General features: G+C 52.5%; 48 protein-coding genes and 1 pseudogene. 14 read left to right on the top strand and 35 right to left on the bottom strand.

Annotated features, from left to right (window positions below; genetic code table 11):
* Positions 1-181 precede the first annotated feature (181 nt).
* Together ABDW13_RS15540 and ABDW13_RS15535 are read right to left on the bottom strand one after the other, a co-directional pair.
* Entirely contained in the window at positions 182-1,567 is a 1,386-nt protein-coding gene (locus tag ABDW13_RS15540; protein WP_343553459.1) for an NCS2 family protein, read from the bottom strand.
* Positions 1,568-1,659: 92 nt separating this feature from the next.
* On the bottom strand, positions 1,660-2,595 hold the full coding sequence (locus ABDW13_RS15535; RefSeq protein WP_343553458.1) for a zinc-binding alcohol dehydrogenase family protein: 936 nt from the start codon (positions 2,593-2,595) through the stop codon (positions 1,660-1,662).
* A gap of 70 nt (positions 2,596-2,665) precedes the next feature.
* Between ABDW13_RS15535 and ABDW13_RS15530 the strand changes: the two genes are divergently transcribed.
* Positions 2,666-3,151, top strand: a complete 486-nt coding sequence (locus ABDW13_RS15530) for a MarR family winged helix-turn-helix transcriptional regulator (protein WP_343553457.1) — start codon at positions 2,666-2,668, stop codon at positions 3,149-3,151.
* Here the strand turns inward: ABDW13_RS15530 and recG are convergent.
* The 5 genes from recG to gmk are packed head-to-tail and all read right to left on the bottom strand — an operon-like array spanning position 3,148 to position 9,010.
* On the bottom strand, positions 3,148-5,226 hold the full coding sequence (gene recG / locus ABDW13_RS15525; protein WP_343553456.1) for an ATP-dependent DNA helicase RecG: 2,079 nt from the start codon (positions 5,224-5,226) through the stop codon (positions 3,148-3,150). The two genes, ABDW13_RS15530 and recG, sit on opposite strands and share 4 nt — an antisense overlap.
* Positions 5,223-5,918 (bottom strand): tRNA (guanosine(18)-2'-O)-methyltransferase TrmH, encoded by a 696-nt coding sequence (gene trmH, locus ABDW13_RS15520; RefSeq protein WP_343553455.1) that lies wholly within the window; start codon positions 5,916-5,918, stop codon positions 5,223-5,225. Before trmH ends, recG begins: the two co-directional genes overlap by 4 nt.
* Before the next feature lie 3 nt (positions 5,919-5,921).
* Complete coding sequence (gene spoT, locus ABDW13_RS15515) at positions 5,922-8,033, bottom strand: bifunctional GTP diphosphokinase/guanosine-3',5'-bis pyrophosphate 3'-pyrophosphohydrolase (RefSeq protein ID WP_343553454.1); 2,112 nt, start codon at positions 8,031-8,033, stop codon at positions 5,922-5,924.
* 20 nt (positions 8,034-8,053) lie between these two features.
* Positions 8,054-8,329 (bottom strand): DNA-directed RNA polymerase subunit omega, encoded by a 276-nt coding sequence (rpoZ, locus tag ABDW13_RS15510; RefSeq protein ID WP_007885265.1) that lies wholly within the window; start codon positions 8,327-8,329, stop codon positions 8,054-8,056.
* A gap of 57 nt (positions 8,330-8,386) precedes the next feature.
* On the bottom strand, positions 8,387-9,010 hold the full coding sequence (gene gmk / locus ABDW13_RS15505; RefSeq protein ID WP_343553453.1) for a guanylate kinase: 624 nt from the start codon (positions 9,008-9,010) through the stop codon (positions 8,387-8,389).
* Between the two features lie 240 nt (positions 9,011-9,250).
* Here gmk and ligB point away from each other — a divergent pair.
* A pseudogene (ligB, locus tag ABDW13_RS15500) lies at positions 9,251-11,017 on the top strand (NAD-dependent DNA ligase LigB); the annotation flags it as partial.
* Here ligB and ABDW13_RS15495 read toward each other — a convergent pair.
* A complete protein-coding gene (locus tag ABDW13_RS15495) occupies positions 10,934-11,551 on the bottom strand; it encodes a trimeric intracellular cation channel family protein (protein WP_343553452.1) in 618 nt (205 codons plus the stop codon). The pseudogene ligB and the gene ABDW13_RS15495 sit on opposite strands and share 84 nt — an antisense overlap.
* Positions 11,552-11,889: 338 nt before the next feature.
* Between ABDW13_RS15495 and ABDW13_RS15490 the strand changes: the two genes are divergently transcribed.
* Positions 11,890-12,582 carry a LuxR C-terminal-related transcriptional regulator gene (locus ABDW13_RS15490; RefSeq protein ID WP_343553451.1) on the top strand — a complete coding sequence of 231 codons (693 nt, stop codon included), beginning with the start codon at positions 11,890-11,892 and terminating at the stop codon, positions 12,580-12,582.
* Between the two features lie 81 nt (positions 12,583-12,663).
* Here the strand turns inward: ABDW13_RS15490 and ABDW13_RS15485 are convergent, their stop codons facing one another.
* From ABDW13_RS15485 to lpxP, 6 genes are all read right to left on the bottom strand, one after another.
* Positions 12,664-13,308, bottom strand: a complete 645-nt coding sequence (locus ABDW13_RS15485) for an oligosaccharide flippase family protein (RefSeq protein ID WP_343553450.1) — start codon at positions 13,306-13,308, stop codon at positions 12,664-12,666.
* 74 nt (positions 13,309-13,382) lie between these two features.
* The gene (locus ABDW13_RS15480; protein WP_343553449.1) at positions 13,383-13,649 is read right to left on the bottom strand and encodes a hypothetical protein; all 267 of its coding nucleotides are present in this window, start codon (positions 13,647-13,649) and stop codon (positions 13,383-13,385) included.
* Between the two features lie 435 nt (positions 13,650-14,084).
* Positions 14,085-14,480 carry a polyketide cyclase gene (locus tag ABDW13_RS15475; RefSeq protein WP_343553448.1) on the bottom strand — a complete coding sequence of 132 codons (396 nt, stop codon included), beginning with the start codon at positions 14,478-14,480 and terminating at the stop codon, positions 14,085-14,087.
* A 111-nt stretch (positions 14,481-14,591) separates the two neighbouring features.
* Complete coding sequence (locus ABDW13_RS15470) at positions 14,592-15,734, bottom strand: alanine racemase (RefSeq protein ID WP_343553462.1); 1,143 nt, start codon at positions 15,732-15,734, stop codon at positions 14,592-14,594.
* 188 nt (positions 15,735-15,922) lie between these two features.
* On the bottom strand, positions 15,923-17,377 hold the full coding sequence (locus ABDW13_RS15465) for an efflux transporter outer membrane subunit (RefSeq protein WP_343553447.1): 1,455 nt from the start codon (positions 17,375-17,377) through the stop codon (positions 15,923-15,925).
* A gap of 138 nt (positions 17,378-17,515) precedes the next feature.
* The gene (gene lpxP / locus ABDW13_RS15460) at positions 17,516-18,439 is read right to left on the bottom strand and encodes a kdo(2)-lipid IV(A) palmitoleoyltransferase (protein WP_343553446.1); all 924 of its coding nucleotides are present in this window, start codon (positions 18,437-18,439) and stop codon (positions 17,516-17,518) included.
* Between the two features lie 663 nt (positions 18,440-19,102).
* Here lpxP and ABDW13_RS15455 point away from each other — a divergent pair.
* On the top strand, positions 19,103-19,615 hold the full coding sequence (locus tag ABDW13_RS15455) for a DUF2778 domain-containing protein (RefSeq protein WP_343553445.1): 513 nt from the start codon (positions 19,103-19,105) through the stop codon (positions 19,613-19,615).
* 395 nt (positions 19,616-20,010) lie between these two features.
* On the opposite strand, the gene ABDW13_RS15450 is transcribed toward ABDW13_RS15455, so the two are convergent.
* Entirely contained in the window at positions 20,011-20,493 is a 483-nt protein-coding gene (locus ABDW13_RS15450; protein ID WP_343553461.1) for an Hcp family type VI secretion system effector, read from the bottom strand.
* 267 nt (positions 20,494-20,760) lie between these two features.
* Positions 20,761-21,624: a YicC/YloC family endoribonuclease gene (locus ABDW13_RS15445; RefSeq protein ID WP_343553444.1), complete on the bottom strand. Its 864-nt coding sequence runs from the start codon at positions 21,622-21,624 to the stop codon at positions 20,761-20,763.
* 146 nt (positions 21,625-21,770) lie between these two features.
* Here ABDW13_RS15445 and ABDW13_RS15440 point away from each other — a divergent pair, with 146 nt between their 5' ends.
* Positions 21,771-22,214, top strand: coding sequence for a DUF3574 domain-containing protein (locus ABDW13_RS15440; protein WP_343553443.1), 444 nt, complete (start codon positions 21,771-21,773; stop codon positions 22,212-22,214).
* A 31-nt stretch (positions 22,215-22,245) separates the two neighbouring features.
* On the opposite strand, the gene ABDW13_RS15435 is transcribed toward ABDW13_RS15440, so the two are convergent.
* Entirely contained in the window at positions 22,246-23,430 is a 1,185-nt protein-coding gene (locus ABDW13_RS15435; RefSeq protein ID WP_343553442.1) for a nucleoside transporter C-terminal domain-containing protein, read from the bottom strand.
* Positions 23,431-23,574: 144 nt separating this feature from the next.
* On the opposite strand from ABDW13_RS15435, the gene rph reads away from it, so the two are divergent.
* Positions 23,575-24,291, top strand: a complete 717-nt coding sequence (gene rph, locus ABDW13_RS15430) for a ribonuclease PH (RefSeq protein ID WP_343553441.1) — start codon at positions 23,575-23,577, stop codon at positions 24,289-24,291.
* Between the two features lie 49 nt (positions 24,292-24,340).
* Positions 24,341-24,982: an orotate phosphoribosyltransferase gene (gene pyrE / locus ABDW13_RS15425; protein WP_343553440.1), complete on the top strand. Its 642-nt coding sequence runs from the start codon at positions 24,341-24,343 to the stop codon at positions 24,980-24,982.
* A 65-nt stretch (positions 24,983-25,047) separates the two neighbouring features.
* On the opposite strand, the gene slmA is transcribed toward pyrE, so the two are convergent.
* From slmA to coaBC, 3 genes are all read right to left on the bottom strand, one after another.
* Positions 25,048-25,644 carry a nucleoid occlusion factor SlmA gene (gene slmA / locus ABDW13_RS15420; RefSeq protein WP_343553439.1) on the bottom strand — a complete coding sequence of 199 codons (597 nt, stop codon included), beginning with the start codon at positions 25,642-25,644 and terminating at the stop codon, positions 25,048-25,050.
* A 116-nt stretch (positions 25,645-25,760) separates the two neighbouring features.
* Positions 25,761-26,219 carry a dUTP diphosphatase gene (dut, locus tag ABDW13_RS15415; RefSeq protein ID WP_176972264.1) on the bottom strand — a complete coding sequence of 153 codons (459 nt, stop codon included), beginning with the start codon at positions 26,217-26,219 and terminating at the stop codon, positions 25,761-25,763.
* Positions 26,197-27,417: a bifunctional phosphopantothenoylcysteine decarboxylase/phosphopantothenate--cysteine ligase CoaBC gene (gene coaBC, locus ABDW13_RS15410; protein ID WP_343553438.1), complete on the bottom strand. Its 1,221-nt coding sequence runs from the start codon at positions 27,415-27,417 to the stop codon at positions 26,197-26,199. The genes dut and coaBC overlap by 23 nt, the downstream gene beginning before the upstream one ends.
* A 190-nt stretch (positions 27,418-27,607) precedes the next feature.
* On the opposite strand from coaBC, the gene radC reads away from it, so the two are divergent.
* The 4 genes from radC (at position 27,608) to mutM (ending at position 29,801) form a co-directional block, all read left to right on the top strand.
* The gene (gene radC, locus ABDW13_RS15405; protein ID WP_343553437.1) at positions 27,608-28,264 is read left to right on the top strand and encodes a DNA repair protein RadC; all 657 of its coding nucleotides are present in this window, start codon (positions 27,608-27,610) and stop codon (positions 28,262-28,264) included.
* A gap of 242 nt (positions 28,265-28,506) precedes the next feature.
* On the top strand, positions 28,507-28,743 hold the full coding sequence (rpmB, locus tag ABDW13_RS15400) for a 50S ribosomal protein L28 (RefSeq protein ID WP_007885297.1): 237 nt from the start codon (positions 28,507-28,509) through the stop codon (positions 28,741-28,743).
* A gap of 11 nt (positions 28,744-28,754) precedes the next feature.
* Complete coding sequence (rpmG, locus tag ABDW13_RS15395; protein WP_001051798.1) at positions 28,755-28,922, top strand: 50S ribosomal protein L33; 168 nt, start codon at positions 28,755-28,757, stop codon at positions 28,920-28,922.
* A 69-nt stretch (positions 28,923-28,991) separates the two neighbouring features.
* Positions 28,992-29,801 (top strand): bifunctional DNA-formamidopyrimidine glycosylase/DNA-(apurinic or apyrimidinic site) lyase, encoded by an 810-nt coding sequence (gene mutM / locus ABDW13_RS15390; RefSeq protein WP_343553436.1) that lies wholly within the window; start codon positions 28,992-28,994, stop codon positions 29,799-29,801.
* On the opposite strand, the gene coaD is transcribed toward mutM, so the two are convergent.
* The 8 genes from coaD to ABDW13_RS15350 all read right to left on the bottom strand — a co-directional run bounded on the left by coaD (position 29,802) and on the right by ABDW13_RS15350 (position 37,962).
* Positions 29,802-30,287 carry a pantetheine-phosphate adenylyltransferase gene (coaD, locus tag ABDW13_RS15385; RefSeq protein ID WP_343553435.1) on the bottom strand — a complete coding sequence of 162 codons (486 nt, stop codon included), beginning with the start codon at positions 30,285-30,287 and terminating at the stop codon, positions 29,802-29,804.
* Complete coding sequence (locus tag ABDW13_RS15380) at positions 30,284-31,060, bottom strand: glycosyltransferase family 2 protein (RefSeq protein WP_343553434.1); 777 nt, start codon at positions 31,058-31,060, stop codon at positions 30,284-30,286. Before ABDW13_RS15380 ends, coaD begins: the two co-directional genes overlap by 4 nt.
* A gap of 3 nt (positions 31,061-31,063) precedes the next feature.
* Complete coding sequence (gene waaA / locus ABDW13_RS15375; RefSeq protein ID WP_343553433.1) at positions 31,064-32,338, bottom strand: lipid IV(A) 3-deoxy-D-manno-octulosonic acid transferase; 1,275 nt, start codon at positions 32,336-32,338, stop codon at positions 31,064-31,066.
* Positions 32,339-32,423: 85 nt separating this feature from the next.
* A complete protein-coding gene (locus tag ABDW13_RS15370) occupies positions 32,424-33,557 on the bottom strand; it encodes a glycosyltransferase family 4 protein (RefSeq protein ID WP_343553432.1) in 1,134 nt (377 codons plus the stop codon).
* On the bottom strand, positions 33,550-34,626 hold the full coding sequence (gene rfaQ / locus ABDW13_RS15365) for a putative lipopolysaccharide heptosyltransferase III (RefSeq protein ID WP_343553431.1): 1,077 nt from the start codon (positions 34,624-34,626) through the stop codon (positions 33,550-33,552). Before rfaQ ends, ABDW13_RS15370 begins: the two co-directional genes overlap by 8 nt.
* 64 nt (positions 34,627-34,690) lie before the next feature.
* Complete coding sequence (locus ABDW13_RS15360) at positions 34,691-35,689, bottom strand: glycosyltransferase (RefSeq protein ID WP_343553430.1); 999 nt, start codon at positions 35,687-35,689, stop codon at positions 34,691-34,693.
* Positions 35,686-36,795, bottom strand: coding sequence for a glycosyltransferase family 9 protein (locus ABDW13_RS15355; RefSeq protein WP_343553429.1), 1,110 nt, complete (start codon positions 36,793-36,795; stop codon positions 35,686-35,688). The genes ABDW13_RS15360 and ABDW13_RS15355 overlap by 4 nt, the downstream gene beginning before the upstream one ends.
* Before the next feature lie 42 nt (positions 36,796-36,837).
* Positions 36,838-37,962: a glycosyltransferase gene (locus ABDW13_RS15350; protein WP_343553428.1), complete on the bottom strand. Its 1,125-nt coding sequence runs from the start codon at positions 37,960-37,962 to the stop codon at positions 36,838-36,840.
* Between the two features lie 319 nt (positions 37,963-38,281).
* Between ABDW13_RS15350 and ABDW13_RS15345 the strand changes: the two genes are divergently transcribed.
* Positions 38,282-39,253 carry a polysaccharide deacetylase family protein gene (locus ABDW13_RS15345; RefSeq protein WP_343553427.1) on the top strand — a complete coding sequence of 324 codons (972 nt, stop codon included), beginning with the start codon at positions 38,282-38,284 and terminating at the stop codon, positions 39,251-39,253.
* Here the strand turns inward: ABDW13_RS15345 and rfaC are convergent.
* From rfaC to rfaD, 3 genes are read right to left on the bottom strand one after another with little or no spacing between them, the layout of a single operon-like run.
* Positions 39,250-40,218 (bottom strand): lipopolysaccharide heptosyltransferase RfaC, encoded by a 969-nt coding sequence (rfaC, locus tag ABDW13_RS15340; RefSeq protein WP_343553426.1) that lies wholly within the window; start codon positions 40,216-40,218, stop codon positions 39,250-39,252. The genes ABDW13_RS15345 and rfaC overlap by 4 nt on opposite strands.
* A 2-nt stretch (positions 40,219-40,220) precedes the next feature.
* Positions 40,221-41,264: an ADP-heptose--LPS heptosyltransferase RfaF gene (gene rfaF, locus ABDW13_RS15335; RefSeq protein WP_343553425.1), complete on the bottom strand. Its 1,044-nt coding sequence runs from the start codon at positions 41,262-41,264 to the stop codon at positions 40,221-40,223.
* Positions 41,265-41,281: 17 nt separating this feature from the next.
* Positions 41,282-42,214 carry an ADP-glyceromanno-heptose 6-epimerase gene (gene rfaD / locus ABDW13_RS15330; RefSeq protein WP_343553424.1) on the bottom strand — a complete coding sequence of 311 codons (933 nt, stop codon included), beginning with the start codon at positions 42,212-42,214 and terminating at the stop codon, positions 41,282-41,284.
* A gap of 231 nt (positions 42,215-42,445) precedes the next feature.
* Here rfaD and ABDW13_RS15325 point away from each other — a divergent pair, with 231 nt between their 5' ends.
* The gene (locus ABDW13_RS15325; protein ID WP_343553423.1) at positions 42,446-43,654 is read left to right on the top strand and encodes a glycine C-acetyltransferase; all 1,209 of its coding nucleotides are present in this window, start codon (positions 42,446-42,448) and stop codon (positions 43,652-43,654) included.
* A complete protein-coding gene (tdh, locus tag ABDW13_RS15320; protein ID WP_064741521.1) occupies positions 43,651-44,679 on the top strand; it encodes an L-threonine 3-dehydrogenase in 1,029 nt (342 codons plus the stop codon). The genes ABDW13_RS15325 and tdh overlap by 4 nt, the downstream gene beginning before the upstream one ends.
* Before the next feature lie 32 nt (positions 44,680-44,711).
* Here the strand turns inward: tdh and ABDW13_RS15315 are convergent, their stop codons facing one another.
* The 4 genes from ABDW13_RS15315 to envC are packed head-to-tail and all read right to left on the bottom strand — an operon-like array spanning position 44,712 to position 49,058.
* Positions 44,712-45,623, bottom strand: coding sequence for a hypothetical protein (locus tag ABDW13_RS15315; RefSeq protein WP_343553421.1), 912 nt, complete (start codon positions 45,621-45,623; stop codon positions 44,712-44,714).
* The gene (locus ABDW13_RS15310) at positions 45,616-46,836 is read right to left on the bottom strand and encodes a glycosyltransferase (protein WP_343553420.1); all 1,221 of its coding nucleotides are present in this window, start codon (positions 46,834-46,836) and stop codon (positions 45,616-45,618) included. Before ABDW13_RS15310 ends, ABDW13_RS15315 begins: the two co-directional genes overlap by 8 nt.
* Before the next feature lie 20 nt (positions 46,837-46,856).
* Positions 46,857-47,723 carry a divergent polysaccharide deacetylase family protein gene (locus ABDW13_RS15305; RefSeq protein WP_343553460.1) on the bottom strand — a complete coding sequence of 289 codons (867 nt, stop codon included), beginning with the start codon at positions 47,721-47,723 and terminating at the stop codon, positions 46,857-46,859.
* Between the two features lie 33 nt (positions 47,724-47,756).
* Complete coding sequence (envC, locus tag ABDW13_RS15300) at positions 47,757-49,058, bottom strand: murein hydrolase activator EnvC (RefSeq protein ID WP_343553419.1); 1,302 nt, start codon at positions 49,056-49,058, stop codon at positions 47,757-47,759.
* Between the last annotated feature and the right edge of the window lie 305 nt (positions 49,059-49,363).

Raw genomic sequence — 49,363 nt, 5'->3', positions numbered from 1 at the left:
ACCAGCGCCAGCAGAATTAGCAGCAGTAAGGTAAGGAAAAACTTGCCTAAAAATTTCATCGCACTCATCCATCCCGATATTTATCCGGTGAGTGGTTGTTATGCCTGAATTACCGTTACAGCTCAACAGCCTGGATGTAAAAGCGGATAAATATCAGGCAGGCCGAAGCCTGCCGGAGAGATTACTTTTCTTGCGGGAAGATCAGGTTCAGCATGATAGCGGTGATACCGCCCGCGGCAATACCAGAGGAAAGCAGGGTTTTCAGCCAATCTGGGGCAAATTGCAGAATCAGCGGCTGTTGAGACACACCCAAACCGACCGCCAATGACAGCGCAATAATCATGATGGCACGACGATTCAGCGGCTCGCGCGAGACGATGCGTACGCCAGAGGCGGCGATGGTGCCAAACATCACAATCGTTGCACCGCCCAGTACCGGTTCTGGAATGTGTTGCACAAATCCGCTTACCGCCGGGAACAGGCCGAGCACAATCAGCATCAGCGCCACCACAAAGCCGACATAGCGACTGGCAACGCCCGTCAACTGAATCACGCCGTTGTTCTGACCAAAACAGGAGTTAGGGAACGTATTGAACAGCGCCGAGACAAAGGAGTTAAGACCGTTAGCCAGCACGCCACCTTTCAGGCGCTTCATATACAGCGGGCCGCTCACCGGTTGCTCAGAAACATCAGATGTCGCGGTGATATCGCCAATGGTTTCCAGCGAGGTCACCATAAACACCAACATCAGCGGAATCAGCAGATTCCAGTCAAAGCCCAAACCGTAGTAGAGCGGCGATGGCACAGCAATCAGCGGCTGATCGGCTGGCGTGCTGGTGGCTGGCAGCATATCCAGCGCCCAGGCCAACGCATAACCCACCGCCATCGCAATCACCAGCGATGCCACACGTAGATACGGATTACGTTGGCGATTCAGCAAGATAATCACCACCAATACCGCAGCGGCCAGCAACAAATTTTTCGGTGCGCCGAAGGTGTGATCGTTCATTGCTGCAAAGCCGCCGCCAATCGAAGTCAAACCGACCTGAATCAGTGACAAGCCGATAATCATCACCACAATGCCGGAAACCAGCGGCGTAATGATGCGGCGCGCCAGGTGCAGCACGCGCGACAGCACCATCTCAGTACAGGACGCCACCATCAGGGTGCCGAACAGCGCTGCCATCATGGTTGGCACATCCACGCCGCCATTTTTCAGCGCCATGCCACCCATGATCAGTGGCGTAACGAAGTTAAAGCTGGTGCCCTGAATCGATAACAGGCCAGAACCCACCGGTCCCCAGGTTTTAATTTGCAGCACTGACGCCACGCCAGAAGCGAACAGCGACATGCTGATAATGTGCTGGGTATCCTGCGCCGGTAAACCCAGCGCCTGACAAATCAGCAGCGCGGGCGTAATCACCGCAACAAACATCGCCAGCAGATGCTGACAAGCAGCAAACAGCGTTTGCGGCAGCGGAGGACGGTCTTCGAGGCGGTAAATCAATTCACTTTTTGGGCTTGCTGCGTTGGCAGGCTGGTGAGATTCAGCGGTGTTGACGGACATGGTGGGCGTTCTCAATTACAACAAAGGGGCGATTTTAAACGGTTGCGTCACGAAAGCAAACGGTTGCGACGCCCCTTTTCACGGCCAAACATTTAAAGCGTAAACACCGTGCGGCAGCGGCTGTCATCTTCTTGCCAGGCTTGAGCGACTTCGCTCAGCGGGCGCATCTGGAAGGCGATGGAAAAATCGCTTTCAGCTGCCGCGTGCAGCATTTCGCTGATGCAGGCGATGAGTTCTTGATCGGAAACGCTGCCTAAGCCGCTGCCCATCAAGGTCAATCCCGATGAGCGCAGCAACTTGCTGTGCAGCGTTATTTCCTGACCGCTCAGCGAACCAATCTGCACAAAGCGCACGGTTTTTTCTTTGCCCGCCACTGCCGCATGCATGATGTCCAGTGCGCTCTGGCCCCACAGATAATCCAGCACCACATCGATGCCTGCTTTCATCAACGCCGGCAACGCGCCCGGCAATTCATCCAGCGTCAATGTTACGTCAGCGCCTTGCGCTTTGAGTTGCTCCAGTGCTGCACGATTGCGGCCAGTGGCGATAATTTTCCCCGCGCCTAAATGACGCGCAATGCGTACCGCTAAACCACCGGAAGTGCCGGTTGCGCCATTAATCAGCACGGTTTCACCGGATTGCAACTGCGCGCGTCGGGTTAAAGCTGCCCAGGATGACATGCCCGGATTGGCCAGCGCTGCCGCCAGTACCGGATCCAGCGATGCCGGTAATGGAACGATGCTTTCTTTGGGAATCAGTGTCTGTTCCGCCATGCTGCCCCACGGTGAATGGAAGGCGAGGAAATAGACCGGATCGCCATTGCTGAGCGTGCCGGTGCCGTCGATACCGACAATAAAAGGATATTGCGTGGCGGCGCTGTAATGCGTACCGGCAGCGCGCGCCTTCGCCAGTTGGCTGACGGCGGCGGCTTTCACATTAACGATCGCATGTTGTTCATCGGCCTGTGGCGCAGGGAAATCGCTGTAAATGGGCAGTTCGCCTGCCGCAGAAACTATGGCTGCTTTCATCTCTTCACCTTCAGTTAACAGGAAACTATGTGTAATATGCACACATTAGTTCTGTCCTGGGATAACGTCAATGAAAAGCGTGCAAAATACACATAATAGTGCGGAGTTCGATGATCTGCACAACGCGCTGCTGATGATTGTCGGCACCTTTAACCGGCCGCAACGCGATGAATTGCTGATCAAAGAATCCAATATCCAACTCGATCGCGCGCTGTTTCCGTTACTGATTCAGATTGGCCGTTTTGGCCCGATTGGCGTAGTGGAACTGGCGGAACGCGCCGGACGCGATTACACCACCGTAAGTCGCCAGGTGGCTAAGCTGGAAGAGTTGGGACTGGCGCAGCGACAGAAAAATGCCAAAGACAAGCGGGTGAATGAAGCAGTGATCACGGCAGCGGGTAAATTGATGACCGATAAAATCGACGCGGCACGTACGCAGATTTATCAGAACCTGTTCGCTGGCTGGCAGGATACAGAACGTGCCGAGCTAACACGTCTGTTGCAGAAGTTTGTTGGGGATTTTATCGCGATTGATAAGGCAAAGATGGCGGATTAAGCGTTGCTATAACGCTCGGTTTCCGGCAACCACCGCTCGATCAAGGCTTGCGCCTGTTCAAGATAATGCTGGTGGATGTGGCGGGCCACGCGCTGAACTTCGGGAATCATGCCTTGATCGCGCAGTAAATCCGCGACTTTAAATTCGGCATTACCGGTTTGTCGCGTACCCAGTAATTCACCCGGCCCACGAATCTCCAGGTCGTGCTGGGCAATCACAAAGCCGTCGTTGCTGTCGCGCAGCACTTGCAAACGCTTCTGTGCGGTTTTGCTCAGCGGCGCTTTATACAGCAACACGCAATGCGAGGCGACAGCGCCGCGGCCCACGCGTCCGCGCAGCTGATGCAACTGCGCCAACCCAAGTCGCTCTGGGTTTTCGATAATCATCAAGCTGGCATTCGGCACATCAACGCCAACTTCAATCACGGTAGTGGCGATCAGCAATTGGATTTCATTGGCTTTGAACGCCGCCATCACCGCCTGTTTTTCTGCCGGTTTCATGCGGCCATGTACCAAACCGACCTGCAAATCCGGCAGCGCGATCTTCAACTCTTCCCACGTCGCTTCGGCTGCCTGCGCCTCCAATACTTCGGACTCTTCAATCAGCGTACACACCCAATAGGCCTGGCGACCTTCGTGACAAGCGCTTTGCACCCGCGTAATGATTTCGCTGCGGCGGCTATCGGGGATCGCCACCGTGGTGACCGGCGTACGTCCCGGCGGCAATTCGTCAATGGTCGAGGTATCCAGATCGGCGTAAGCGGTCATCGCCAGGGTGCGCGGAATCGGCGTGGCGGTCATGATCAACTGATGCGGATGGAAGCCTTGCTCCTCGCCTTTCTCCCACAACGCTAAGCGCTGATGCACACCAAAACGGTGCTGCTCATCAATGATCACCAGCGCCATGCCGTTGAATTTCACCTGTTCCTGGAACAGCGCGTGGGTACCAACCACCATCGCCACCTGGCCGCTGGCAATCGCTTCCTGCTGGGCTTCGCGCGCTTTACCTTTCTGTTTGCCGGCCAGCCAACCTACTTCAATTCCTAACGGCGCAAACCATTGGCGGAAATTGTTCGCGTGCTGTTCAGCCAACAGTTCGGTCGGCGCCATCAACGCCACCTGCTTGCCGTGGGCGATGACGTTCAGTGCGGCCAATGCAGCAACCAAGGTTTTGCCGGAACCAACATCGCCTTGCACCAGGCGCATCATTGGGAAATCGTTGGCCAGGTCCTTTTCGATTTCCGCCACCACGCGTTGTTGCGCGCCGGTTGGTGAGAAGGGCAAGGCGGCTAACAATTGATTGGCCAGTTGATGCTGCGGTTTCATCGGCAACGCATGATGCCGCTGCGCACCGGCGCGCACCGCTAACATGCTGAGGTTATGCGCTAGTAACTCTTCAAGAATTAAGCGTTTTTGCGCCGGATGACGACCGGTTTCTAACTCGCTCAAACGCAAATCCGGCGGCGGACGATGCAAGGTGCGCAGCGCATCCGGCAGGCTGATCATCCCGCCACTCAACTCGGCGGGCAGCAGTTCGGAAATCGGGCAACTCTCCAGCAGCGTCAGCGCTTGATCGGTGAGATTGCGCAACGTCGCCTGGCGAATGCCTTCGGTCGTGGGATAAACCGGCGTCAGGGTTTCTTGCAGCTCAACGCCGCCTTGTTCGCCTTGCACGCGATATTCAGGATGGATGATTTCCGCACCGCGCTGACCGCGTTTGATCTCGCCATAAGCGGTGACGCGGCGGCCCGGCGACAGGCTGTTTTTCATCCCGGCATTGAAATTGAAGAAACGCATGGTGAGCATGCCGCTGCCATCGCTGATTTGGCACACCAACATGCGGCGGCGACCAAAGGTGATTTCGCTGCTCAGCACTTCGCCTTCCACCGTGGCCCAAACGCCCGGCAGCAGGTCATTAATTTTGTAGAGTTGGGTGCGATCTTCGTAGCGCAGCGGCAGATGCAGCAGCAAATCCTGAATGGTGAACAGGCCGAGTTTGGCCAGTTTCCCCGCCTGACTGGCGCCGACGCCGGTCAGGGTACTGAGCGGGATGGCATCCAGCAGACGGCCTTTCATTTTTTACCCGTCGATTGCATGGTGGCCCACCAATTGGCGTCGGCTTCTACTTCGCCATGGGCGTTGATGTGCGGATAAGGCAGGCCTTTCTGCTTGGCGACGCGCGCCAATACCGGATAGCCACCTTCAAACAACAAGCGCTGTTGTTCGTCTTCGTCCAACAAGCTGTATTTGCGTTGATACATTCCGGCATTCTGCCGTTGGCGTTGTGCTTCATACAGAATCAGCGCCGAAGCGACCGAAACGTTGAGCGACTGCACCATGCCAACCATCGGCACAATGATGTCCTGATCGGCTAACGCCAATGCTTCGGCGGTGATGCCGGTTTTTTCCTGCCCCATCAAAATACAGGTGGGTTTGGTGTAATCGACTGCGCGAAAATCCACCGCTTTGTCTGACAAATTGGTCGCCAATACCTGCATGCCACTCTCTTTGAGATGGCGTACCGCGTCAGCAATATGAGGATGGGTTTTCACCTTCACCCAGCTATTGCTGCCGGCCGAGGCCGCAACCATGGTGCGCATACGCACGCTAGGCCACACGGCATGTACTTCATGAATGCCCACCGCATCGGCGGTACGAATCACCGCCGAAACGTTATGCGGCTTGTGCACTTGTTCCATGCAAACGGTGAGATCGTGCTGGCGCAGGGCCAGCATCTCCTGAATTCGAGCAAAGCGTTGGGCATTCATGGACTAGTTACGGTTGCGGTGAACTTTGATAACGTCCGGCATTACGCGAATTTTGCGCATAATATTCGCCAAATGGACGCGATCGTTCGCGGTGAGGCGGATAAAGGCGCTATACACGCGTCCATCACGCTCTTCGGTATTCAGGCTCTGAATATTGGAGCTTGCCGTATTGATCGCCGCCGTCAGGTTCGCCAAAGCACCCTGATGGTTGAACATGTCGACCTTAATCTCAGCAACAAATTCCTGATCGGTCACTTTATCCCATTCAACCGGCATGAATTTTTCAGCTTCTTTTTGGTAGCCGCGAATGTTACGACAGGATTCGTGATGCACCACCAAGCCTTTGCCGGGACTGACGTGCGCGACAATCGGATCGCCGGGAATCGGACGGCAGCATTTGGCAAAGGTAATCAACACGCCATCGGCGCCTTTGATTGGCAGCTTTTTGCGTTTGCTGTTGCTTTGCGGCTCTTCGCCACCCGATTGCAGCAGGTTTTTCGCCACTACCACGCTCATCGCGTTACCCAGGCCGATTTCAGCCAGCAAATCGTCGATGGCGGTCAGCTTCATGCGCTCAAGTTCATGCTGAATGTTCTCGGCAGGAATTTCTGCCAACTTCTTGCTGCCGCCGAGCGCGTGGCTCAACAGGCGACGACCGAGGCTAACAGAATCTTCACGTTTGAGGTTTTTCAGCAACTGACGAATCTTGGCGCGTGCTTTGGAGCTGACGACAAAATTGAGCCATGCGGCGTTCGGGCGAGCGCCCGGCGCGGTAATGATTTCAATAGTTTGGCCGCTGGTCAGTGATTGTGACAGCGGATAAGGCTGGCGATCGACGCGTGCGCCGACGCAGGCATGACCGATATCGGTATGCACCGCATAGGCGAAATCCACCGGCGTGGCGCCAGCGGGCAATTCGACAATGCGGCCTTCAGGCGTGAACACGTAGATCTCGTCCGGGAACAGATCGGATTTCACGCTTTCGATAAATTCAAATGAGCTACCGGCGCTTTGTTGCAGCTCCAGCAGGCTTTGCAACCAGCGTTGAGCGCGAATCTGTGCGGTGGTGCCGCTGACTTCGCCGCTTTCTTTGTACGCCCAGTGCGCTGCCACACCCATTTCTGCCATCTGATCCATATCTTCCGTACGGATTTGCACTTCAACCGGCACACCGTGTGGGCCAATCATGGAAGTATGCAGCGATTGATAGCCGTTAGCCTTGGGAATGGCGATGTAATCTTTCACGCGTCCGGGACGCGGTTTGTACAAGCTATGCATCTGACCGAGCACGCGATAACAGGTATCCAGATCTTTCACAATGACGCGGAAAGCGTAGATATCCATGATCGAGTGAAAACGCTGCTCTTTCAGGTGCATTTTGCGGTAAATCGAATAGAGATGCTTTTCACGACCACTGACGCGGCAGGGAATACCTGCTTCCTGTAAGCGCCCGTCGATTTCAGCAAGGATCTTCTGAATCATCTCTTTACGGTTACCGCGCGCCGCTTTCACCACCTCTTTGATCACGCGGAAACGGTTCGGGTAGAGCGCTTCAAATCCGAGCTCTTCCAGTTCTGTTTTCAGGTGATGAATACCAAGGCGGTGCGCCAGAGGACTGTAAATCTCCAGCGTTTCTAACGCGATACGTCGTTTTTTATCCGGTCGTAACGCGCCGAGCGTGCGCATGTTGTGCGTGCGGTCGGCTAGTTTGATCAAGATGACGCGAATGTCTTGCACCATCGCCATGATCATTTTGCGGAAGTTTTCAGCCTGGGCTTCTTTCTTGTCGCGGAACTTCAGCTTATCGAGCTTGGATACGCCTTCCACCAGTTCGGCAACGCTTTTACCAAACAGCTGTTCCATATCCTGGTAAGTGGCGGGCGTATCTTCAATCACGTCATGCAGCAGCGCGGCCATTAGCGTTTCATGATCGAGTTTCATCTCGGCCAGAATGCAGGCAACCGCAACGGGATGGGTGATATAAGGCTCGCCGCTGGAGCGTGTTTGGCCCTCGTGGGCATCACGCGCGACTAGATAAGCTTGCTTGAGGCGCTTGATTTGCTCCTCAGGCAAGTATTTTTCAATCAGTTGATTGAGGCTTTCAAACAGATACAAGGGCGACCTGCGAAGTGCTGTTAACGACGACCTTCAGCGATAGCGGTAACGGCTTGTAACTCAGCGGCTTCCTGCTCATGCTGTTCCTGACGATCACGGACATCCAGAATCTGGGTAGTGATCAGACCTTCTTCGATTTCGCGCAGGGCGATAACGGTCGGCTTATCGTTCTCTTCCGGAACCAGCGCATCTTTACCGCCTACCTGCATCTGACGTGCACGACGTGCAGCGACCAACACCAGGTCAAAACGGTTACCAACTTTCTCTACTGCGTCCTGAACGGTTACGCGTGCCATAGGTGTGCTACTCCACAGATGATGAAGAAATGACTGGGCATAATACTGAAAGTGAATTCAGACTGCCAATAGTTTGCTGATTAAAGCATCATGTCGCGATTTTTGGCGACCCATACGCAGACGTTCTGCGCGAATGATGGTTTTCAGATCGGACAGCGCCAGATCGAAATCATCATTAACGATTAAATAATCGTATTCGGCGTAGTGGCTCATTTCCGCCACGGCCTGTTGCATACGACGGGCAATCACCTCTTCGCTGTCCTGACCGCGACCACGCAGGCGACGATCCAACTCTTCGGTAGACGGTGGCAGCACAAAGATGCTGCGCGCGGCAGGCATTTTCTTGCGAATTTGCTGCGCGCCTTGCCAGTCGATATCCAGGAAAACATCAACGCCGGTCGCCAGCACCTGCTCGATTGCAGCGCGTGACGTACCGTAATAATTGCCAAACACTTCCGCATGTTCGAGGAAGTCGTCTGCGGCAATCATGGTCTCGAATTCAGTCTTAGAGACGAAAAAATAGTGCTCACCATGAGCTTCACCGGGACGCACGCCACGGGTGGTATGCGAAATAGACACCTGCGTATCGTACAGCGGTTGTGTCTTTAACAGTGCCTGAATCAGGCTGGATTTACCCGCGCCGCTGGGGGCGGAAACAATATAGAGCGTGCCTTGAGCCATGGTTATCTTGAATTGATTAAGAGCGGAGTCGATTTCCTGCACAGTATACACGGCTTAGGCCTGCCACGCAGCGTTTGCCGCTTGGCTGAGGCAATTCTTTTTTCTGTGAGGCCGCGCCAGAAGCCGATGTCGTAGGCTGCAAACCCCACAAAAAGGCTGGACTCTGGCTTCAAAGAAGCTATTTCACCGCTGGTATAAACCTGTTACGCACTCTCCAATAGCGAAAAAAGGAGAGCCAAGATGAAAGGATTTCTGAGTCTATTGTGTTGCTTGTTTAGCGTGAGTTGCTGGGCCGAAGCGCTGTGCCCGAATTGGTCCCCCGTGCGCGCTGGACAAGAGATCACGCAGCTACAAACCCAATTGCGGCAATGGGATGACGCGTATTATCGGCTGGGCACTAATCAGGTGACCGATGAGGATTACGACAGCCTGCAACAGCGTTTACAGCAGTGGCAGCGCTGCTTTATGCCCACTCAATCCACTTACAATGCACAGCTCACCACCGATGGCAGTACACATCATCCCGTGGCGCATACCGGCGTGCGCAAACTGCGCGATAAATTAGCGGTGGCGTATTGGATGCAGGATCGATCTGAATTATGGGTGCAGCCAAAAGTCGATGGCGTGGCCGTCACACTGGTGTATCGACTCGGGAAGTTAGTTTCACTGATCAGTCGTGGTGATGGTTTACGCGGCGAAGAGTGGCTGGCTAAATCACCGCATATTCCCGCCATCCCGCAGCAGATTGCTACATTGCACGAAGAAGTCGTGCTGCAAGGTGAGCTGTTTTTGCAAATGACCGATCATCAACAAGCCCGTGACGGCGGCAAAAATGCGCGCGCTCAGGTGGCGGGTGCCATGATGCGGCACGACAACAGCCCGTTACTTGAGCGTCTTGGCATTTTCATTTGGGCATGGCCGGATGGCCCACTATCAATGAATGATCGATTGGCGCAACTCACGCAGTGGGGATTTGGCTTGGCACAGAGTTGGAGCCGCCAGGTCAGTAATGAAGAAGAGGTGGCGATATGGCGCGATCGCTGGTTCCACGAATCACTGCCATTTGTCACCGATGGCGTGGTGATGCATCAATCACCGGGCAGGGCGGGACGTGACTGGCAGCCAGGACAAGGCAGTTGGTCGGCAGCGTGGAAATATCAACCCGCGGAAGTCAGCAGCGAAGTGCTCTCGGTAGACTTCAATGTGGGGCGCACCGGCAAAGTTGCCGTGGTGTTGAATCTCATTCCTGTACAGTTGGATGATAAAACCGTGCGCCGGGTTAATCTTGGTTCGCTACGTCGCTGGCGCGAGCTGGATGTGATTGCCGGTGATGAAGTGACGCTAACGCTGGCTGGGTTAGGTATTCCGCGTCTGGAGCGCGTGATCTGGCGTGTGGCACAGCGCGATTATTCCGCCTCGCCACAAGATGGTGAATTTAATGGTTTGAGCTGCCTGCATTTCACTGCCACTTGCCGCGCGCAGTTTTTATCGCGCCTGAGTTGGATGAGCCAGAAATCGGTATTGGATATCGTCGGTGTACAGCGCAGCAACTGGCAGCGTCTACTCGACAGTGGCGGAATCACTCATCTCTTTTCCTGGCTAACGCTGACGCCCGATCACATTGCGCAGGCGAATGGGATTTCATCTGCGCGCGCCGAGCAAATCTGGCATCGCTTTAACTTAACGCGACAGCAGCCGCTGCGGCGTTGGGTGAGTGCGCTGGGATTGCCGCTGCCGAAAACGGCGCTTCAGGCGCTGCCGGACACGCAATGGTCGCAACTACTCGCGCGCAGTGCGGAGAGTTGGCAGCAGTTGCCCGGCATCGGCAATGTTCTGGCTCAGCGTATCGTGGCGATGCTGCAGGATGCAGACCTGCAGCAGTTAATTCACTTTCTGCAACAGCAGGGGATTCCCGCTGCCGACTCAGTGTTCAGGATGGGGATAATTGAAGATCGGCAACCCGAGGCGGAAACGCAGCGCCAGCAAGCGAGCAAAGAAACCGAACAGCAGCGTGATGATCACCACCGCTTCGTGCGCCAGTGGCGTTTTCAGCAGCAGGATATAGATCCATCCCGAAGCGAATGCGATACCTGCATAGAGTTCCTTCTGGAATACCAGCGGAATGCGGTTGCAAAACATATCGCGCAGCACGCCACCGAACACGCCGGTAATCACAGCCGCGATGGCGGCAATAATCGATGCGTGGCCGGTATCTAGCGCGACTTGGGCACCAATAATCGAAAACACCACCAAGCCCAGCGCATCTAATACCAGAAAGACTTTACGCAAGTGCGTCATTAACGGCGCAACGAAGGTGGTCACGACTGCCGCTGCCGCCACAATCATGATGTATTCGGGATGCTTAACCCAGCCGAGCGGATAGTGGCCAAGTAGGATGTCGCGCACTGAACCGCCGCCAATCGCAGTGACCGAAGCAATGATAATCACGCCAAACAAATCCATCTTACGACGCCCTGCCGCTAGCGCGCCGGTCATGGCTTCAGCGGTGATACCAATAATATAGAGAACGGTTAATAACATAGAGCACCCCATTAAATTGGCGGCAAGGGTAGAAATTTCCCAGAGTGTAGACCACTGATATTTTCTAAAGAGAGCGCCATCGGATTAGCTTGTTTGATGGCAAGCATGCTAGCAGGCTTATTTCACGGGATAAATCTGCATTTCAGTGAGCTTTCGCATAAGTAAAAATGATGCGAGGTGCCAGCGGCTTGATTCTCAATTTTAAGTTTTGTCTTGCTTGTGTCGTACGTCATTGGTGCCTGAACAAACAGGCTCTCTTTATATGATGCGTCGATTTATAAGGCGCGCATTCATGCGTATCGGCTTAACGAACCGCATCAAGCAACTATTGGACTGGCATGAAAACGCGCAACGACGACATTCTCTTTTTCTCCTCTGACAAACTGGCGGCGCTAGGGCTAAAGAGTTTATTAGCCGGGCTCCCTGTCGCTTGTCAGATACATGAGTTGTGGTCGCTTAGCACCGTCATGTCACAATGCGAGAAGCTCAAACCACGACTGCTGGTGTGCATCTTTCACGAAAATATGCCGTTGTCTGGCACCTTAAAAATACTTTATGCCTTGCAGCAGCAGTTTCCCGCGATGCAAATCGTGGTGCTAACGCGGCGTTTATTGCCGTTGATGCATGCGCTCAGTCGTTATCTGCCTTCACTTAATATTCTGGACTTAAAATCCTCACGCCAGATATTGACCACTAAGTTGCTCACTTGCCTCAACACCAATGCACAAATTCATTTGCCTGAAGGGGCTGACATTCTGTTGCCTGACCGACAATTGCGCGTGCTGTTGATGATGGCGTGGGGTTACAGCATGGAAAGTATCGGTGCACGTTTAGGCATCAGCCATAAAACGGTAAATGCCCACAAGCTGAACGCGCTGACGCGGCTGCAAGTCAAAAGTAAAAATGACATGGCTGATTTGTACATGATAATTGATGAGTTGCGGATGTTGGTGAGTTGGCTGCGCTTGCAGCGTAACGGCAAGTTAAGCGAACTGACCTTTGACTCATTGGAAGAGTTGTTGGAAGCCTAGAAAAGAAAAAAGCGTGCTGGCGACCAGCACGCGAACGCATCTTCTCAGATGCCCAGAGCCCACCATACAGACTTGTTTTTATTATCCGTTTCTTGCTCGCACGTTGGCGAAACTTTTCAGGCTAAAACGGTATTCTGGCTGGAACCAGGAACGACCGTAATAGCAGTAGACCAGCATTCTGATGGATACCATGGCGAGGTAACCCCAGATGGCGCACAGCACTGAAGGCGTCAGCCACACGGTAAACAGCGTGACGGCCAATCCTGCCAGCACAGAAGAGGTTTCCGTGAAGGCGATGCGCGAAAATTGGTTTTCCCGCTGCAATATGGCGCGATAATGCTGACCTTGTGGAATAATGATGAAGATTACCGAAACCATCTCCAACATTACGGCCATTTCAGGCTGATTCATTATTCGGCTGGAAATATCGCTGCCAATAAACAATACGGCAAAGATTAGCAGTCCAGTTAATACATTACCCCAATATAAGATCGATAATTCGCTGTTGTTCAGATTTTTATTTCTGATTATCGAATTACCAAATCCTCGATCAGATAATGTATCAATCACTAATAACATCACGATAGCAATAGCCAACAAGTTTAACTCATTTGCCTGTAGTATTTGTGCCAGAAGTGAAAGTTGTAAAACACCAATGCCGACGATTTTAATCGATGACAAAATTGACCATTTTGCATTAGTCAGATTTTTTTCTCTTATCGCCATACTTTGCTCGTTATGGTACATGTACCAGTGCAATTAAGGGGTTACTCCAGCCACAGGCAGGAGCACAGCGCATATCAATGCAGCGATTCCTGGCGCAGTCCTGAGATGCCTTTCAGGTTTTGCCACGTAAAGATGCAATCAATTAAATGATGTTCTGAATTTAAAAATATGCCCCTGGCGCTTAATGGTGTTTTTGTCTGTTTGGTATCGCCTCCGGTGCGGAGGAAATCCAACAGATCATTATAAAATCCTTTTGAATTTATATATTCCCCGGCCAGCATCCGGCTGGCAATCTCAACAAATTCTTTTTCTGATAACAAAGGATAGGTTGAGCGATCCATATTATTTCCCTGCTGTTGTTATTATGGTTACTGCTGTGTGTGAATGAGTTATACCGTGTTTTAATTAAATTAACACCATCAGAAAACTCCTATAAATAGACCGCAGGAATAAATGGTTTCAGAATTTGCATATGAATATATAAGGCGGATGATTTACCATTTATTAGTCTTTTTCGTCATTCAGTACGTCCCACTGATCAGGCGATACTTTTATAACTAAAAAACTTTGATAAATCAGAGCGACTCAGCGATTTATGACACATCCTCACCAGGAATTTTCCCGGAGAGGATGCTTTAGCCGAACTGGTGATTGACCGGTAAATACCAAATGATTTCACTAAAACAGTTAAACGCTACTGAGCAAAAAAGAAACCGATTTTTATTGATTGATTCCAGCGCGTGTTGAAGAAGTGATAGCTACATAATGCATTGATTCTAATGCGTTAACAGATGTAAAAGCTGTTCCAGATCGCGTTTTACCCAGGCAACATCCTGTGCAAACTTCTCATCGGACATCAATGGCTGGCGATAAACCACCATCACCACTTCTGCACCTTGCTCATTAGCAATCACCCGCATCGGCATATAAATCTCTTTACCGGTTCCGGTATCGACCCAGTGATCCATCACGCCGAACGGGTTATGCGGAGTAAAGCGAATCTTCACCGTGCCTTCTGGCCCTTTGGCTTTCCAGCTATTCCCTTCCTGAGTCAGCGTGCTGCTGCTCAGCCCGCTTGCCCATTTGGCAAAGCACTGAGGTTTCCAAATGGTTTCATATAAATCCAACCAGTTACGTGGAACGGTTAGCGTGACTGTCTGGGATGGCAGCATGGAACCTCCTGATGAGTGGACAAAAAGCCATTAAAGCACGCTGAAACCGGGCTGCAAACGGCCCGGTGATGGAAGTGTGGGACAACAGTGGTTTCCGTGAAACCGCTGCAATTAAGTAAACAAGCCACGTCCTTCAATACACTTCACGCTGGATGAACCCTCTCCTTCACGCAGTACGAAATGATTTGACTGGGCAACCACCGCACAGCTGTGGTTAGGGAAGATGCGCAGCAACGCGCCAACCGGCGGAGCCTGATCGTTATATTGCAGGAAGCCATGCTCTTCGGAGAGCTTAAGCACTTCGTACTGATTACCGTGCTCATCCACGGCGATGCCAAACCCGCTGGCATTGGTGCCGTGCGGGCCTTTGTCGGAACTGAGCATCTTGGAACCGGCATCAACAATCGCAAAATGTGGATTTACCGCCACCACGCGCGTCACCACGCTTAACGCCAGTGCATCCGGCGAGCACAATCCCAAACGCCATGCCGTAAGATCGAGCAACGCGTAATTACCTGGGCGAATTTCATCGCTGCCATGCGCCACGGGGGCGGCTAACGCAGTAGGCGTTGAGCCAACAGAAATCGGGCAGAATGCAAATCCGGCGGCGAGGACGCGCTGTTGTACATCGCGCATCAGCGCGATCTCTTGCTGAGCGACTTCTGCTATTGCGGCTGGATTGCCCGCGCCGTAAGCATGACCGGCGTGAGAGACCAATCCAGCAAACGGCAGCCCAGCATTTTGGATCTGTTGCGCTAAGGTGATGGCCGCATCGCTATGGGGCTCAACGCCAACGCGATGCAAGCCAACATCCACTTTGATCGCCACTGCCAGCTGACATTGCGGTTGGCGTTGATGCGCGGCGGCAATCGCCGCCACACCTGCCGCGCAATCGGCGATACAGGTAATGCGCGCATGATGTTTTTCTGCGGTCGCCAACAGCTCTGTCAACGTATCGGCATGGACAATCGGATAAGCCAGCAGCAAATCGCTTTCGCCACCACGAATAAACGGCTCGCCTTCGCTAGGTTTAGAAACGGTAATACCGCGCGCACCCAAATTGCGTTGCTGCTCGGCTATCCACACGCTTTTGTGGGTTTTGATATGCGGGCGCAGCGTGACGCCAGCGGCATCGGCTTTTTGCTGCATCTGTTGCAGATTGCGCATCAGGCGCGATTGATCAATTTCGAGGTAAGGCGTGAGGTGATCGGCAAATAAAGGCCGCAACCAGCCAGCCTCAATATTCTGTTCCATCATAATAGTCCGCAGGTAATTACACAGTGCGGACTATGATTCATGAACGAGCAGCAGATTGCCAGCCGATCGCATATTCCGTAGCGGCGCGATTTATCGCGCTTTTTTGAATTTCTTCAATGCTTCAACATTGCGCAATAAATTGCGCCGCTACAAACTGTGCGTGTTACGACTTCCGCACATCAAGTCTAACCTTTGACAACAGCGCCATTCTGCTGGAATCCACCACCCAAATCTTCAATCAACACCACGGCGAGATTGATCTGCTGCGCCTTCAGCGCCACCAGTTTCTGGTCAGAAGCGATGAGCTGGTTCTGAATCGTCAACACATCCAGATACGGACGCAATCCCGCGGTATATTCGCGATTTAAGTCGTTCCATGCGCTGTGAATCAACTGGTTGGCGCTGTCCTGCTGCGCCAGCTGATCCTGAATCGACTGCAACTGTGTGATGGTGTCGCTGATATTGCCCAGAGAACCAATCAGCAGCTTGTTATATTGCGCCACCGCCAGATCCCAATTGGCATCACTTTCTGCTAAATCCGCGCGGCGTTGGCCGGCATCAAAAATCGGCAGCGACAAACTCGGACCAACGTTAAAGAACTGGCTTGGCGCACCAAAGAAGGCGTCGCCCAGCAGCGACTTAGTGCCTGCTTCCGCCACTAAGTTAATGTTGGGATAGAACTCGGTTTTAGTCGCAGCAATCTGTTTCGAGGCGGCTTCAACGCGCCAGCGTGCGGCCACCACATCCGGACGGCGTCCTAACAACTCAGCGGGAATCGCGTTCGGTAGCATTGCCGCAACCGGCACATTCATTTTCGCTGGCTTCAGTTGATGCCAATAATCCGGACCTTTACCAATCAACGTTGAAAGCTGAATACCGGCATCGGTAATGCTCTGTTTGGCCTGCGTTAAATCAGCCTGCGCAGTTTTCTGCTGTGACAGCGCCTGCTTATATTGATAATCCGAGGTCAATCCCGCGCTGACGTACTGCTGCTGGATTTTGGCGATGCCATCGGCGCGATCAACATTCTGCTGCGCCAGTTCTGCGTTGTTCCACGCCAAATTGAGGTTATTCCACGCGCGTGTGACGTTGGCGGCAAGCGTGAGCTGGCTTGCCTGACGATCCAGCTCGCTGGCGCGTGCCTGTCCCAACGCGGCTTCAGCGGCATCTTTTTTGCCACCCCACAAATCAAAGGTGTAGCTCAATCCAACACTGGCGGTGCGCAAGGTGCTGTAGCTTTTACCTTCTAGCAGCGGATCATCCACTTTTGCCACGCGCGAGCGGGTAATTCCGGCATTGAGATCGACATCCGGATAACGCTCCGCATCGGCAGCAATCACCTGCGCATTGGCTTTATCCGCCTGCGCGTTAACCACCTGTAAATCTGGGCTAGACGCCATCGCGTCGTTAATCAGTTGATTAAGTTGATGATCGTCAAAGCTTTGCCACCAAGCCGTTTTCGGCCAGTTGGCCGCACTGAAATGGGCATGTTGCAGCGATTGATTCGCTTGCAGCGTGTTGGCATCCAGCAAGGTGTTTTGGGTGTGTAAGCCATGCGGATTGGCACAGCCGACCAGCAGCGCGCTGGTAATGGCAATCGCGAGCAGCGCGCGCGGTTTGGCAGTAAAAAGCAGAGTCATGGTTTTGGTCAAAGAGAGAGTAAGACCGCTATTACAAGAGGCGGTGCAAATTTTGACAAACCTGTTTTTCGTTAAGAATGGTTGTGAAATGTGTGCGGAGAAAATGAGCAGCAGACGAATGCCTGCTGCATCAGAAGATTAGATATAAAGCGAGGCTTCACCCGGTGGACGGGTTTTAAAGCGGCGATGCAGCCACAGATATTGATCCGGTGCGCGCAGGATCTCTTTCTCAATCACTCTGTTCATATAAGCTGCTGCCGCAGATTCATCTTCATACGGATAACCTTCTAGCTCGGGCTGGATAATCAGCTGATAACCGCTATTGTCCTGATTACGAATCAGCACGATGGTCAACATAGCCGGTTTCGCCAGGCGCGACAGCACAAAGGTGCCATTGGTGGTCGCCGCTTGTTTAACCGCAAACAGCGGAGCAAACACGCTGCCTTTCGGGCCGTAATCCTGGTCAGGTGCGAACCAAACGGCTTCACCTTTTTTCAGCGCCTGCACCATGCCGCGCAGATCGCGGCGATCAATCATCGCTTTGTTAGAACGCATACGACCTTTGGTTTGCGCCCACTCCATCGCCTGATTGTTGTGCGGGCGATACATCGCCATCATCGGTTGGCACAAACCCGTGATGCGGCCGCCGAGTTCCAGCGACATAAAATGCACGCCGATCACCATCACGCCGCGCTGGTGGCTTTGCGCCTGCTGCAAATTATGCATTCCGCTGACCTGGAAATAGCGGCGCACGCGCGCATCAGACCAGAACCAGGCGATGCCGGTTTCCGCCAGCGCCATGCCTAGCGAGGCAAAGTTACCGGCAATCATCGCTTCTTTCTGTTCTTCATCAATATTGGGGAAGCACAGCTCGATATTACGGCGCGTGATGCGCTCGCGACGCTTGAGGAAGTGACGAGACAAAGTGCCCGCACCCGCACCAAGCCGGATCAGAATAGGGTAGGGAAGTTGCACCAACAGCCACAGCACACCCAGACCAAACCAGGTAAACCAATAGCGGGGATGCAAGAGAGTAGAACGGAACTGCCGGGATTTCGTCATAACGCCTTCATGTCGGGAAAAAATGTATCGCGCAAAGAAGAAGGTCCATGAGTTCCTGGCGGTACAACTGTTCTAATTACGACCAGTAGATTAACAAATAGTGCCGTCAAAGAAACGCAATCTCCACAATCTTTAGGATTAAGTGAACTCATGGTTAAGGCGACTATTAGCGTGTTAATCACTATTTTTATTAATTTAACCTTAGTAAACAGAGGTTTATTTTCGGAATGATCTGAGGTTTTCCTGCGGCAACAGCGCGCTTATCTGCGTGATAGAAATGAATTTTTATCATTGCTGACAAAAGATTTACGCTAACGGCCGAAAACATCATGCCATTAGTTTCGCCACGCCTAGGGAAAGTTCGTATCGATAGTGCGAACTTTCCTGCCAACATCGTAATGCGTTTGGTTTGCCAGTTGCTTCGAGCCAACTTGATCCCTATGAAGCTTCTCTCCTATCTATGGTGCATCATCATTTTGCATGACCAGATAACAGATGTTACGAGTTAGTCTTATGCCTTTTAACTCTCGTTACGCACCGGAACCAATTTTAACCATTTCGAGGACATCCTGGAAATGGTCTGTGACCACTTGATGACTGCTTTCAAATACCACACTTATCCATATAATAAACAGGGTTTATTAAAATGGAGACGGGCGACGGATGGCTATACAAGGGAAGTTTATTTTGAATGGTGCAGATATAGCGCCTCTGACGATCTACGGTGTAGGTACGTTTATGGCTTTCTCTGGCCAGCAAAACTACATCAACAAAGGCGGGTGCGCGCACATAAAAAGTTTGGGGCCAACACCACCGGGGAATTACTACATAGTTGATCGTCCTTGGGGAAGTCCTGGAAATATACTACGCGCAGCAGCAGCTGACATAGCTCTATCAATCAAGCGCGGCACAATCGTCGATCATTATGAATGGTTCGCTCTCTACAGAGACGATGGAATCATAGATGATGACACGTTTTATGAAGGCGTATGGCGTGGAAATTTTAGATTGCATCCTGGTCAAGTGTCAGAAGGTTGTATAACTCTGGTACATCGTACCGATTTTTACAGAATTAAAACGGCTATTTTGAACCAGCCTCAATTTGATATACCGGGGACAAAAATTAAATCTTATGGAAAAATTGAGGTTATCAGTAATGGGACGGTCTGCTCTTAGTTTTTTATGGTTTATAGTTTTTGTTGCCGTATTCATATGTATGGCGAGGATTGACTATTACTTTAGCCTGAGCGAAAACTATAGAAACGCAGAGTTTATATACCAGTTAGCAAATTTATTAGACGTTTTCCCCGATGGAGAATCGATGATGAATTTCAAAGAATGGGTTTTATTGCACGCATTAATAATAGCGGCGTTACTTCCATTCTCCATGATTCGAATCGCAGCAGAATGTGTGATAAGAAAATGCAGCTCATTTATGGTGATCACAAAAAGATGGTTGCAATATTACATTAAACTTAATGTAATTGTGATTATCTCAATGATATTGTTAAACTTGGTTGTTGAAGTACTAGACCGGATTTAATGCGAATAGGGGCGTTGGCCCCTTAATTTTATCTCTCATTCCATGAATCAGAGTGTTGTACGTTTCCGTCACAATATTTGTGTGTGATTTTCTCGTACATTAATGCAACCGATTCTGTGTGATTCGCTCCACTCAGCCCTGACATTTTGGTATTGGGCATTCCCGGATTAAACGAAATAACGGTGACGCCTTCTAACAGCATGTTGTAGTACTCTTGTTCCTGACCGGCATCATTGATGCGATACCATTTAAATTCTGCCGATTGAAGTTTCTGGCCGGTGGTTACAGCCTTGAACAGGTAAGGGCTAGATGAATCGAAATCCTTCTCGAAGGATATTGGGGCATGTTTACGCTTGCCCGTTGCTTTGCCTGTTTGAGAATCTACAGGGAGCGTGATCGCATGTGAAAAACCGATTACCTCTACGCTGCTTTCTCTGTCCTGCACATCAACACTGCCTCTAATCAGTGCACCACCATCATCTTTAAGCCACAGATAAGCTGGAATTGGCATATTCATTCGTCCTTTAATTGTTAATCCATTAGGTGCAATCAGATACACCCATAAGTACCCTTGTTTATTGTATGGTTAATGGGGTGTGGCTTCAAACTTAGTTGATATAAAGAACACGATTTGATGGCTCAATTACAGGATGCAGTAATTAAAAGTATCCTTATATGAACATATATTTACACAAGCAAGACATGGCTAATCTGAGGATATAATAAAGCCCGATTCTAAACGGGCTTTGTTGAGGGCGTGAAAATTTTATGAGTGGAATTACTCAATATTCTGGATTTGCTCACGCATCTGCTCGATCAACACTTTAAGCTCAATCGCTGATGTGGTGATCTCAGCATTAATTGATTTTGAAGCCAGCGTGTTCGATTCGCGGTTGAACTCTTGCATCATAAAGTCGAGGCGACGGCCAACGGCTTCTTTCTTCTTCAGGATGTTGTAGGTCTCTTTGACGTGCGCATCGAGGCGATCCAGCTCTTCAGCCACATCGGTGCGCTGCGCCATCATCACCAGTTCTTGCTCGAGGCGATTGTTTTCCAGCTGCACTTCGGCTTCTTCCAGCTTGGTTAACAGGCGCTCGCGCTGCCATTTGATCACTTCTGGCATCTGCGCACGCACTTTGCTCACTTCTTGCGAGACGCCTTCCAGACGCTGTTCGATCATGCCTTTCAGCGCGGTGCCTTCACTTTCACGTGCTTCGATGAAGTCATCCAATGCGCCATCCAGCGCCACCAGCAACTCAGCATTAATCGCGTCGAGATCCTGCTCTTGCGCAGACATCACGCCCGGCCAACGCAGAATATCCAGCGGATTGATCGCACCTTCATCGCTCTGCATCTTCACCCAGTTGGCGGCTTGAACCAGCTGTTTCGCCAGTGATTCGTTCAACTGCAATTCGCCTTGCGCGCTGGCATCGGCGTCATAACGCAGATAGCACTCGATTTTGCCGCGCGTCAGGCGATTACGGATGCGCTCGCGGATGACTGGCTCCAGGCCACGAAATTGTTCCGGCAGACGGATGTAGGTTTCCAGATAGCGCTGGTTCACCGAGCGGATTTCCCAGGCGGCGCTGCCCCAGTGGCCTTTGGCTTCGCGGCGGGCGTAAGCGGTCATACTGCGGATCATAGTCGTCTTCTCATTTTCAGAAATGTTGGGTGAAGTATAGCGAGGCAGACTCTACGCTAACAGGCATAAGCGCAATAACAAAAAATTACCGCTTTTAGCAGCAGGCACTTATGCTTAGCGCTGGTTCACTCTTGAGGATGATAGTGATGTTCCGCTCTGTGGCTTTACCGATTTTACTGACGTTCTTGCTGGCTGGATGCCAGGCACCTTCAACATCGCTGGAACACATTCCACCCAACACCGCACCGGTAGCGGTGTGTGGCTCTGGCGATATCATGATGCAAACCACCTTGTGGTTTGGCATGAACAAACCGAAAGGCGGCACGGTGAGTAGCCTGGAATGGCAGCAATTTGTCGATAACGATGTGACGCCGCGCTTCAAAGAAGGCTTGTCAGTTTATGACGCCAAAGGTCAGTGGCTGGGGGATAACGGCAAATTGGCGCGCGAAAACAGCAAGGCGCTGATGCTTATTCACAATCCCGATCGCAGCAGCTCAGACAGCATCAACGCATTGCGAGACATCTACAAAAAGCGCTTCGAGCAGGAATCAGTCATGCGGGTGGATTCGTTAGTGTGCGTGGCGTTTTGAAGAGTGGGCGCGCCAATGCGCGCCACATGATTTAGATAAACAGCCCAGCAAACGCCGCCGACAGCAAACTCACCAGCGTAGAGCCGTAAACCAGTTTCCAGCCGTAGCGCGATACCACATTGCCCTGTTTCTCATTCAGCCCTTTGATGGCACCGGCAACGATGCCAATCGAGGCGAAGTTAGCGAATGAAACCAGGAACACCGAAAGAATGCCAAGCCCGCGTGGCGTCATTTCCGCCGCAACTTTCTTCAGCTCAATCATCGCCACAAACTCATTTGCCACCAATTTGGTCGCCATAATGCTGGCGGCTTGGAATGCATCCGCCGAAGGAATGCCGACCAGCCACGCAAACGGATAGAACACGTAACCAAGCAGATGCTGGAAGCTGTAGCCAAACACCAGTTCGAACAAAGCGTTGATTGCGGCAATCAGCGCGATAAAGCCAATCAACATCGCCAAAATGATCATCGCCACTTTGAAACCGGCGAGAATGTATTCGCCCAACATTTCAAAGAAACTCTGCTCTTCATGCAGCTTATCCAGCGCAATGTGTTCTTCATTCTCTGGGCGCGTCGGGTTGATGATCGACAAGATAATAAAGGTGCTGAACATGTTGAGCAGCAGCGCAGCGACCACAAATTTGGCGTCAATCATCGACATGTAAGCGCCGACAATCGACAGCGAAACTGTCGACATCGCGGTTGCTGCCATGGTGTACATGCGCGGCGCGGAGATATCGCCCAGAATGCCTTTATAGGCTATGAAGTTCTCAGACTGGCCGAGAATCAAGGTGCTGACGGCGTTAAACGACTCCAGCTTGCCCATGCCATTCACTTTCGACAGCAGCGTGCCGACCGCGCGAATCAGCAGCGGTAAAATGCGCCAATGCTGCAAGATGCCGATCAGTGCGGAGATAAATACAATCGGGCACAACACGCCAAGGAAAATAAACGCCAGACCTTGTTCGGCCATATTGCCAAAGACAAAGTTGGTGCCTTGCGCGGCGTAAGTTAATAGCACTTCAAAGAAGCCGCCCACCGCTGTTACCACCGATTGGCCGCCTGCTGAATGCAGGAAGAACCAACCTAATGCGGCTTCGACAATCAATAACTGAATAATAAAGCGCGGACGAATGCGTTTGCGGTCATGGCTGACCAATAGCGCAAGGGCAAAGATCACCACCAGCGCCAGCAGGAAATGGAGTATCGCTGTCATCATTTATCTTTTTAAGTGAGGAAAGGCGCATTTAGCCACAGCCGCCACAGAATTTCATCCGCGATTGTGCCGCACGCGGGCAGGACAGCCGCTGCCGAAGTCCGTATAATGCGCAGCCAAACCTAAGCAAGCCGGAGAGAAACCATGCGTCCAGCAGGCCGTAGTGCATCTGATACACGTCCCGTCACCATCACGCGTCACTACACCAAACATGCAGAAGGCTCTGTCCTCATCGAGTTCGGTGAAACCAAAGTGCTGTGCACCGCAACCGTCGAAGAAGGCGTGCCGCGTTTCCTCAAAGGCAAAGGTCAAGGCTGGATCACCGCAGAATACGGCATGCTGCCGCGTTCTACCCACAGTCGCATGGCGCGTGAAGCCGCCAAAGGTAAGCAAGGCGGACGTACGCTGGAGATTCAACGTCTGATCGCCCGTTCACTGCGCGCCGCAGTCGATCTGGATGCGTTGGGTGAGTTCACCATCACGCTGGATTGCGATGTGATTCAAGCCGATGGCGGCACGCGTACCGCATCGATCACCGGTGCTTGCGTGGCGTTGGCCGATGCGCTGAATGCGTTAGTTGCAGCTGGTAAATTGAAAGCCAGCCCGCTGAAAGGCATGGTGGCGGCGATTTCTGTCGGCATCGTTGACGGTGAAGCGCTGTGCGATCTGGAATATGTCGAAGATTCCGCCGCAGAAACCGACATGAATGTGGTGATGACCGAAGATGGCCGCATGATTGAAGTGCAGGGCACCGCAGAAGGCGAGCCGTTCAGCCACGAAGAGTTATTGCAGCTGCTGGCGCTGGCGCGAGGCGGCATTGAGCAGTTGATTCAGGCGCAGAAAGCAGCACTAACTAATTGATGTAACAGGCGACCATAGAGTCGCCTTTTCTTTATTCGAGGAGCAAGAAATGAAAGCCTGGCAGCGTCAGTTTATTGAATTCGCCCTGAACAAAGGGGTGCTGAAATTTGGTGAGTTCACCCTGAAATCAGGTCGTAAAAGCCCGTATTTCTTCAACGCAGGTTTATTTAATAGCGGTCGCGATTTAGCGCTGTTGGGTCGTTTTTACGCGCAAGCGCTGGTGGATGGCGGCGTTGATTTCGATCTGCTGTTTGGCCCGGCGTACAAAGGCATTCCAATTGCCACCACCACGGCGGTAGCGCTGGCCGATCATCACGAACGCGACGTGCCTTACTGCTTCAACCGTAAAGAAGCCAAAGATCACGGCGAGGGTGGATTGCTGGTGGGTAGCCCGCTGCAAGGCAAAGTGATGTTGGTGGATGACGTGATCACCGCGGGCACCGCGATTCGTGAATCAATGGATATCATCAGTGCGCACAACGCGACGTTAGCGGGTGTGTTGATTTCGTTGGATCGTCAGGAACGTGGTCGCAGCGATATTTCGGCGATTCAGGAAGTGGAGCGCGACTATAAATGCAAAGTCACCGCGATCATTACCTTGGCTGAGCTGATTGATTATTTGGAAGAGAAGCCGGAGATGGCCGATCACCTGGCGAAAGTGCGCGCTTATCGTAAAGAGTACGGGATTTAAATGAGGTGAGGGACGGTGCGCGCTGTCCCTCACCCTAGCCCTCTCCCGCAGGCGGGAGAGGGAACTTAAACCAGCTGCGCAGCCATCAGCGGCCAGCGGCTGTCGAAATCCGCGGTGGGACGATAACGGAATTCCGAGCGTACATAGCGCGACAATAACCCTTCGCAGAACGCCAGCAGTTGGCTCGCCAGCAAGGTTTCATCCGTCTGGAAACCTTCACCATCACGCATTTTCTTCTCACGCATCACCTGACGCAGCTGCACTTCAATACGCTCGAACAGTTGGTTGATACGTCCTTGCAAACGATCCTGTTCAAACATCAGCGCGTGGCCGGTCAAAATACGCGTCAGCCCCGGATTACGCTCACCAAATCCCAGCAGCAGCTGCACGATTAAACGTAAACGTGCCAGCGTCTCTTTTTCATCTTTCAGGATTAGATTGATGCGGGTAATCAGACTGTCTTCAATAAACTCGATCAGGCTGTCGAACATGCGGGTTTTACTGGGGAAATGGCGATACAGCGCCGCTTCCGATACGCCCACATTGGCGGCCAGCTTCGCGGTGGTGATGCGCTGACTGCCATCGCTCGACTCCAGCATTTGCGCCAGCGCCTGCAAAATCTCTTCGCGACGATTCCGTTTCGCGACTTTTTTTTCTGCCATGACCTTCAACACCCCTGAAATTCACCAAAAACAGGCAATACCGCCTCATCTGCCACAGACATAGCGGCCTGTGGCGACAAGAAATAAAAAGATGGCTATGCGAAAAGTGTTGCGTGTTACTGACGGCCTGAATGGCCGAAGCCGCCCGCGCCGCGATCGCTGGTGTCAAAGTCTTCCACCAGATTGAACTCGGCCTGGACCACCGGTACGAAGACCAGCTGCGCCAAACGATCGCCAGGTTGCAGCGTGAAGCTGTCCTGACCACGGTTCCATACTGAAACCATCAATTGGCCTTGGTAATCAGAGTCGATCAAACCCACCAGGTTACCCAGCACGATGCCATGTTTATGGCCCAAGCCGGAGCGCGGCAGAATCACCGCGGCAAGGCTTGGATCGGCAATGTGAATCGCCAGGCCAGTTGGCACCAGCGTGGTCATGCCCGGTGCGATTTCCAGGGCGTCATCCAGGCAAGCGCGCAAGTCAAGGCCGGCTGAACCAGAGGTTGCATAGGTTGGCAGCGGGAATTCGTTGCCAACACGTGCATCAAGAATTTTAACGTCGATTTTTTTCATCATAACGGCTGACAATCTCGTCTATTAATTGTTGGCCAAGGAGCGTCTTATCACTGAGCGGTAAGACTTTTTCTCCTTCCTGCCAAAAAAGGTGAAGAGCATTGGTGTCGCTATTGAATCCCTGTCCAGCTTGCGCTACATCGTTGGCGCAAATCAGATCCAGGTTTTTTCGCACCCGTTTTTGCCGCGCGTATTCTTCCACATTCTGGGTTTCGGCAGCAAATCCGACAACGTAGGGGCGATTTTTTTGCAACGCCGCCACGCCTGCGACAATGTCAGGGTTCTTCACCAACTGAAGTGTGACGCTATCGTCGCCACCCTGTTTTTTAATTTTCTCTGCGGCAATCGTGGCCGCCCGGTAGTCTGCCACGGCTGCGCTGGCAATGAAAATATGTTGTTGCCCGATTTGCGCCATCACGGCGGCTTCCATATCCAATGCGCTATCAACATCAATACGTTGCACGCCAGCCGGTGTTGGCAGCGTGACCGGACCCGCCACTAACGTCACCTTGGCACCGCGCTTGGCCGCCGCCGCCGCAATGGCAAAACCCATCTTGCCGGAGCTGTGATTGCTGATATAGCGCACCGGGTCCAGCGCTTCACGGGTTGGACCGGCGGTGATCATAATGTTGAGATGTTGCAGATCGTTGACGGGCGCGGCCCATTCCAGCGCATGTGCGACAATCGCCAGCGGATCAAGCATACGGCCAGGTCCGATATCGCCGCACGCCTGGCTGCCGCTGTCTGGACCCCAAATCAGCACGCCGCGTTGATGCAGGCGCTGCAAATTCTCTTGCGTGATGGCGGCGCGATACATTTGCTGATTCATCGCCGGCACGATAGCTAAAGGCGCGTCACTGGCGAGACAAGCTGTCGTCACCAGATCATTTGCCATCCCTGCGGTGACACGCGCAATCAGATCGGCGGTGGCGGGCGCCAACACAATTAAATCGGCCCATTTTGCCAGTTCGATATGGCCCATCGCCGCTTCGGCCGCCGGGTCGAGCAGATCATCAAACACCGGATAACCGGAAACCGCTTGCAGGCTCAATGGCGTAATAAACGCTTTGGCGGCTTCCGTCATCATTACGCGGACATCGGCGCCGCGATCGCGCAATCGGCGCACCAACTCTGGCGCTTTATAGGCGGCAATGCCACCGCTTACGCCCAGCAGAATTTTCTTTCCGGCTAATCCCGTCATGTTCTTTGCCTCAACTCAAAGCAGGTTGCCGCGTCAGGAGCGGCAGATGCAGGCAACTTTATCACAAAATCCGCATGTCGCCTTTTCACTGCCTGCGCCCTTTGCGAGGCGTCTCTGAAATCCTGCTTAACAGGCTGGTGCGGATTGAAATAGACGCGCAGTATCGCCGCAACGCAGGGAGGAGAAGCCGATGACGGAACTGGCACCACGGGAAAAGCTGATGTTAATGGGCGCAGAAATGCTCAGTGATGCCGAATTGCTGGCGATTTTTTTACGCACCGGAATTCGCGGCACCAGCGTGATGTTGCTGGCTCAACAAATGCTGAATGAGTTTGGCTCGTTATATCGCATCATGACCGCTAATAAAGAGGAGCTTGGGCAAGTGAAAGGTGTGGGCGGCGCCAAAATGACACAGCTTTATGCTATTGCCGAATTGGGGCGGCGCTTCTTTGCCAGCCAGCTTGCTCGTGAAAACGTGATGGAGAATCCTCAGGTGACGCGTCAATATCTGCAAAGCGTGCTGGCACATCAGGAACGAGAAGTGTTTATGGCGCTGTTTCTGGATAATCAGCATCGCGTACTCCAGGCGCAGAAGATGTTTTCAGGATCGATTGCCAGCGTGGAAGTGCATCCGCGAGAAATTGTGCGTGAAGCGTTGAAACTCAACGCGGCGGCGGTAATCCTCGCGCACAATCATCCTTCAGGAATTGCCGAACCGAGCCGCGCCGACCGCGATATTACCGGCAAAGTCGGCCAGGCCTGTGCGTTGCTGAATATTCGTTTACTTGATCATTTGGTGATCGGTCACGGCGAGTTTACCTCTTTCGCCGAGCGCGGTTGGTTGTAATTCAGCGGTGCGATTGAACAGAAATAGGCCACTTTTGCGCGATCCAGAGGGATCTTTATCTGTTCGGGACTTGAGCACACCGGCTGAGCGGCGTATACTACGCCACCTTTGAGAATCTCGGGTTTGGCGTTTGGGTCAGCTTAGCGGGTTCACATGGAACTCGCCTGGCGGGCTAAGGCCTGACGAGGCGGCCAAAACCTAGTTTTTAAAGCTCGAGCTTATTTGATTTTTGGAGAATAGAAATGTCACGAGTCTGCCAGGTAACTGGAAAGCGTCCGGTGACGGGTAACAACCGTTCCCACGCAATGAACGCGACGAAACGCCGTTTCCTGCCGAACCTGCACTCTCACCGTTTCTGGGTTGAGAGCGAAAAGCGCTTCGTTACTCTGCGTGTATCTGCTAAAGGTATGCGTGTTATTGATAAAAAGGGCATCGATACGGTCTTGACCGAAATCCGCGCCCGTGGTGAGAAGTACTAAGGAACTGAATCATGGCTAAAGGTATTCGTGAGAAGATCAAGCTGGTTTCCTCTGCTGGTACAGGTCACTTCTATACCACCACGAAGAACAAACGTACTAAACCAGAGAAATTAGAACTGAAAAAGTTCGATCCGGTTGTACGTCAGCACGTGATCTACAAAGAAGCTAAAATTAAGTAATTTTAGTGTTCTTAGAAAAACCCGGCTCCGGCCGGGTTTTTTGTTTCTGCGATTCGTTGAGGAGATGAGATGCCTGAATTACCTGAGGTAGAAACCAGTCGACGCGGTATCGAACCCCACTTGGTGGGCGCGACGATTTTGCACGCGATTGTGCGCAATCCCCGTTTGCGCTGGCCGGTATCGCATGAAATCCACGCGTTAAGCGATCAGCCGGTATTAAGCGTGCAGCGTCGCGCCAAATATCTGCTGCTGGAGCTGCCGCATGGCTGGATCATCATTCACCTCGGCATGTCAGGCAGCTTACGCGTACTGCCTGGCGAACAACCGGCAGCCAAACATGACCACGTCGACTTGGTGATGAGCAACGGCAAAGTGCTGCGCTATACCGACCCACGCCGCTTTGGTGCCTGGCTGTGGAGCAATGACCTCGACGGCAGCAGCGTATTGGCGCATCTCGGCCCAGAACCGTTGAGTGACGAATTTGATGGTGCCTATCTGTTTGAGAAGTCACGCGGCAAACGCACGGTGATTAAACAGTGGCTGATGGATAACAAAGTGGTGGTCGGCGTCGGCAATATCTACGCCAGCGAATCGCTGTTTACCGCCGGGATCTTGCCCGATCGATCGGCGATGAGTTTGAGCCAGGAAGACGCGGAATTGTTGGTCAACACCATCAAAGCGGTGTTACTACGTTCGATTGAGCAGGGTGGCACCACGTTACGTGATTTCTTGCAAACTGATGGCAAGCCGGGCTACTTCGCGCAGGAGTTGCAGGTTTATGGTCGTGCTGGCGAACCTTGCCGCGCGTGCGGCACGCCGATTGTCAGCGGAAAACATGGTCAGCGCAGCACCTTCTGGTGCCCACGCTGCCAGCACTAATTACGGTTGCGCCAGGCGCGCCAGCAATGCTTGATGCACCACGGCAGGCAGAAATGCCTGCACATCACCGGCATGGCGCGCCACTTCTTTGACCAATGAAGAAGAGACGAACGAGAAACCTTCGGATGGCATCAGGAACACGCTTTCGAGGGTTGGCAGCAAATGACGATTCATCTGCGCCAACTGCAGTTCATATTCGAAATCTGAAACCGCACGCAAGCCGCGCACCAGCACATTGGCGTTCTGCGCCTTGGCAAAGTTCGCCATCAAATCGCTAAATCCCACCACTTCAACATTCGGCAGATGCGCAATAACCTGACGCGCCATATCCACGCGCTCATCTAGGGTGAACAGCGGCTTTTTGCTTGGGCTGGCAGCAATGGCCACCACAATGCGGTCAAACATCTGCGCCGCGCGCGTCACAATATCCAGATGACCCAAAGTGAAGGGATCAAAGGTGCCGGGATAAATCGCTTTCGTGCTCATACGCGACCTTGTGTTGAGGTGTGATTTAGCGCCCACAGCGCCGAGTATTTGTTGAAAGTGTACTGCGCGTTAACTACCGCCAGAATCCAGCCCTGTTTCCCATCGAGAAAACCGGCGCGCAGCAGCAGCGTTTTTACAAACGCCCCAATCGTGTGGCTAAAAACAGAGAACACGCCACAGCGTTTACCGCGCTGGAAACGCTCTTGCGCCCAGGCTTCGGCATAGTTCATCTGCTTGCGTTGGAAGGCAATCAAATCACGGCAGGTGAGATGTTGCAGATCGCCTGGCAGCTTCACCACCGGCGCACCTTGCGTCTCCAGTGATTCATGTACCAGGTTATCGTTGTAGTTGAGCTGGCGCGGATAAAGACGCATCACGCGATCGGGATACCAGCCGCTGTGGCGCATAAAGCGGCCAAGAAACAGATTACTGCGACCCAGGCTATAAACGGTGTTGGAGGCGGGTTGCAGCAAAACCTGCTCAATCGCCTGACGCAATTCTGGCGTAACGCGCTCGTCGGCGTCGATCATCAAAATCATATCGCCAGTCGCGAACGCCTGCGCACGCTGGCGCTGCTTGCCAAATCCGTCCCAACTTTCCGCCTGATAAACCTGCGCGCCATGCTCGCGGGCAACGCTGATGGTGTTATCGCTGCTGCCGGAGTCCAGCAGCACAATTTCATCGGCCCAGCTTACGGAAGCCAGCGCCTCGGGCAGCAGTTCAGCTTCGTTTTTGGCGATCATCACCACGGAGAGACGTTGGCGTTGCGACATGAATTAGTGTGCTCGTGGCGGTAAGTGCGGTTCGAGTAACTGTAGCAGACGCTGCAAAGCGCCCTGATTTTGATGCAGCACTTCAACGGCGTGACGGCCGTAATAGCGGCGATAATCATCGTCTTGCAGCAAGTTGGCGACTTCTTTTTGTAGCGAAACCACGTCAGTGACGGTGATTAAGCCTTCAGCCTGCTGCAACTTGGCGCAGATATCTTTGAAGTTCCAGATGTGCGGACCCATCAATACCGGAATGGCGTGAGCGGCGGGCTCCAGCGGATTATGTCCGCCGCGCTCGACCAAACTGCCGCCAACAAAAGCAATATCCGCAATGCCATACAGCATCATCAATTCGCCCATCGTGTCGCCGATCACCACTTGCGTGGAACTCGATGGGATTTCGCCGCTGCTGCGCAGTGTGAAACTGAAGCCGCGTTTTTGCGTTAAATCGCAGGCATCTTTAAAGCGTTCCGGATGGCGTGGCACCAGAATCAGCAGCAGATCGGGGAACTGCTGCAACAGACGGCGATGCGCATCGAGCACAATCGCTTCTTCGCCTTCGTGGGTGCTGGTGGCAATCCATACCGGACGACGTGAAGCCCATTGACGGCGCAGCGTCACCGCTTTTGCCGCCAGTTCTGGCGTCACAGAAATATCGAATTTAAGGCTGCCGGTTACGGTAAGGTGCGAACGCTTCAAACCAAGGCTGAGGAAACGCTCACCATCTTCATCATTCTGCGCGGCGATAAGTGTAATGCGTTGCAGTAAATCTCGCATAAAGCCGCCGAGTTTTTTGTAGCCTTTCGCCGAGCGCTCAGAAAGGCGCGCATTGGCAATCACCAGCGGAATTTTGCGCTGATGTAGAATACGAATGATATTCGGCCACAACTCGGTTTCCATAATGATCACCAGTCGCGGATCGACGGTATCGAGGAAACGGTTGATTGAGCCAGGCAAATCGTAAGGCAGATAAACGTGGTGCACGTCTTTGCCAAACGCTGATTGCGCACGCTCGGAGCCGGTTGGCGTCATGGTGGTGACGGTGATCGGCAAAGTGGGATAGCGATGGCGTAGCGCGCGCACCAGTGGCACCGCCGCCAGCGTTTCGCCGACCGAAACGGAATGCAGCACGATGCCGTGCGGTTGCACTTTGCCGCTGCAGTAGCCGTAGCGTTCCGCCCAGCGTTTACGATAGGCCGGTGCTTTTCGACCGCGCAGCCACAGGCGCAGCCAGATCAGTGGCTGAATCAGATAGAGCAGGGCTGTGTAGAGAGTCGTCATAGTTACCGTTACGACATAATCGCGTCAAAAAACACATGAAAGGCGGCATGTTATCAGAAACTGACCGCCTGCTCATACTGCTAAGTCAGCTGGTTTGCAGCACTTGCTGATACAGCGAGGTCAATGCCTGCGCCAGTCTTTGCGGACCATAAGGTTCGATTTTGCGTCGTGCAGCGTCGCCCATGGACGAATTTTGTGAAAGTGCCGGTGTTACCATTACCGCTTCGTTTAATGCTTTGATATCCAATGCATCACAGACGAAGCCTTCTTGTCCGGCAGTGATAAATTCCGCGCCGCCGCAACCGGTGCTGGTGATTACCGCCAGGCCACAAGCCATCGCTTCCAGCACCACATTCGGGAACGGGTCATACAGCGTTGGCAGCAGCAACGCATCGGCGGCGTGGTAAAACGGCTGCACATCTTGCTGCACGCCGACAAAGCGTAGTCGATCTAAGCAGTTAAGTTGATTGGCTAACTGCTGATAACGCGATAGTTGCTTATCCTGGCCGACCACCACCAAATAGCGATCGCTGTTAGCCACCGCTTCAATCGCCGCTTTCAACCCTTTGCGCTCAAAACCGGAACCGACGTAAATCATCACCGTGGCATCTTGCGGCAGCTTAAGTTGCTGACGCGCGGCATGACGCAATGTTTCGCTGGCGGGCTGAAAACGTTGGCTATCAATCGCGTTATGAATAACGTGGATCTTGCTGGCATCCAACGAGAAGTTGCGCAAAATATCCTGCTTCACCATCTCTGAATTGCATATCACTGCTTTCAACGATGATGCATTGAACATCTTGGCTTCCGCCTGCAACACATAGCGATGATAAGGACTGACGCTGGCGCTGAAACGTTGCCACGGCGAGACAATGCGCGCGCGCTGTTCCAGCCACACGCGATGCACGCCATCACCGGCGCGAAAGATATCGCAACCGGCAATACGTTCATGGCTTTGCACGATATCGAACTTCTCACGTTCCCAGCATTCACGCGCCGCGCGAGCAAAACCGCGTTCACGTGAGATGCGGCCAAATTTGGCGGGGTTGCAAATGTGCAGATGCCAGGCCGGATTCGGCGTGCCTTGCCAACTGCGGGTGATGATATTGAGATCAAGCTGTTCGCTATCCAATGCTTCCAGTGCGCGTGAGATAAAACGTTCGGCACCGCCGTCCGGGCGATATTTCTGCCGGACAATCGCCAGGCGTAACTTACTCATGCAAAAAACTCCTGGCGGCAGCCAATACATCTTCAACCGGAATGGCGGAGAGATAACGCTGATCGGTTTTGGTATCGATGGCGTCTGGTGAAGGCAGCGGTCCATAATCGCCAGCCCAGATCACACGATTGTTGTCGCCCCACGGACGCCAATGTTGCAGTTTGGTCGGGCCAAACAACGCGATGCACGGTGTTTCCAGCGCAGCGGCCATGTGCATCGGTGCAGAATCGACACCGATAAACAGTTGCGCCGCATCAATCAGCGCTGCCAGTTGCGGCAATGATAATTGTCCGGCGAGTGAAACTACATTGGGCGTTTGGCATAGCGATTGAATATTGGCGATCATCGCCAGCTCTTTTTGGTCTGGCGCGGCGGTAAGTACCACGGTGCGTCCATCGGCGGCCAGCGCATCAATCAACTGCGCCACCTTCTCATCTTCCCAGCACTTAAACTGCCAGCGTGAGGTCGGTTGCAGCACAATAAACGGCGCATTGACCGCATGATCGGCCAGCACCTGTTGTACTTTTTGCTGATCGGCGAGGCTGAAATGCATCGATGCTTTCGCGCCCTCCGCGCTGATACCCAACGGTTGCAGCGCCACCATATTCTGTTCAACGGTGTGCAGCTGATTATGGTTGGCGGTGCTGACTAACTGATTGTGCATCCAACGCCAGAAAGCGTTATCGCGTTTATTGAAGGCAAAACCAATGCGCACCGGCGCACCCGAAAGCCCGGTAATGATGGCGCTGCGCCACTGATCGGCGAGGTTAATCACCACATCATAATGGCTGCTGCGGACCGCCGAAATCAGTGCCATTTCGTGACGGAATTTCTGCCAGCCGCCCTGTTTTTTCCAGTTGCGATCGATGAAATGAATCTGGCGAATCGCCGGATGGGCTTCCAGCATCGGACGCGTCTCTTTATACAGCAGCACGTCGATATTGGCTTGGGGATAGCGCTGGCGAAGCGCATTGATCGCGGGCGTGGTCAGCAGCATGTCGCCGTGATGGCGCAGCTTGATCAGTAGAATATTTTTCGCTGCAAATTGGTCTGGAATCGGGCTTGCCATACTCAAATGATCTCAAAATTCAGTCAGCTGATTGTAGGGCAAACCCCAAGGGCGTGAAAGACGCTTATTTCTTGCGCCAGCGATAAATGCGGCTGAGCCACAGCAGCAGTTGATACCATTGCTGCACACCACGCGCGTTACGCAACATGCGTTTATGGGTTTGCGTGGCAAACAGGTCGGCGATCATCGCCTGACGCGCGCTCTCTTCCGGTTCGCGGCGAATGCAGTGGCATACGCTGAGCGCCTCATGCGTAATCTGCTGGTGAAACGCCGGATAGATAGTCACTTTTTGCCGATAACGTGCGTTGATCTCTTCCAGCAATTGCGCGATTTTCAGGTAATGGCGCTGATACTCGACGTTGCGCTGCCCGGTGCGTTTGCGGTTGCTGATTGAAGCATCGTGCATGTAATAGCGATACAGCACGCGATCGGTGTAACGCACGCGTTTGGCGTTGAGCATGAACTCGGTGGTCCAGGGAATGTCCTGATGATGCAAGCCGGGTTCAAAATAGAGTTTTAGCTGTTCGATCAATTCGCGGCGGTAAATGCCCAGCCACACCACATGCATATAGCGCCGCGTTTTCAGGGCTTTATTCAGCCACTCCGCGCCGCCCAATATTTCGGTGCTGGTTAAGCGATCGGTTGGAATCAGCGGTTTGACTTGTTGGCTGGCTTTGAAAAACCACTCTGCGTTGCATTGTGCGGCATCAAGATTATCGGCTTCGGCCATCTCAACCAGCGTTTGATACATCGCCGCATCCATGGTGTCGTCGGCATCCGGGAATGTGACATATTTGCCGCGCGCTACCGCCAGCCCAGTATTGCGCGCGCGGGAAACGCCGCCATTTTCTTGATGAACAACGCGCACATGCGAGTGTTGCTGCGCGTAAGCGTCAGCGCGTTCGCCAGAACCGTCAGTTGAGCCATCATCAACAATGATGATTTCCAGATCGACCAGCGTTTGCGCCAGCAATGACTGCATGAATGTGTCGAACATCTCGCCAGCATTGAACATCGGCGTGATGATGGAGAGTAAAGGAGGATTATCTGGCTGCATGGTCATGCTGTTTTAATGTTTTTCCGTCGCGCCCGGCGTTGTTGTTGCCGTGTGCTAATAAATTCATGAATATCGTTTAGCTTCCGCTGATCGAGTTCAAACAGTTGCTCAGTCGGATGCATAAATTTGTACTGCGCCGCAAAAACAAACGACGACGGTGCAATATGGTTGGGACCAATCAGCAGTACATCACCGAGCGGGCGTTGCTCTTCAACGCAGCAAGGACCATAAATCAAAATGATCGGCACTTGCTGCGCATCAGCAATGTAGACGTTGCCGGAATCAGACGCGATGTAAAAATCCATCTCGCTGATCGCCGCAGGCACATCTTCCAATGGCACTTTGCCCACCATACTAATCACGTTTTCACGCGCGCCGACAACTTTATACAGCTCTTGTAGGCGAGATTGCTCATTCGGTGCGCCAAATGCATAAAACTGGCAGGGTAAATCGGCTAAATGGTCAAAAAGACGCTGCCAAATAAGTGGCGGGATGGTTTTTGCCTGATTACCTGCGGTGATGCTGATACCAATGCGAATGCCATCGAATTGTGTAATTTCATTGGGCAGCGTGGCTGGCTGCCAAAGTGGCTGCGTGGCATGTTTGGGATAGCTCTCTTTAGTGAAAGAGCGGTCGGCCAGCTTGAGATAATTTTCCAGCGTCAGGGTGTTTTTTTCATGCTGTACCGTGCCCGAAGCGGTGGCGTAAAACAGGGCTTGATAGCCTTTACGGCGATAGCTGGAGAGAAACTGTTTATTACTGGCGTTGCAGCATGCGGCGATAAACAGATTCAGATTGGTTGGGTGTAGCAGGTAAATGTTGTCGTAGCGATTGAGCAGCTGCCAAACCAATTTGAATTTCTTCAGTAAGCCAGAACGATGATCTTCGATATACCAGATGTTTTCGATGGTGTTATCACGCGTAGCGAGCGGCGCAACACATTGGCTTAATAAAGCATCGCTTTTACCCAAATGGGTCAACAGTGGGGTGATATTAATGAAATCGCCAATCTTGGCGGTTTGAATAATGAGATTTTTACCGGTCCTGCCATGGACGATTTTCATCACCCATTTAACCGGAAGAAATAAGATGAACAAAATGAAGTAGGCCAATGATTAATCCCCATGAGGCGGTCACACCATCATGGGGACCTATTAACTCGGAATGTGCTGAGGGCTTGAGTATGCGGGCTCTTCAGTTTCAACGAGTTGCAAATATTGCTGACAAATAACGTTGAGACTATAAATGCTTAAGTCCAATTTTTGCAACTCAGGTGGGTTGGTATAAATTTCACGCATTTTCTGCGCCAGCGACTCTGCATTCATCTCGGCCAGCCCACGCGCCAGATCGCCAGACAAAATTGCCGCAGGTGCACCGGGGCAGCGAGTGCTGACCACTGGAGTGCCGCAGCTCAGGGCTTCAACCAGCACATTGCCAAATCCTTCACTGTCTGAACTCACCACTAACAGGCGCGCATGGCGAATCCACGGATAAGGATTGGCATGAAAACCTTCAAAACGTACGCGGGCAGAAATGCCTAAATCCTCGGCTTGCTGGCGTAATCTTTCCGTCTTTTTTTCATTTCCCTGACCTAATAAAACCAGTGGGGCAGAAATACCGCTTTGCGCATACGCTTGTAGTAGGCGATCGTGACGTTTTGCTTCATGAAAGCGCCCAACATGCAGAATGAAATCATTGCCCGCCAATGAGCAAGGTTCGGCGGCCTTGCGGGAAATAAGATCGAAATCGAACGGGTTAAATATCACTCGGGCTTTGCTGGGTTTCACGCCGATATTCTGCATCACATCGTCAATGACATATTGCGAAACGCCAATCAACTGTCGGCCTTGATAGGTTTGACGGATTTTCTGCTGCTTCATCCATAATGAAAAGCCTGATTTACGCGCGAGGTAAGAAGCGGAAAATACACCGTGCAGGCAATACCAGGTTTTATTCAAATCCAATGATTTTGCGCGTCGAACAATGCGGTCTGTTTTGTGTAAGTTTGAAAGGATCAAATCATACTTGCCATGCAGCGCTTCGCTTTGGCGCACCGCTACATCCAACTGACGAGCACGACGATAGGTTTCAGTTAATTTACGCCATGGACGAGAGCAGTGATCAATCACTGTTTGATAATCCACATCTGCGGGAATGGGGTATTCGCATACCTTTCGCAATGAAAAAAGCGACACTCGATGCCCCTGGCGGAGAAAACCTTCTGCCAGCGTCAGAACGACTTTTTCGGCACCGCCGCCTGGCAGGCCATCGATAACCATCAGAATGCGCTTCGACAAATTCTTTTGCTCCTAATCGCCAGCCTGTTTTGTATGACAACGTGGTTATCATCCCCTGAGAAAACAGAGCTGAATATAAGAAAAATCAATTTATTAGGTACGTTTAGCTTCAAAGAATACGCTTTGCCATTACGGTAAGCATTCGACGTAGTCGCAGCCATGTGCAGTTTAATTCACTCTAGTTTAACCGACCATATACTGCTACCAACATCTGTGGCAGCGCGGCGGATGAAAAGTTTGCCCTGATTGATTCGCTTGCGTACCATAATGACGAGAAATTGCTCATTTTATCGGATAAGTTATGGATAAGCCTGCGTTTTTAATCACTCTCGATACGGAAGGGGATAACCTGTGGCGCAATCGTAGCGGCAAGGTTACCACGCACAATGTTCGCTTCCTGCCGCGCTTTCAGTCGTTGTGTGAGAAGTACGGTTTTAAACCGACCTGGCTGACCAACTATGAAATGGCGAGCGATCCGGCTTATGTTGAATTTGGTCGGGATTTGCTGGCACGCAAACAGGGTGAAATCGGCATGCACCTGCACGCCTGGTTTAGCCCGCCAGAACACGCCTTAACCGATGACGATTGGCGTTATCAGCCTTATTTAATTGAGTATCCTGAAAACATTCTGCGTGAGAAGGTCGCTTTCATGACTGACTTACTGGAAAGCGCGTTTCAACAGAAAATGACCAGCCATCGTGCTGGCCGCTGGGCGTTTGATGAGATCTATGCGCGCGCGCTGATCGACAACGGTTATTTGGTCGATTGCTCCGTTACGCCGCGCGTGGATTGGCGCAACGCTTCCGGGGCACCTCAAGGCAACGGTGGTACGGATTATCGTCATTTCCCCGATCATGCTTATTACCTTGATGCGAACGACATTTCCAAAGCAGGGAATAGCCCGCTACTCGAGCTACCAATGAGCATTCAGTACCGTTACGGCGCGTTAACCAATCGATTGAAAAAAGTGTGGAATGATGTGCGCGGTAAAAAACGTGGCGCGTCAGTGAATTGGTTGCGTCCGGTTGGCGGCAATGTGGCGCAGATGAAGCAGGTGGTTGAACAGACGATTAATCAGGGAAATGATTACGTGGAGTTTATGCTGCATTCATCAGAATTCATGCCAGATGGCAGCCCCACATTCAAAAATGAGGCTGACATCGAGCGACTGTACGACGATTTAGAGCAGCTTTTCAGTTGGTTGCAGTCGCGCACTCAAGGCATGACATTAACGGAATATGCGCAGCAAAAGATTAGCGCAGCATCCCGTTAAATCGCCATCTCCTGCATCATCGCGGCGACATCGCTGGCTTGAATATCTGCCATGCTGTGCCCTTGTGCCGGGCGCAGCACATATTGGTTTTGGCCATAGCCGCCAATCAAACCAGGATCGGTTGGACCGTATAACGTGATATTCGGCCGATCCAGCGCCGCAGTCAGATGGCTCAAACCGGTATCCACCGAAACCACCGCACGCGCGCCAGCAAGCTGCTGTGCCACCTGCTCCAGCGTGAGTTTCGGCAACACTTCAACATGTTCGAAACCTTCCGCCAGTCGCTGAGCGCGCTGATGTTCATGTTCGGCGCCCCACGGCAATTTTACGCGCATGCCTGTCGGCTGCACCAGACCGATCAACTCACGCCAGTGGGATTCTGGCCAATGTTTGTTGTCACGCGTGGTGGCGTGCAAAAACACCAAATAAGGCTGCGCTTCAGTGGAGAGCGTTGAGAGGAAATGTCCGGCGATGGCGTAATCGCCCTGCGTGCTGGGCTTTTCGTAGCCGAGACTCTTGGCAAACAACTCACGCGTACGTTCAACCGCGTGCTGCTGCTTGTCGATTTCATGACGTTTGTCATACCACCAGCTGGCGAAAGGTTCGCGCGCGCTGCGGCTGTCCTGACCGTGCTTAACGCCTTTTGCCAGACGCGTCACCAACGCGGCGCTTTTGATCAGGCCCTGCGCATCCAGCACCACATCATATTGACGTGATTGCAGATCGCGTTTGAAACGCACGCGTTCTTCACGCTGCTGGCTACCAAACCAATGTTTGCGCCAGCGACGAATCGCTACCGGCAACACTTTATCCACCGCCGGATGCCAGGCAGGGATTTGCGCGAAGTTTTCTTCAACCACCCAATCAAATTTGATGCCAGGAATCGCCTGCATCGCATCGGTGAGCGCAGGCAACGTGTGCAGCACGTCTCCCATTGAGGAGGTTTTAACAATTAAAACGTGCATTTCTACTCCTGCACCGGATGCAGCAAAGCGTGCAACTCTTGATAAACTCGCGCTGGTTGAATATCAATCAGGCTTTGATGATATCCCTGCTCGGCATCACCTTTGCGTACTTTGTGGTAGCCGGTAATCAGGCGAATGACGCGGGCATGCTGCGAAAGCGGCGGCGTGAAATCTGGGCTGCTTGGGCCATAAAGCGCCACCAGCGGACGATTGAGCGCCGCGGCGATGTGCATCAAGCCTGAGTCATTGCTGACCACAGCCGCGCAGTTTGCCAGCAGAATCACGGCTTGTTCCAACTGTGTATCGCCAGCCAGATTTTTGCAGTGCGCGCGTGCGTCATCTGATAGCGACTGAATAATGGTGTCGCCGGTTTCGCGATCTTTTGCCGAACCAAAAAGCACCACTTGATAGCCTTCGCCAATCAGTTGCTCGGCCAGGGCGGCGTAATGATAGTGCGGCCAGCGTTTTGCCGGACCAAACTCTGCGCCGGGGCAGAAACCAACCACCGGACGATCGGCCGACAGCGCAAACTGTGCCGCGGTCATGCGTTTTTCATCTTCTTCGACGCGCAATTGTGGCCACAACAGCGGTTGCGGCAGTTGCTGCGCCGAGGCAATCGGCTGGTCATAGCCAAGCGCCACATAGCGCTCAACCATCAGCGGAAACGCCGCTTTATCCAGCACGCGCACGTCGTTCAGCACGCCGTAACGCATTTCGCCGCGCCAACCGGTGCGACGTTTAATGCCAGCGAAAAACGGCACCAGCGCCGATTTGAAGGAGTTCGGCAGCACATAAGCGCGGTCGTAGCCGCTGGCTTGCAGGGTTTTCCCCAAACGACGACGCTCACCGAGCGCCAATGCGCCGTGGCCAAGTGGCATCGCCAGTGCCTGATTCACTTCCGGCATGCGCGATAGTAAAGGTCGGCACCACGCGGGCGCCATCACATCGATCACTGCATCAGGATGCTCAGCCTTGAGCGTGCGATAGAGACTTTGCGACATCATCATATCGCCGACCCACGACGGGCCAATAACCAGAATTTTCATCGCTGGTGCCGGTTTCCTTATGCTTTACGGTTCAGCCAGACCATATATTCGCCCACGCCTTGCGCGACGGTTTTGAACGGCTTGTCATAGCCAGCGGCACGCAGATTGGTGAGATCGGCTTGAGTGAATGCCTGATAGCGACCTTTCAGCTTCTCCGGAAACGGAATGTACTCAATTTCGCCTTGCTGATGGAAATTCAGCACCGCATCCGCCACTTCCTGGAAGGATTCCGCACGGCCCGTGCCGCAGTTATAGATGCCCGAAACGCCGTTTTCCCAGCACCACAGATTCACGGCAACCACATCATCGACGTGGATGAAGTCACGACGGAAATCATCGCTGCCTTCGAACAGTTTTGGATTTTCGCCGTTGCTGATCTGGGTATTAAGATGGAATGCCACGCTGGCCATGCCGCCTTTATGGCCTTCACGCGGGCCATACACGTTAAAGTAACGGAAACCGCACACCGGCGATTCGGCTTCTGGCAGGATCTGGCGCACGTAGTGATCGAACAGCATTTTGGAGTAGCCGTAGACGTTCAGCGGCTGCTCGTATTGACGCTCCTCGATAAAGTTCTCATTGCGGCCGCCGTAGGTTGCCGCGGAAGAGGCGTACAGGAACGGGATTTCGCGCTCCAGACAGAAGTGCAGCAGATCTTTGGAGTACTGATAGTTGTTGTCCATCATGTACTTGCCGTCCCACTCGGTGGTGGCTGAACACGCACCTTCGTGGAATACCGCTTCGATTGGGCCGAGATCTTCACCAGACATGATGTAGGAGAGGAATTCCTCTTTATCCATGTAATCAGCGATGTCCAAATCCGCCAGATTCACGAATTTGGTGCCATCCTTCAGATTATCCACCACCAAAATGTCGGTCAGACCGCGGTCGTTCAGCGCTTTAACAATGTTGCTGCCAATCATGCCAGCGCCACCGGTTACGATAATCATATGCTTTGCCTTTAAAGAGTTGGGGGGAAACAGGAGGTATCACCCACGAATACTTAACATCATAACATTTCAGCCCAGCGCAGGCAGCCAGATGACTCCGTAAGCGCTGCACAAATCCTGTTCGCAGCGTGAACTATGCTGCAAAACCGAGATATTGATGGCGGAAATATCGGAACGATGCGATTCGATCAGTAATATGTGCCAAATATTTGCTATCTGAGGAGCAGAATCATGTCCAATCAGTTTTATTCGCAAATCCGTCAACAGCTTGAGACAACGCGCCAGGACGGATTGTTCAAACAAGAACGCACCATTACTTCCGCCCAGCAGGCGGAAATCAATGTCGCCAATAGCCCGCCGGTGATCAACTTCTGCGCCAATAACTATTTGGGTTTAGCCAATCATCCAGCATTAATCCAGGCAGCAAAAGATGGCATGGATTCACACGGCTTTGGCATGGCGTCGGTGCGCTTTATCTGCGGCACACAAGACATCCACCAACAGCTTGAACATAAATTGGCCGAATTCCTTGGCATGGAAGACGCCATTCTGTTCTCCTCCTGTTTTGATGCCAACGGCGGCCTGTTCGAAACGCTGCTCAGCGCGGAAGATGCGATTATCTCGGACGCCCTCAATCATGCGTCAATTATTGATGGCGTGCGCTTGTGCAAAGCGCAGCGTTATCGCTATGCCAACAACGACATGAATGAACTGCGCGCACGCTTACAGGAAGCGCGTGATAAAGGGGCGCGCCATATTCTGATCGCCACCGACGGCGTGTTCTCGATGGACGGCGTGATCGCCAACCTGCAAGGCATTTGCGATTTGGCGGATGAATTTGATGCGCTGGTGATGGTGGATGATTCACACGCGGTCGGCTTTGTCGGCGCGGCCGGGCGCGGTACGCACGAATATTGTGCCGTGATGGATCGCGTCGATATTCTTACCGGCACGCTGGGTAAAGCGTTGGGCGGCGCATCGGGCGGCTACGTGGCGGCGAAAAAAGAAGTGGTGGAATGGCTGCGCCAGCGTTCGCGTCCTTATCTGTTCTCCAACTCACTGGCTCCGGCGATTGTTACTGCCTCGCTGCGCGTACTGGAATTGCTGAGTGAAGGCGATGGATTGCGCCAGCGTCTGTGGGAAAACGCCCGTTTCTTCCGCGAGAAAATGACCGCCGCCGGTTTCACGCTGGCCGGTGCCGATCACGCCATCATTCCAGTGATGCTGGGTGATGCCAAAGTGGCGCAGCAGTTCGCCAGTTTATTGCAGCAAGAAGGAATTTACGTCACCGGCTTCTTCTATCCGGTGGTGCCGCAAGGTCAGGCGCGCATTCGCACGCAAATCTCTGCCGGTCACACTCAGGCACAGCTGGAACACGCAGTCGCCGCCTTTACCCGCATTGGTCAGCAGTTGGGCGTCATTGCAGGAGCAGCGAAATGAAAGCACTTGCCAAATTAAAAGCCGAAGAAGGCATCTGGATGGTCAAGGACGCGCCGATTCCTGAACCTGGCCATAACGACTTGCTGATTAAAATCCGTAAAACCGCGATTTGCGGCACCGATGTGCACATCTATAACTGGGATGATTGGTCGCGCAAAACCATTCCGGTGCCAATGATTACCGGCCACGAATATGTCGGTGAAGTGGTCGGCATGGGCGAAGAAGTGAAAGGTTTTGCCGTGGGCGATCGCGTTTCAGGTGAAGGACACATCACCTGCGGACATTGCCGCAACTGCCGCGCGGGGCGTACGCACTTATGTCGCAATACGGTCGGCGTGGGCGTCAATCGTCAGGGCTGTTTCGCCGAATATCTGGTGATCCCGGCTTTCAACGCTTTCAAAATCCCTGACAATATCTCTGACGAACTGGCGGCGATTTTTGATCCGTTCGGCAACGCGGTGCATACCGCACTGTCGTTTGATTTAGTGGGCGAAGATGTGCTGATTTCGGGTGCCGGCCCGATTGGCATAATGGCGGCGGCAGTGTGTAAGCACGTTGGTGCGCGTCATGTAGTGATCACCGACATCAATGAATACCGCCTCGATTTGGCACGCAAAATGGGCGTAACGCGCGCGGTTAATGTGGCGCAAGAGAATCTGCGTGACGTGATGGCTGAACTGGGCATGACCGAAGGCTTTGATGTCGGCCTCGAAATGTCCGGCGCACCACCGGCTTTCCGCACCCTGCTGGAAGTGATGAACCACGGCGGGCGCATCGCGCTGTTGGGCATTCCACCGGGCGAAATGTCTATCGACTGGAATCAGGTGATTTTCAAAGGCTTGTTCATCAAAGGCATTTATGGTCGTGAGATGTTCGAAACCTGGTACAAGATGGCGGCGCTGATTCAGTCTGGCCTCGATCTCACGCCGATAATCACCCATCGCTATCACATTGATGAATTCCAGCAGGGCTTCGATGAGATGCGCTCTGGCCGTTCGGGCAAAGTGGTGTTGAGCTGGGATTGATGATGATGCTCCGGCCACTTGGCCGGAGAATTTCAAGATTGCTTCTTCTCTGCATCCGTCAGGTAGCGCACTTTGCGCGTGTAATCCTGACCTTTGAAAGTGAGTGGCCGAGTGGGATCTTGCAAATACTTCTGCCATTCACTCAATGGAAAACCACCGTGTGCGCCAATTACCTCGGCGGGAATGACCGCTGAAGTCCCGCCAATTTTCTTAGAAACGGGCCAGTTCGCCCATTCGCCTAAATTAATGGTGCGAATATCGAGCATATCCAATAACGCTGAAAGCGGAAGTTGATCTGTCGGCGGTTGGCTGTCGTTCATCAATTCCCAGGTATCCTGAAATAGCGTTAACCACAATGGGCAAATACGCTTCCAGGTTTGTCGCGTTGCCGCTAAATAAGCGCCATTCACGTGGTCTTCAAAATAAGGCCGAATTGCAGGCTTGTAGTAAGCTGGAATCGCACTTTCCTCTGCACCGGCTAATTTGGCGATCATCTTTCCCTGGCGAAAGCTCGAATAAAGATGTCCAGCATGCATGTTGATATTGGGGGCGTTAAGCAGATTGAGATCGGAATCGATCATCAAAATACCTTCACCTTTGGCCTGCAGCGGTGCTTGTATTTTGATCAGTCGGCTGCGATAGATTTGCTTATAGCGATAACTTTCCTCGCGCAGAGGAACGTCCAACGTAACCACGCGTGTTTTCGCTGGCAATGGGCCAAAAGCCTGTTCAGGTTGGTCGCTCACAATGACAATTTCTTCAATGTCTTGCGTAAAGCGAGCGGCAAACTCTGCGCTCAACAACGCTTCTTCAATATAGTCAGCACCGGTACAAGGAATCACAATTGACGTTACCGGTGTATTGCCTTGCGCACTTCCCGACGAATAAGGAATGTTGTGACGTGAGCGAATATGACGATAGTTTTTATTGAAGAATTCAAACATGTGGTTTCCTTTCAATGCTGTTTCCCAGAATCATTTCGACACCGGTAACATAATTCTCTATAGCGTAATTTTCGCGCACACGCGCTTCCGCAGTATCGATTAACCGCTGGCGTAAGTTTGCGTCTTGCCAAACAGTCGTAAGGTGACGACTTAATTGATCAATATCGCCATACTCGAAAAGCAATCCGGTTTCGTCATGATTGATTAATTCTGCGGTACCCACCACCTTAGAGCCAATAACCGCGGTTTTTACCAGCATCGCTTCCAGCACCACGCGCGGTAAACCTTCGCTGCGTGAAGCGAGAATGAACGTATCGAAAGCCGATAAATAATCCAGCGGATTATTTTGAAAGCCGGTAAAGATGATGTGTGATTCAATCTGTTCTTTCTGCGCCAGCGTAACCAAATTTTCCTTCTCTGGGCCTGAACCCACAACCACCATTTTCCAATTGGCTTCAGGATGCGCGCGTTTAAATTTTCCTAAAGCCTGAAAAATATGATGGTTCGCTTTACGTGTAATAAGAGAACCGATTGAGCCAAAGACGAATGTTTCCGTGGCATAGCCCAAACGTTCGCGCACTTGTGCGCGACTCGGTAATGTTTGGTGGATATCGATAGCGTTGGAGACGGTGAAACAACGCTGCGCATCAATCCCGCTTTGGCGTAATGTCTGATTCACTCCGTGTGAAACGGCAATAATCGCGTCCACACGCTGATTGACCATCTCGACTAACGGCTGATTTAACTGCGGCTCAATGCGGCAATGCTGAATTAACGCGATGTCTAAATTCCTGGCAGCGCGATAACCTTCTACATTGGTGCTGGGCTGATTGTTCATATACAACGCGTCGAACTGCCCGGTTTGTAATATTGAGGCGATCTGTTGCGCATTCGGCTGCACACGCCATTTCTCATCAACACGATCGATCATCTCTTTCTTGAGTGAACGGTTGAACATAAATAGCGTACGTAACAACTCTTTGCTTATTTTCGCCCATTTAGGCTGGCGTTGCTGCGCAACAAAAATCACCGGAATGCCAATCGAATTTAAAATCGATTCAATGGTTTCGCTGTTTCCGCGCGCATAGTTGTTATAGAAACAGCAGGTCACATCGAATTTCTGTCGATCAATGCGCTTCAGCAACTCCAGCATGCTGTTGGTGCCGCCACCCCATTCACGCCCGGTATCCAACAGCAGAATTTTCTTTCTCATGGATCTTCTTTCTCCTGATATCAGAAGAGTTGCTTTATCGACTGAACCAAGCGGCTTTGCGCAATGCTGTCGCCGATCAGCTCAATAGCGCGACTCTGCGGCACCGGAGGCACGGGCTTGTTCGCCTTACACATGCCAGGCGCGCGGAAGTGTGGCGCAGGCGGTTTGGCAGGTGGCGGCGTAGCGCCTTGATGCAGCGGTTCATTCAGCAACTGGCTTGGGCGCACCAAGGTGATATCGGCGGGCAAGGTCGGCAGCATCTGTTGAAGCACGCGAACCGTGGTGGGATGCGGATGGCCGATGGCAATCGCATAGCCGTCACGCTGCGCCAGTTTAACTGCGCGGGTAAACTGGGTGCGAATCGACGCTTCATTCTGACTGTCGTCAAGGAATACGCGGCGTTTCAGTACCTTAACTTTGGTGCCTTGCGCCGCCGGCACAGACTGGCTATTGCCAATCGTCATGCTATCGAGAAAGTAATAATTATAGTGATTCAGCACCTGCATCACTTTCTGCATGCCGGGCAGGCTGGAAGTCATCTTGCTGCCCATATGATTATTCAAACCGACCGCATAAGGCACTTTGCCGGAAGCTTCGCGAATAATGCGCTCAATCTCCGTGCTGCTCATTTCCGGAGTCAGCGTGTCTTTTTCCAGCGGTTGTTTGCTGAGCGGCGCCATGGGCAAGTGAATCAGCACTTCGCGGCCGCCCTGATGGGCTTTGGTTGCCATCTCACGCGCATGTGGTGCATTAGGCAACACCGCAACCGAAATCGCCGTGGGCATTTGCAGCACTTTATTCTCTTCGACCGGGCGATAACCAAAGTCGTCGATCACGATGGAGAGCTTTCCAGCATGTGCGGAAAGTGTGAAAAACAGGCCGCACATGGCGGCCGAGAGCTTAGAGGGTTGAAACAAAACTTATCTTCCTAACCACGGGAGTGGATTGACGGCCTGTCCTTGACGTCGGATTTCAAAGTAGAGCGAAGGCGTGCCGCGGCCGCCGCTGGTGCCCACAAGGGCGATAGGCTGTCCTGCCTTCACCTGAGCACCGACGCTCACCAGTGCGCTTTGGTTATAGCCATAAAGGCTCATGTCGCCTTTACCGTGTTCCAATACCACAACCAGACCGTAGCCTTGCAGCCAGTCGGCCATCAATACGCGACCATCAGCGATGGCTTTCACTTCGGTGCCTTCTGGCGCATCAACCACCAGACCTTTCCAGCGCAGTTCGCCCTGCATGGATTCACCAAAGCGGTGTTCGATACGTCCTCGTACCGGCCAGACGGCTTGCCCGCCGGGCTTACCTAATCCGCCGGTACGCGCCATCAATTCACGCTCACTTTGCGTGGGCTGATAGCTAGAGCCTTTGGCTTTTGCCTGCGCCTGACGTTGGCGCACTTTTTCTGCCTCGCGCGCTTCACGTTCAGCGCGTTCACGCGCTTCACGCTCCGCCTTAGCAATTTTGTCCTGCAAGCGGCTTTCATTGGCGCGCATCTCAACCAGATCGGCTTGATCTTTTTGCAGCGAACTTTCCAGCACGTTAAGCGTCTTTTTACGCGCCGCGCTGGCGGTTTCTAGTTTGCTTTGTTGTGTCTGTTGCTGGGCAAGTAAAGATTTTTGCTGATCTTGTTTGGCGCGCTGCGACTGGCGCTGCTCCGCGAGCTGTTGCTGCGTTTGCTTAAGATCGTCGATGTTTTTCTGACGAGCGGCGTTGAGATAGCCGAAATAGGCAAGAATGCGCTCACTGCGCTGCGCTTCTTCACCGCCCAGCAACAGTTGTACGCCATTATGTTGGCCTTGACGGAAGGCGGCATCCAATTGTTCCGCAAGCAGTTTTTCCTGCTGCGCTTGTTGTTTTTCCAGACGAGAAATTGACGCACTGAGTTGCGCGATTTCTGCGTCGAGCGTGCTCAGGCTATTGCGTGTTTCACGCAGTTGCCGACTGGCTTGTGCAATCACCTTTTCCTGGCTTTGCAGCTGATCAAGCAGCTTACTGCGTTGAATTTTCTGCGCTTTAACGCTTTTTTCTTTCTCAGCGATATCTTGCTGGATCGACTTTAACTGCGTTTTATTGTCATCCGCGCTGCGTGCGGCAACAGGCATTAACAGTGCGCCCGCCACCAGCAGACTGAGGGATATTTCAGACCAGCGAAATGCCAACGGATGCGTGGGGCCGTTGAAACGGGTCCTTGTGTGTGTAACGGTCGCTTTTCCCTTCATAGTCGATAATTATTCCACGATGAACAGCCGCTTACCAGTTAGCCCGGCCGGGTTTTACTTTGCTAAAAATGTCTGTACCGAGCTTACCGGCATAAACTTTGTCTTAATTTTGCGATTAGAACACTTTTTTTGGAAAATGACGCACAAATCGTAACTCTGGCCCGTTAGCGACTGTACATGCGAAGTGGCGCAGGTATACTCAGAACCCTTGTTTTAGCTTATCAGCCCGGTTTGGAGTCGTTACCCCTCATGCAAGAAATTATGCAGTTTGCAAGCAATCACCCCATCCTCAGTCTGGCATGGGT

The sequence above is a fragment of the Pantoea sp. genome (genome assembly GCF_039594315.1).
Classification (GTDB): domain Bacteria; phylum Pseudomonadota; class Gammaproteobacteria; order Enterobacterales; family Enterobacteriaceae; genus Pantoea.
The sequence above is the reverse complement of the archived record's forward strand: the minus strand, read 5'-3'. Positions and strand labels throughout refer to the sequence as shown.

Coding starts and splice junctions, on each gene's coding strand:
- ABDW13_RS15540 (WP_343553459.1), bottom strand. CDS start 1,567: ATGTCCGTCAACACCGCTGAATCTCACCAGCCTGCCAACGCAGCAAGC.
- ABDW13_RS15535 (WP_343553458.1), bottom strand. CDS start 2,595: ATGAAAGCAGCCATAGTTTCTGCGGCAGGCGAACTGCCCATTTACAGC.
- ABDW13_RS15530 (WP_343553457.1), top strand. CDS start 2,666: ATGAAAAGCGTGCAAAATACACATAATAGTGCGGAGTTCGATGATCTG.
- recG (WP_343553456.1), bottom strand. CDS start 5,226: ATGAAAGGCCGTCTGCTGGATGCCATCCCGCTCAGTACCCTGACCGGC.
- trmH (WP_343553455.1), bottom strand. CDS start 5,918: ATGAATGCCCAACGCTTTGCTCGAATTCAGGAGATGCTGGCCCTGCGC.
- rpoZ (WP_007885265.1), bottom strand. CDS start 8,329: ATGGCACGCGTAACCGTTCAGGACGCAGTAGAGAAAGTTGGTAACCGT.
- gmk (WP_343553453.1), bottom strand. CDS start 9,010: ATGGCTCAAGGCACGCTCTATATTGTTTCCGCCCCCAGCGGCGCGGGT.
- ABDW13_RS15495 (WP_343553452.1), bottom strand. CDS start 11,551: ATGTTATTAACCGTTCTCTATATTATTGGTATCACCGCTGAAGCCATG.
- ABDW13_RS15490 (WP_343553451.1), top strand. CDS start 11,890: ATGAAAACGCGCAACGACGACATTCTCTTTTTCTCCTCTGACAAACTG.
- ABDW13_RS15485 (WP_343553450.1), bottom strand. CDS start 13,308: ATGGCGATAAGAGAAAAAAATCTGACTAATGCAAAATGGTCAATTTTG.
- ABDW13_RS15480 (WP_343553449.1), bottom strand. CDS start 13,649: ATGGATCGCTCAACCTATCCTTTGTTATCAGAAAAAGAATTTGTTGAG.
- ABDW13_RS15475 (WP_343553448.1), bottom strand. CDS start 14,480: ATGCTGCCATCCCAGACAGTCACGCTAACCGTTCCACGTAACTGGTTG.
- ABDW13_RS15470 (WP_343553462.1), bottom strand. CDS start 15,734: ATGGAACAGAATATTGAGGCTGGCTGGTTGCGGCCTTTATTTGCCGAT.
- ABDW13_RS15465 (WP_343553447.1), bottom strand. CDS start 17,377: ATGACTCTGCTTTTTACTGCCAAACCGCGCGCGCTGCTCGCGATTGCC.
- lpxP (WP_343553446.1), bottom strand. CDS start 18,439: ATGACGAAATCCCGGCAGTTCCGTTCTACTCTCTTGCATCCCCGCTAT.
- ABDW13_RS15455 (WP_343553445.1), top strand. CDS start 19,103: ATGGCTATACAAGGGAAGTTTATTTTGAATGGTGCAGATATAGCGCCT.
- ABDW13_RS15450 (WP_343553461.1), bottom strand. CDS start 20,493: ATGCCAATTCCAGCTTATCTGTGGCTTAAAGATGATGGTGGTGCACTG.
- ABDW13_RS15445 (WP_343553444.1), bottom strand. CDS start 21,624: ATGATCCGCAGTATGACCGCTTACGCCCGCCGCGAAGCCAAAGGCCAC.
- ABDW13_RS15440 (WP_343553443.1), top strand. CDS start 21,771: ATGTTCCGCTCTGTGGCTTTACCGATTTTACTGACGTTCTTGCTGGCT.
- ABDW13_RS15435 (WP_343553442.1), bottom strand. CDS start 23,430: ATGACAGCGATACTCCATTTCCTGCTGGCGCTGGTGGTGATCTTTGCC.
- rph (WP_343553441.1), top strand. CDS start 23,575: ATGCGTCCAGCAGGCCGTAGTGCATCTGATACACGTCCCGTCACCATC.
- pyrE (WP_343553440.1), top strand. CDS start 24,341: ATGAAAGCCTGGCAGCGTCAGTTTATTGAATTCGCCCTGAACAAAGGG.
- slmA (WP_343553439.1), bottom strand. CDS start 25,644: ATGGCAGAAAAAAAAGTCGCGAAACGGAATCGTCGCGAAGAGATTTTG.
- dut (WP_176972264.1), bottom strand. CDS start 26,219: ATGATGAAAAAAATCGACGTTAAAATTCTTGATGCACGTGTTGGCAAC.
- coaBC (WP_343553438.1), bottom strand. CDS start 27,417: ATGACGGGATTAGCCGGAAAGAAAATTCTGCTGGGCGTAAGCGGTGGC.
- radC (WP_343553437.1), top strand. CDS start 27,608: ATGACGGAACTGGCACCACGGGAAAAGCTGATGTTAATGGGCGCAGAA.
- rpmB (WP_007885297.1), top strand. CDS start 28,507: ATGTCACGAGTCTGCCAGGTAACTGGAAAGCGTCCGGTGACGGGTAAC.
- rpmG (WP_001051798.1), top strand. CDS start 28,755: ATGGCTAAAGGTATTCGTGAGAAGATCAAGCTGGTTTCCTCTGCTGGT.
- mutM (WP_343553436.1), top strand. CDS start 28,992: ATGCCTGAATTACCTGAGGTAGAAACCAGTCGACGCGGTATCGAACCC.
- coaD (WP_343553435.1), bottom strand. CDS start 30,287: ATGAGCACGAAAGCGATTTATCCCGGCACCTTTGATCCCTTCACTTTG.
- ABDW13_RS15380 (WP_343553434.1), bottom strand. CDS start 31,060: ATGTCGCAACGCCAACGTCTCTCCGTGGTGATGATCGCCAAAAACGAA.
- waaA (WP_343553433.1), bottom strand. CDS start 32,338: ATGACGACTCTCTACACAGCCCTGCTCTATCTGATTCAGCCACTGATC.
- ABDW13_RS15370 (WP_343553432.1), bottom strand. CDS start 33,557: ATGAGTAAGTTACGCCTGGCGATTGTCCGGCAGAAATATCGCCCGGAC.
- rfaQ (WP_343553431.1), bottom strand. CDS start 34,626: ATGGCAAGCCCGATTCCAGACCAATTTGCAGCGAAAAATATTCTACTG.
- ABDW13_RS15360 (WP_343553430.1), bottom strand. CDS start 35,689: ATGACCATGCAGCCAGATAATCCTCCTTTACTCTCCATCATCACGCCG.
- ABDW13_RS15350 (WP_343553428.1), bottom strand. CDS start 37,962: ATGGTTATCGATGGCCTGCCAGGCGGCGGTGCCGAAAAAGTCGTTCTG.
- ABDW13_RS15345 (WP_343553427.1), top strand. CDS start 38,282: ATGGATAAGCCTGCGTTTTTAATCACTCTCGATACGGAAGGGGATAAC.
- rfaC (WP_343553426.1), bottom strand. CDS start 40,218: ATGCACGTTTTAATTGTTAAAACCTCCTCAATGGGAGACGTGCTGCAC.
- rfaF (WP_343553425.1), bottom strand. CDS start 41,264: ATGAAAATTCTGGTTATTGGCCCGTCGTGGGTCGGCGATATGATGATG.
- rfaD (WP_343553424.1), bottom strand. CDS start 42,214: ATGATTATCGTAACCGGTGGCGCTGGCATGATTGGCAGCAACATTGTT.
- ABDW13_RS15325 (WP_343553423.1), top strand. CDS start 42,446: ATGTCCAATCAGTTTTATTCGCAAATCCGTCAACAGCTTGAGACAACG.
- tdh (WP_064741521.1), top strand. CDS start 43,651: ATGAAAGCACTTGCCAAATTAAAAGCCGAAGAAGGCATCTGGATGGTC.
- ABDW13_RS15315 (WP_343553421.1), bottom strand. CDS start 45,623: ATGTTTGAATTCTTCAATAAAAACTATCGTCATATTCGCTCACGTCAC.
- ABDW13_RS15310 (WP_343553420.1), bottom strand. CDS start 46,836: ATGAGAAAGAAAATTCTGCTGTTGGATACCGGGCGTGAATGGGGTGGC.
- ABDW13_RS15305 (WP_343553460.1), bottom strand. CDS start 47,723: ATGTGCGGCCTGTTTTTCACACTTTCCGCACATGCTGGAAAGCTCTCC.
- envC (WP_343553419.1), bottom strand. CDS start 49,058: ATGAAGGGAAAAGCGACCGTTACACACACAAGGACCCGTTTCAACGGC.